The organism is Natrialba taiwanensis DSM 12281 (assembly GCF_000337595.1).
In the GTDB taxonomy this organism is placed as follows: Archaea; Halobacteriota; Halobacteria; order Halobacteriales; family Natrialbaceae; genus Natrialba; species Natrialba taiwanensis.
Window position 1 is genome coordinate 1 of sequence record NZ_AOIL01000054.1, and the last position, 57671, is coordinate 57671.

Consider the following 57671-nt stretch of genomic DNA (forward strand, 5'->3'; position numbering starts at 1 on the left):
ATGTGTATAAGAGACAGGGTCGGCTTCGAACTGTTCGATCCTGAACTGGAGATTCCCGACGGCGGCGTCGAGGAACTGGTCCGGATGACCTATACCCATCCTGACGACGAACACGGAGACGCGGACGAAAACCGAGACTGACTGCGCCGCTCAGGATCGCCAGTACGACGGCAACAACAGCACGAGCACCGGCACGATTTCGATCCGGCCGATCCACATCATGACGATCATCACCGCGCGCGAAACCGGCGAGAACCCCGCGTAGTTCTCCATCGGTCCGGCGAGTTCAAACGCGGGGCCGATGTTCAGGAAGATCGAGGCCGCCGCGCCGAGCGCGGCGAACTCGCTGACGTTGGTGGCACCCCGGACGGCGTCGACGACGAGGAACACCGTCAGCCCGAAGAAAATGACGAGCACGAGCAGGACGTAGCCGATGATGTCGTTGACCGTCTCTTCGTCGACGACCCCGTCGCTGACGCGGAGCGGTCGGATCGCGTCCGGATGCACCGCGGTGAAGAGGTTGCGACGGAACGCCTTGAGGACGACCAGCCAGCGCAGGGACTTGATCGAACAGGTCGTGCTCCCGGCCATGCCGCCGAGGAACATACACAGGAACAGGACGTGCTTTGCGCCGGCTGTCCAGTGGTTGAAATCGGTGCTTGCGTAGCCGGTCGTCGTCACCATGGAGACGACGTTGAACAGGCCGTGGCGGATCGTCTGCTCGATGCGCAACTCGATGGCCGGATCGACGGCGAGGACGCCGATGACGATCGCACCGAAGACGCCGAGCGTTCCGAGATAGAATTTGAGTTCTTCGGACTGCAACGGCCGCTCGAACTCGCCTTGCGTGATATAGTACAGCAACACGAAGTTGGTCGAGCCGACGATCATGACGGGAATGAGCGTCCACTGGACGATCGGACTGAAAGCGACGATGCTGTTACTTTCGGGCGAGAATCCGGCCGTGGAGACGCTCGTGAGCGCGTGTGCGATCGCGTTGAACAGCGTCATCTGCGGTGCGAGGCCGACGAGATTGAGCGCGTAGAGGGCGACGATTGTGACGAGCGTGAGGCCGACGTACAGCCCCCAGATGAGCCGCGCGGTCTCGGAGATGTGTGGGCGGAGTTTGCGCACGTTTCGCGTCTGCGTTTCGGTTTCCATCAACTGGGCACCGCCGACCATCAGGTGCGAGAGCAGACCGATGGCGACGATCAAAATCCCGAGTCCACCGAGCCACTGGAGGAGCTGTCGCCACAGCAGGAGCGACCGGGCCTGGTTGTCGAAATCCCACTCGGTCATGATAGTCGCTCCCGTCGTCGTCAGTCCGCTCATACTCTCGAAGAACGCATTAAGTGGTCCGTAGATGCCGGCAAACGAGGATTCGCCGCCCGACGCTGTGCCGGTGAATAGAAACGGAATCGTGCCGATAAGGGCCACGCTGAGCCAGGTGAACGCGACCATCAGAAACGACTCTCGCTGGCCGAGTTCACGCTCGTCGCGCAGTTGTTCGAGCGCGAATCCGACCGCGATGGTGATGGCGATGGCGACCAGAAACGGTCGCAGGTCGGTGCCGTCGATCACGGCGAGGACGAGCGGGGCTGCGAGGGGGACGGCAAGCCAGCGAAGCACCGTTCCGGTGAGGCTACAACTCGAGCGCCAGTCGACGCGAATCTGCATTCAGTAGGAAACGCTGCGAGAGGGACGGTCATAATCCGTTCGGAAGAGACCAGCAGGAGACCCCTGCCACGCCCAGCGGGTGTGACTGTCGGATGACCGCTGTTGTTCAGCAATCAGAATCTGGTTAGATCAGCGACTGATTCGACGATGTATCGGGTCTGGAATCGATCAATCTGTGCGCCAGATAGGTCACGACTGGTTGTAATCACGCCCGATGTAGAGTGCGAGGACGTTGAGTCCCAGCAGGGCGAGAAAGACGAGCGTGATCCGGGGATTGCCGAGTCCCTGCGTCAACAGCGGCAGATGGACAAACGGCAGGGCGACGGCGACCCAGAACGACAGAAACTGCGTCGATCCCTTGAGCGAGTGGATGAATCGACTGCGCGCCGGATCGCTGTTTTGGTTCGACTCCGACCCTGCTGGAGATAGGGAGTCGTTCGACAGTGGGGAGGGGCTGGGGGAGTTGGACATTGTGACGGGTCACCTCTTCGTAGTAACGACATTCACTCAGGATAGCATATAACCGTCAGACGGTTGGTCTCGTTTCGGTCCGTTTCACGCCCGTAATGATGGTAATACTACCCTTCGAAACACCTTTAGAACTGTGTAAAAATTTTACAAGCGCCTCTAATTCTGTCTCACGATATTTGTCATGACCTGTGGAACGGTCCGTTATAGCCGCTCCATTCTCCGTCGCCGATCGCTCGTGGCCGCTGCATACTCTCCGTCGCAACCGAGCGCAATCCCCTTGTACCGAGAACGCAACCATTTCGACATGAGCGAGCGACGCGCGACCGTCACACGAGACACGGCCGAAACGACGATCGAATGCACGGTGTCCGTCGACGGCAACGGCACAGCCACGGTCGAGACCGGCGTCGGCTTCTTCGATCACATGCTGACGGCCTTTGCCCGCCACGGCCTCTTCGATCTCGAACTCGAGTGCGACGGCGACCTCGACATCGACGATCACCACACGGTCGAGGACGTGGCGATCGTCCTCGGGACGGCGTTCGATGAGGCACTCGACGATCGGGCGGGTATCGTCAGGTACGCCGACCGGCGCGTCCCGCTCGACGAAGCCGTCGCGTCGACCGTCGTCGACGTGAGCGGTCGCCCCCGATTCTACTTCGACGGCGAGTTCTCCCAGGCGGCGATCGGCGAGTTCACCAGCGACATGGCGCGTCACTTCGCGGAGTCGCTGGCGATGAACGCGGGACTGACGCTGCACGCCGGCGTTCGCGGCGAGAACGCCCACCACGAGGTCGAGGCGCTGTTCAAGGCGCTGGCGCGGGCGCTCGACGACGCAACACGGCTCGATGACCGACGCGAGGGAGCCCCGAGTACGAAGGGAACGCTGACCGACTGAGTGCGACGAAGTGCAACGCGACGGCCTAACAACGACGAACTACGACGACGGACGGTGCAACTCCCCGCCGCGCTCGGTGAACTCGTCGCGTTCGAGCGCGTGCTCGATGATCGCCTCGGCCTCCTCGGCTTCGAGATCGTAGGCGCCGGCCGCCAGCGATTCGACGGCCTCGCGGCCCATCGGGAACTCGCGGTTGCGAAGCAAGCGGATGACCTTGGGATAGGCTCGCGGCGATGCTGGGGCCGCTCGCGTCGATTCGGATCGGGCGGTCGGCTCGGCTTCGGTTTCGGCTGGATTCGATTCCTGGGTTGGTTCTGCCGACGCTTCGTCCGTCTCGCCAGTCGCGTCTCCGGAACCCGGTGTCTCCTCCGACGGCTCGTCGAACGTAATCTCGTTTCCCGTTTCGAAGCGCCCTGCCGGTGGTGCGTCCGATTCTGCGTCCGAATCCGTCTCCGAGTTCGAATCCGAATCTGAACCCGAGTCCGAGTTCACCGCGCCTTCCGAACTCGTACTCTCTGGAGGAGTTCTCTGCGTACTCGAATCGTCGCTCCCAGTCTCGTCAGTAGCCGGGGTCTCGGCCGTTTCAGTGTCGCTGTGTGACTGGTGTGAGTCGGTGATGGTGTCGCTTCGGAGCCGCTCGAGGAGCGGTTCGAGAACGGTTCCAAGACGGCGTTTGCAGTCCGGACAGAGACTCACGCGGCGTTGTTCGTCCTCCGTCGGATCGAGTTCAGCGGGAATGACCTCGTAGGTGCCGGCAGCATCGCTGGCACAGAAGTCACAGTGGTTGAGCGCGTGCATAGAATACCGTCTCGTTCGAATTGGTAAAAACGTCCGTCAGACACAGGGTGGCGCGGCGGTCGAGTTTGCTGAATGGTGTCGACCGCTCTGCGTCGTGACGGTATCGACGCATCCCATCACCTCGGCTGCTGAACTCGTTGTGACCGACCGTCAATCACCGACCATTATACCTGGGCACGCGTATACCCACCAACGAATGTTCGACGAGATAATGGGGAAGTTCGAGGGGTCCCCGAGCCAGCAAGCAGTTATTCGACTCCTGTTAGAGCGTGGCTTTTCGGTCAATGACGACGGTCGCGTCGTTTCGGGCGGGATCGAAATCCCGAACACCGGTATCGCTCGCGAGATCGATGTCGATCGCCGCGTCGTCGACTCGACGACGAACGCGATCCTCGACGATCCCGAACTCCGGCGGATCTTCCAGAACATCTCGCAGGTGCCGAGCCTGATGGATCTCGCACCCGTGCTCGATCTGACGGTGCTGTCGATTGCCGTCGACAACGCAGAGCAAAAGGGGATCGTCGCCGCGGTGACGGGGACGCTCGCCGAAAACGACATCTCGATCCGCCAGACGATCAGCGAAGACCCCGAGTTCACCGACGAGCCGCGGCTGTACCTGATCACGGACGAAGACGTTTCGGGCGCGGCGATTACCGAACTTCGGGACCTCGAGTTCGTGCGGAAGATCGAGTTACAGTGAGCGTACAGTGAGCGACCCAATCGACTGCGCGGGGTGCGAGGTGAAACCGTGAACGACACCTACTCAACGATCACCGAGGCCGCGACCGCCGAGTTCGTCGTCCAGGGCTCGGAGTTCATCGGCCACGCGCGCCCGGTCGAATCCGTTGCGGACGCCGAGGCGTTCGTCGACGTGATCCGCGAGGAGTACGCCGACGCGACGCACAACGTCCCCGCCTACCGGGTGCGCGCGGACGCCGACGGCGACCTCCTCCGGGAGTATTCAAACGATGACGGCGAACCCTCGAGTTCGGCTGGCAAGCCGGCGCTCAACGTCCTCGCGCAGCGCGAACTCGAGAATTGCGCGGTCGTCGTGACGCGGTACTACGGCGGGACGAACCTCGGTGTCGGCGGCCTCGTCCGAGCGTACTCCCGCGCGGTGAAGGAGGCTGTCGACGCGGCGGGCGTCGTCGAGGAGCGCCCGCACGAACGCGTCTCGATCACCGTGGAGTACGACGATTCGGGCACCGTCCGCGGCATCATCGAAAGCGAGGGCTACGAGTTCGACGCGGACTACCAGGCCGAGGTCGCCTTTGCCGTTCGGGTCCCGGTCGCGGCGGCCGACGCCTTCCGGGATCGGATTCGAAGTGCGACGAGCGGGCGGGCCGAACTCGAGTCGGCGTAAGGGTACGGGTACAGCGCTTCGAAGCGGGACGACGTTCTTCGGCTTAGGGCAGTGTCGTCGTTCGATCCGAGAGCCGCTGTTCGACCGTCGCGATGATCGTTTCTGGCGCGTCGAGGGACTCGCGGTCGAGACGCACGTCGAACAGCCCGCGGTCGAAGACGAGTTCGTCGTCGCGCAGGCGGACGTGGTCGATCTCGTCCCAGGGGACGAATCTGCTGGTGTAGGGTCGCTGTTTGACGAGGCCGTTCTCGTAGATCCGGATCTCGGGGTCCGTTCCGGTCTCGCCGACGCGGAATCGGCCCTCGATGAACCCGCCGACGAGCCAGCAGAGTCCGAGCGTCCCCCAGCCGAGCGCGGTGAGCCAGTTTCCGCCGGCCGCGTTGAGGACACCAAGCGCCGGCCAGGCGACGAGCAAAAGTGCGTCTATCTTGGGCGTGCGTGGCGGGTGCCAGCGACACGCCGCGATCGGACGGCCGTGCGCTCTGTCGGCAGCGTACCGCGTCTCGGCGACGCCCTGCAGCACGTATCCGGCGACGAGGAGCCCGCTCGTCGACGCGGCGGCCACGAGTCCGAGTTCGGTATCGACCGGACCCAGCACCGAGGCGAGGCCGACGAGTCCGAACGGTACTATAGGAAAGAACGGCGCGGCTCGCTGAACTCGGCCGCGGCCCAGTCGGGTCGGCAGGTCGGGGAAGCGACAGTAGACGGCGGTACCGAGACCGATACCGAGTGCGAATCCGACAAGTGTCCCACCGGCGAGGACGATAATGTCCCCGTTCAGTGCCGTTGCACCCGTCAACGCGACCGCTGCGAAGACGACACCGATGTAGCCCGCGAGGACGCGCCGCTCCATCGCGGCAGAGGTGGATGCTGTGGCAGTACCGCCGTCAGCGCTCTCTGCGGATGAACGTCCGTTCATACGCTTCTCTATGCGAATCCAGGGTATATGTGTACTGGAGATGATCTGTCTCAGGCCTCGCCGGCGACGGCTGCGGAGCGGTCGGCGGTACCCGTCGTGGTCCCGCGCGAGCGGTTCCGATTCGTCAGGCCGACGAGCAGCGCCAGTCCGAGCCCGCGGAGCGACAGGGGGATGACGACCACGGCGAGCACTCCCTCGAGAATCAAGAGCAGGACCTCGGATACCATCAGCAGAATTGAAGGAACCACGTAAATTCTCTCCCACATGTGAAACTATAAGGCATGTGCGCTCTGTACTTCGGAAGTATTATCACCTGATTTCAAGACCCTACCACATGAGAGTATGACTGGTGCGTTTATGTCATTGTGGAGACGGTATCGGTCTATCCCCATCGTTTACCGGATCGCAATAGCGTTTGTTCTCGGCGCTCTCGTCGGGTTGGCCGTCGGTCGGCCGGCAATGGAACTCCAGCCGATCGGTGACTTGTTCGTCCGATTGCTCGAGATGATCATCATTCCGATCATCATTTTCACGTTGTTGATGGCGACGCGGGAACTGTCCCCGAAAAATCTGGGTCGCATCGGCGGACAGGTTGTGCTCCTGTATCTCGCCACGACTGCCGTTGCCATCGGAATGGGCCTTGGCGTTAGTAACCTCATCGACCCCGGGACGGGGATGACCTTAGAGCAGACGGACGTCCAAGCTGGACAGACGCCGTCGCTGACGGATCAGGTGTTCAATATCGTTCCCGAGAACCCCATCACTGCGATGGCAGAGGGGAATATCCTCGCGATCATCTTCTTCACGCTCGTCTTCGGCCTCGGGATGACGATGGTCCGAGCGGAAGTCGAACCCGACTCGGCCGTCCGGAACGGCATCGACACCATCTTCGACGTGGTTGATGCCGGCGCAGAGGTTATGTTCAAAATCGTCTGGGGAGTCATGGAGTTCGGCGTCCTCGGCGTGTTCGCGCTGATGGCGGCGCTGTTCGGAGAAGTCGGTGCCCAGGCCATCGGAGCGTATTTCTCCCTCTCGATGACGCTCGCGATCGCCATCGGACTCCAGATCGCGTTGGTCTACCTCCTGGTCATCATTCGAGGTGCGGTTGGCGTTTCACCCGTCGCCTTCCTTCGCGGCATCAAGGAGGCACTTATTACGGCACTCAGTATTCGGTCGTCCACCGCGACGCTCCCCATCTCGATGTCGGACGCCGATGAGAACCTCCAGATCAAAGAGCGCGTATACGGTTTTTCGCTCCCGCTGGGAGCCACGATCAACATGGACGGCACGGCGATGTACCTCGGCATCGTCGCCGTCTTCGCTGCGAACATCGCCGGTGCTTCACTCACACTAGTCGAACAGCTTACCATTCTGCTGACCGCGCTTCTTATGAGCATCGGCACTGCGGGCGTTCCCAGCGCGAGTCTGGTCATGATGACCGCGGTGTTGACTCAAGTCGGGCTTCCACTCGAAGTGATCGGGATGATCGCGGGTATCGATCCGCTGCTTGACCGCCTCCGGACGATGAACAACATCGCCGGCGATATGGCAGTGACGACGGTCGTTGCAAAGTGGAACGATGCGATCGACCTCACATCTGGCGTGTGGGCTGACGCCCCCGCCGAGTTCAGTGAGGAGACCGTTAGCGCGACGAACGACGACTGAACACCCGCTAAATTCCGATAAATGATACACGGTGCGCGGAATATCACGACCGGAATCGCGGATCCATGCGACAGACACAGCCTTAAAACCGTACGACGACACCCATCTGAAATCACATCTCTGTGCAATTCGAGTAGGAAAATTGGGGCTGAATTGGGGTCATCATCATCAAAAAGCGATCCTTCCCGACCGGGTTGGACTGATCGCACTGTTCGTCAAGTGGTCGCGAAGGTATCCATTCGGACGGACGCAATCATCCGCTCCTCGCTTCGACCTGGTCGCTACAAACCAGGATCAGCCACCGCGGTCGGAACGTTGCCGTTGTCGGGGTGGGCACTGTGACCGATTCTGATCGTACGGAATCCGACGATGCCGGTTGTGTGGAGTGTGTAAAAGACGATTCTTCGACGAACACGGACCGAATGGAACCGATCGTTGACCGCGCACGCGAGATAATCCCTGGCGGTGCACAGACCGGGTTGCGGGCACAGGCGTACGACACGGGGGATGTCGCCTTCGAGTCGGCATCGGGTGCCACGCTGACGACCGTCGCCGGTGAGCAGTACGCCGACTACCACCTCGGATTCGGCCCGATCATCCTCGGCCACGCTCACGAGGATGTCGACGCGGCGGCCCGAGCGGCTATCGACGACGGCGTATTGTACGGCGCGGGCACAACACCGCTGGAGGTCGAGGTTGCTGAACGCCTCGTCGACCTCGTACCCAGCGTCGAGATGGTGAACTTCTGTAACAGCGGCAGTGAAGCCACTTATCACGCGATCCGGCTCGCGCGAGCCGCCACCGGTAACGAGAAAGTGTTGAAATTCGAGGGCTGTTACCATGGCTGGCACGACTACGTCGACGTCAGCGTCTACCCGCCCGCCAACCGCATCGGCGAGCGCTATCCCGAGTCCGACGGTATGCTCTCGGCAGCCGTCAAGAACACGCTGGTCGCTCCGTTCAACGATCCCGACGCCGTCGAGGAGATTATTCGCGACCACAGCAACGACCTCGCGGCGGTCATCCTCGAGCCCGTTCCCCACTCCGTCGGCTGTCTCCACCCGCGAACGGAGTTCCTCGAGACGCTGCGCGAGGTGACCGAAGTCCATGGCGTTCCGTTGATCTTCGACGAGGTCATCAGCGGCTTCCGTCACTCGCCACACGGCATTCAGGGCGAGGTCAACGTTACGCCCGATCTCACTTGCGTCGCGAAGGCCTTGGGCAACGGGTATCCCGTGGCGGCTGTCGGTGGCCGATCAGATCTACTCGCCCAGGCGGGCGGTGATAACGAGTCCGGCGTTGTTATCAGCGGGACGTATTCGGGCAGTCTTCCGGGACTAGCCGCTGCACGCGAGACTATCGACACCATCGTCGCCGAGGACGTTCAGGCGTACCTGACCGACCTCGGTGACCGCTATCGCGACGGACTGGCCGACCTACTCGAGGACCACGGGGTCGACGGTCGGGTTGTCGGCCATCGGAGCATTTTCAGCGTTCAATTTGGCGTGCGTGGCGAACCCCATACCTACGAGGACGTTCTCGGACTCGACGAAGATCGCTTCCACGCGTTCGCGTCGGGCATGCGCGAGCGCGGCCACTTCTTCACGCCGAACCCGTACAAGCGCCACCACCTCTCGGCCGCTCACGACGAGACCCACCTCGAATCCTATCTCGATGCCGCTGATGCAGTGCTCGCTGAACTCTGATTCGGCTTCTGAACCGAGACGTGTCCCAAGGGACGGCACGCTCAACTGTCTTCTCGGTCACGCTCCGTGTGAACCTCTTACTTCCAACCGTTGATGCCACCGCCAACCTTCCTCTTCGACTTCTTCCTGTACGACGTACCGGAACGCGAACACCTTTTACGTTCCTCCCGGAGACAGCGTACATGAACGCCATTACCGCAGCCGATTACTACGATTTGCGGCAGGTTTCGGAACCCCGACTCTCGCCGGACGACGAACGGGTGGCGTTCGTCCGTCGAACGCCGACGGACGACAGATCCCACGAAGCGACGATTTTCGTCGTCCCGGTCGGCGGCGACGAACCGACCCAGTTCACCATTAGCGAGGGCGTCGATAGCCAGCCCCGCTTTAGCCCCGACGGCGACCGCCTCGCGTTCGTCAGCACCCGTGGCGAGGCCGACGACCGACAGCAACTCTGGGTCGCCCCCACGACGGGCGGCGAGGCCCGCCAACTCACGTCCGTCGTCGGCGGCGTCACCGAACTCGAGTGGAGTCCCGACGGCTCGCGGCTGCTCTTCTCCCAGCGCGTCACCGCCGACGACCGTACGGAAGACCGCGACCTTGCGGTCGATCCCGACTACGAACCCGCGAAGCCGGACCCGCGCGTGATCGACCGCATGGTCTACCGCGCCGACACCGAGTACGCGGACGGCCGACGCAGCCACGCGTACGTCCTGGACGTCGAGGCGGCGCTCGAACGCGACGCCGATCCTGCAGAGCGTGCGGACACCGGCGACGCCATCCAGCGTCTCACCAACGGCGACGAGGACCACATCAGCCCGACCTGGGGCGACGACGCCACGATCTACTACGCGGTCAAAACCGCCGCCGAGAGCGTCCACCCCGACGACTCGCTCCACTACGAGCTATACGAGCACGACCTCGACACCGACGAGGCGACGGCCTTCACCCGGACGACGGGCTGGGCCACTGAACTCGCGGCGACGACGGACGGCCTGGTCGCGTTCGAGTTCACTCCGGAAGAACGGTCCTCGATGCGCCAGACGGAGATTCGCGTCCACGATCGGGAGACGGGGACGGAGACAACGCCGACGGCGTCGCTCGATCGGACGATTGGCCACCGCTGTGACTTCGCGTGGGCACCGGATGGCGAGTCGCTGTATTTTACGACGCCGGAGACGGGATCGCGGATGCTCTGGTCGGCCGCCGTCGGCGTGGGGGTGGGAGCCGGCGCTGACGACGGGACGAGTGACGAGGTCGGCAGCGAGGAGCCGACGCGCGTCTACGGCGAGGGCGTCACCGTCGCGGACTTCTCGGTCGGCGAGAACGCGGTCGCGCTCGTCCAGAGCGAGTGGGATCATCCCGGCGACGTGTTCGTCACGACGCGGGGCGGCACCGAGACCCACCGGCTCACCCGCGTCAACGGCGACCTGCTCGCGGATCGGGCGGTGCGCCAGCCCGAAGAAGTCTGGTTCGAAGGCGGTGCCGTCGCCGGTGTCGGTGCCGGTGCTGGTGTGGAGGGCGGTACGGATGACGGCGTCGAGGGCGGCGATGACGGGGACGATGGCGACGAAGCGGAGACACAAATCCAGGGCTGGCTCCTGACGCCGCCAGAGTTCGACGCCGACGCCGCGGGCGGGCCGGACGAGACGTATCCGCTCGTCGTCGAGATTCACGGCGGCCCGCACGCCCAGTGGACGACTGCGGGAACGATGTGGCACGAGTTCCAGACGCTCGCGGCGCAGGGCTACGTCGTCTTCTGGTGTAACCCGCGGGGCTCGACGGGGTACGGCGAGGCGCACGCGACGGCGATCGACCGCGACTGGGGCGACGTTACCCTCGCGGACGTGCTCTCGGGCGTCGAGACGGTCTGTGAGCGCGAGTTCATCGATGAAGACGAGACCTTCGTCACCGGGGGGAGCTTCGGCGGGTTCATGACCGCGTGGACGGTCACCCGGACCGACCGCTTCCGGGCGGCGGTTTCCCAGCGCGGCGTCTACGACCTCACCAGTTTCTACGGCTCGACGGACGCGTTCAAACTGATCGAGGGCGATTTCGACGCGACGCCCTGGGACGATCCTGACCTCCTCTGGGAGAAATCGCCGGTAGCACACGTCGACGAGGTCGAGACGCCGACGCTGGTGCTCCACTCCGATCGCGACTACCGCACGCCGGCGAACACCGCCGAACTGTTCTACCTCGGTCTGCAGAAACACGGTGTCGACACCCGGATGGTCCGCTACCCGCGCGAGGGACACGAACTCTCGCGGTCCGGAGAGCCCAGTCACGCCGTGGATCGTCTCGAACGTCTCGTCCGCTGGTTCGACGGCTACGCCGACTCGCGCGAGGCCCCGCCGGCACTCGAGCGCGAGCCCGGTTCGGGTCTGTCCGGTGGGCTAGACGAGTCGGACGATGAGTGACGGATGACGAACGACGAGCAACGAGCGACGAACGACGAGTGTCGTCGCCCTCGCTGTCCGGCGATCGATCATCGATCCGCCCTGATCACCGACCACGCGTTCCCAGGGGCTACTCCTACAGGTCGAGCGTTCGTTCGATCAGACATGGACAGAAACGTCGGCGGCGTCGATCGCTTCCTTCGCATTACACTCGGACTCACCCTTCTGCTCATCGGGTACCGAAATCGGGAGAAAACGGCCGGCACGCTCGCGTTCATCGCCGGGAGCGACCTCCTCGCGACGGCCGTCATCCAGCGATGCCCGATAAACGCCCTTCTCGGGATCGATACCTGCGAGAGCAGCGAGTGACTGCACGCTCGCGTCCGTTTACTCGTCTGGGCTGTCCGGATCGTACTGCACCGCGTCGTCAGCGGCCGGCGGCGCACCGATCGCCATCACTTCGATCGCCTCGTCCGCGCGGGCCGGATTGTAGGCCCGATGCGGGGATGCAGGCTGAGCCGTGAACGTCGCCCCCGTGGGCACTTCGAACTCGCCGTCGGGCGTTTCGACGTGAAGCGGCCCCGAGAGAACGACGAACGCCTCCTCCTGTCGCTCGTGGTAGTGATACGCAAGCGGGAGCTGTTCGCCGGGCTCCGCCGAGAAGTGATTGATCGCCACGTTCTCCAACCCGGCCGCCTCGCTCACCCGCCGGCAGTCGCAGGGTCGATCCCCGACTGCGTCGAGTTCGTCCGGGTCGACGACGCTGTAGGACATGGCTGACCCGTTACCGGCGAGGCGCAAAAGTGTCGCGGTCCGTGCGTCGATCAGGTCGTCCGGAACGCTCGGTCGCCGGCGTCGCCCAGCCCCGGGATGATGAAGCCGTCGTCGTCGAGTCGGTCGTCGATCGAGACCGTCAACAGGTCGGTCTCGGGGAACTCGTCGTCGACGCGCAGGAGACCCTCGGGTGCGGAGACCGCAGAGAGCACGATCAGGTTCTCCGGGTCGGACGAGTTCTCGACGACGTGATCGAGGACGGTACACATCGTGGAGCCGGTGGCGAGCATCGGATCGGCGATGATGACCGTGTCGTCCTCGGTGATCTCGGGAAGCTTGACGTAGTCGACAGTGATCGGGAACGAGCCGTCCTCTGCGCGCCCGGCCTCCTCGTTGCGACTGGCGCTGATGACACCCTGTCGGGCGCGGGGGAACGCCTTCAGGAGTCCCTCGACGAACGGCGTCGCCGCGCGCAGGACGTTGATGATCACGACATCGTCGAGGCCACGAACCCGTTCGCCCATCGTGGTCTCGAGGGGTGTCTCGATCTCGACGTACTCGGTTTCCATGCGGCCGTCAATGATCTCGTAGCCGCAGATACGGCCGAGTTTGACGAGGCCCTTGCGGAAACTGACCTGCTCGGTTTCGACGTCTCGAAGCTGCGAGAGCGTGTGTTTCGCGAGTGCGTGCGTCACGAGATACGCGTCATCCCGGTCTTCGATTGGCATACTCGTATGGCCACTCGCGGGGTAGTTCACAGTGTCGATCACCGGCGACGATGTCGCGTACACGCCCCTGCAAGGGGCTGACACGCAGCGGAGAAGTTTATGCCGGTCCATCTCCTACTACTCGCTCACTCGAATGGAAGAGAGCATTTCGGGATTCAAAGTTCGCGGCGACTGGGGCGACGTCGTCGAACACGGCGAACGCATTACCCGGGCGCTGCGCGACGAAGGCGTCCACGATCCCGCACACGACTACGGCGCACACTTCGCTCGCGCCTTCGAAGAGTGGGACGAGTGGCGACCCAAAGCACACGAGACGCTCGATACCGACGTCAGCGAGAAGACCGCAGACCAGGCGAGCGTCGAGGAGGGAACGGGCGAACAAGCCGGCAAAGACCCCGACGAAGACATCAAAACCGCCGGAGAGAAACTTACGACCTCCTACGAGCAACTCGAAGAGGACGACCCTGAGGCCGCCGTCGACAACTGGAAGGAATCGATCGACTACGTCGCCCGCGCAGCCGACTCCGCCGGTCGCAAGGCCCTCCGCCGCGTCGAAGACACCGTCTACCAGAACGTGATGACCCAACTCGCACCGTACTACTTCGACAACGAACTCATCAGCGCCAACGTCCAGCAGTCCGCCCGCAACGGCGACAACGGCGAGCAGTTCGTCTTCGAGGTCAACGTCAACGACGACGATCTGAAAGATGCCGTCTCCGACCGCCTCGCTGAACTCGACGACGAAGTCGATCGCTGGCACGTCGAAGTCGAAAAGGATACCGGCGCAGCCGAGGCGATCGAGGGGGCGGAGCCGCCGCCGGAGGCCGATGATCAGTCGAAATTCACGACGAACTGAACCGTCGTGCGTCTCGGCCACATTAGCTATCTACAGGCCGGCACACACTTGTAGGGTCCGCGAATAGAATCTCCCGTAGATGGTCGAACCCGCGACGGTCGCGACGTTTCTGGTAGCCGCCCTTGCCAGCCTCTTTATGGCCTGGGCGATCGGTGCCGGCTCGAGCGGCTCGACGCCGTTCGCTCCCGCCGTCGGTGCCAACGCGATTTCGGTGATGCGAGCCGGTTTCTTCGTCGGACTCCTCGGATTCATCGGCGCCGTCGTCCAGGGTGCAAACGTCTCCGAAGCGGTCGGCAGGGAACTCATCGGCGGCGTCATCCTCTCGCCGAGCGCCGCGACGATCGCCCTGATCATCGCCGCCGGACTGGTCGCCATCGGCGTCTTCGCCGGCTACCCCATCGCCACCGCCTTCACCGTCACCGGTGCCGTCGTCGGCGTCGGCCTGGCGATGGGCGGCGACCCCGCGTGGCCGAAATACGTCGAAATAGCCACGCTCTGGGTCCTCACGCCGTTCGTCGGCGGCGGTCTCGCCTACGGTATCGCCCGACTCCTCCGGAGCGAACCAATCGCAGAACCCTCCCTGATCGTCGGCCTCGCCGCCTTCGTCGGCCTCCTCATCGCCAACATCGAGTTCGCCTTTCTCGACCCCGACAGCACCGGCGGCGCATCTATCGCACAGGCTGCAAGCGACTGGGCTCCCGGTCCTGAACTCGTCGGTGTGCTTGCCGTGACGGGACTCGTGGCGCTGCTCTGGGGTGGAATCGTCGCCGCCGATCTGCGCAGCAGCGTCGAACGCGGTGAACGGCATTTCCTGCTGGTTCTCGGTGCGCTCGTCGCATTCTCGGCTGGTGGCAGTCAGGTCGGGTTGGCGATCGGGCCGTTGATCCCACTCTCTGAAGATGTCGGTCTTCCGCTTCTTGCGTTGCTTCTGGGCGGCGGCGTTGGCCTCCTCATCGGGTCGTGGACCGGTGCGCCGCGAATGATCAAGGCGATTTCACAGGACTACTCCTCGCTCGGTCCACGGCGGTCGATCGCCGCGCTCATTCCGTCGTTCATGATCGCACAGACGGCAGTATTGTTCGGCATTCCCGTCTCCTTCAACGAGATCATCGTCAGTGCGATCATCGGCAGCGGCTACGCCGCAAGTGGCAGCGGCGTCAGTGCCCGGAAGATGGGGTATACCGTCCTCGCGTGGGTGCTCTCGCTCGCCGGCTCGATTATCGTCTCATTCGTCGGCTACACGGCTCTCTCGGCAGTGCTTCTGTAACTATTCTCTGGAACGCTTGCCAGTTGGTTGTGATCCATCAGTTCCCATGCACCAGCACGAGCAACGGGGCCATTCGCGAGTAGCCGCGTTCCCGGTCAGTCGTCCGCCGTTACTCCCTTCTCGATCAAGCGTCTGCCGTCACCATCCACTTCAGCATCTGTGGAAAGAGTACGAGTTCAAACGCAGCGAGCCCCAGCACGAGCAACCGGGTCATCCCCTCCAGGTACGAAATCGCGACGAACGCAAGAATCGCAGCACTGCTTAGTCCCATCCCGTAGCGATACACCGGATTTTCGAGTATGTTACTCATACGATGAGTTCTTCAATTGAGACGTATATCTGTACCTGTTGTCGTCTGCGCGCAGTGTGACCAGCAACGAACGCTGTCGGATACTCATCACCCGCTCTAGAGTACCCATGCAACGATTCACACCGGCCGCATAGCTGTCGCAATCGGGTGTACTGTGACGTGCAGCGGCGACGATAGCTGCACTCGCCTTGCCGTGCTGAGTCGCGCTTTCCAGCCCGGGTGAGGAATATCGAACGGTCTTTACACGATCAGCGACGAGTTCACCCATGGAGGATGCGAACGTGGACGCGGCGGCACCGTCCGGAGACGAGTCGGAGCCGATCCAGTGGCGGCGTGACGCATCGACCTCGCGGACGGTGTGGGCGTTGTGGTCGCTCGGCGTCGGGACGTTCTTCGCGGCGATTTCTATCGTTGCCTTCTGGCGGGTGTACGATCTGGCTCTGCAGCTCGGTTTCGGTGGAGTCGTCCTTGCGGCCGGGGCCGGGATCATCGCAACGGTGCTCGCGTTTGCGCTGACCGAAAATACGGAACAGCGCCTGCAGCGGCTTACGTCGAGGCTTCCGATCTCGTCACCGTCAGGACGTGGTCTCGAGCGGGCGACGGATGCGGCTCTCGGAACGATCGCGATGATGGCGATCATCGTCTCGCTGATGGTCGTCGGACGCGTCGTCTCGCAAAACGGACTGCTCGGCGGTATCGGTGCCGGTCCGTTTACCGGCCTGGCGGCAATAACGATCCCGCTTGCGCTTCTCGCGCTCGTTCTCGCGTCGTTTCTTCGCTCCGTGGGCGCTTTCGACCGCGAGGAGGGGGCGATTTATCTGTACGATCCCGAGCAGGCGGTCGATCTCGACGTGATCGAGTCCGTCTCGATCCGCCAGGTTGGTAGTATGGCGGTGCTGACGCTGACGTACATCGAGCGGGACGGCACGTACGTTGCTGGCCCGCGGCGGCTCGTCGTGCCGCCGGCGGTTGCTGTTGCCGTTCAGGATGTCGTCGAATCGAACCGATAACGGAGTCGATAGTGTACAGCCGCCCGCAATTAGTGTGACAGTCCCGACCGAAATCGACCCTTAGCGTGTCCGCTCGTTTCCGTCAGTAGCGGGTGTGCCAGTGCCGGTGTCTGTGTGCCGTGTTCCGTTCTGTTCGTTCTCTCCAGTCCCGTCGGGTGTGGACCCATTCTCGTCGCGTTCACCCGTCTCGGCTTCGGGCTGCGTCTCGGCATCGAGTTCAGCCTCGTCGACGTCGGCCTCGTACGTTTCGAGTTTTCGCAATCGGGCCTTCATGATACGGGTGTTCTCGACGGTCTCGACTGTGATTCGGACGCCATCGTAGGTGATCTCTTCGCCCTCTTCGACGAGCCGGCCGGCACGATTGAAGATGAAGCCGGCGATCGTTTCGAACTCCTCGCCTTCGGGAAGATCGATGTCCAGCGATTCGTTGACGTCCTCGATGTTGACCTCACCGCGGACCATCACCGTCCGATCGTCGAGTTCTTCGATCGGCATGTCCTCGCCGCCCTCGAGGATCTCGCCGATGATCTCCTCGACCATGTCCTCCATCGTGACGAGGCCTTCTGTCGTCCCGAACTCGTCGATGACGATGGCCATGTGCATCCGGTTTTCGCGCATCTCGGTCAGGAGTTCGTCGACGTTTTTGGATTCGGGGACGTGAAGCGTCGGCTGGATGAGGTCGCTGAGTTCGAGTTCCTTGGATTCGGTTTCGCCGTAGTTGAGATCTCGGACGAGGTTGCGGATGTGGACGACGCCTTGGACGTTGTCGAGGCTGCCCTCGTAGACGGGGACGCGAGCGTGGCCGCTCTGGATACAGGTTTCGATGGCCTCGTCGATGCTGGCGTCTTTCGGCACCGCCGTCATGTCGAGTCGCGGGGTCATCACCTCCTTGACGATGGTGTTGTTAAAGCGGAAGATCCGCTGGAGCATCTCGTGTTCTTCCTCCTCCAAGACGCCCTCACGCTCGCCGGATTCGATCATTTCCTGGATCTCGTCGCGGGTGACGTAGGGCGATTCGATCGCACCGGTTGTCGAGCCCGTGAGTCGGTTGATCTGTCGAGTGAGATAGTCGAAGAGGACGATGAGCGGATAGAGAAAATACTCCGTCGCCTTGAGCGGCTTCGCGATGCGGATCGACCACGATTCGGTGTTCTCGACCGCGTAGGACTTTGGCACGCTCTCCCCGAACAGGAGGACGATCGCGGTCACGCCGAAAGTCGACAGCAGGACCGGTGCCAGCCCGGATTCGAAGTAGAGGCCGAGCAGTGCGGTCGTGATCGAGGACATCGCAATATTGACGAGGTTGTTGCCGACCAGAATCGTCACGAGCAGCCGGTGCGGATCGGATTTCAGCTGCTCGACGAGTTTCGCGCCCTCGACATTGTCCTCGACCATTCCCTCGAGCCGGTGTCTGGGCAGGTTGAACATTGCGATCTCAGAGGACGAGAAAAACCCCGAGAAGGCGATCAGAACGACTATTGTGAGTACGCCGAGGACGGCAATCGTCGACTGCCCGACCTCGAGCCCCACCATCGGTACCGTGTAGAGAGGGGTACCGATGCCGGTTCCGACCGCGACACCGACCTCGGAAAGCGAAACCAACGCCATTGGTGTACAGCGTTATCACCGGATCGGTTAACCGTTTACCATTTGACCACGTTTCCCACCCCGTTTGTCCGCTGACGACACGTTTACCCGCTTGTTCCACGAACGAATCGCTATGAGTCACGCGACCGATTCGCCAATTACGTTCTACCGCCTGCACGGGTGTCCGTACTGTGAACGCGTTGCTCGACTCCTCGACGAGTTCGACCTCGACTACCACTCCCGGTTCGTCGAACCGCTGCACTCGAAGCGCGACGTCGTCAAGCGTGTCGCCGGCGTTCGGTCGGTCCCGGTCATCGTCGACGAGACGACCGGCGTGACGATGGCCGAGAGCGCGAACATCGTGGACTATCTGGAGTCGACCTACGGCGACGGGGCGGGCACCGACGCATCGGCCGCAACCGCCGGAGGTGCCGACTGATGCCCGAGTTCGATGTCGTCGATCTCGGTCCCGCCAGCCATCCCGAATCGGGCGACGACGCACCCGAGTTCACCCGCCCGCTCGTCACCGACGAGTTCTGGGCGGACCGGGCGCTCTCCGAACTCGCCGGAGACGATGGACAGACGATCCTCGTCTTCACGCCGATGATCGGCTCGTTCGCAGCCACGTACGTCTGGAGTGAACTCCTCGAGCGCGACTGGGACGAGCGCGCCGACCGCGTCGTCGGCGTGACGGCCTCGACACCGTACGCGATTTCGGACTTTCTCGCCGACAACGACCTGCCCTTTGCCATCTTCGCGGACCCGGCGAACGATGTGGCGGAGGCCTACGGCATCGCTCACGACTTGGACGGGATGGAAGGCCTCGACGAACCGCGCCTCGCCGTCTTCGCCGTCGACGACGACCTGACTGTCACCGAGGCCTGGGTCGCCACCGACTGGCCCGAGTTCCCCGACTACGACGACCTCGAAGCACGGTTCGACCTCGCGTAGATACATACCGTCGCACCCCACTTCACCACCGGAACGCGGTACGCTTTTTACCACGACGACGCCAGTATCCGACATCGACACATGTCCGATATCGATCGCGCCGCGGACGCCATCCGCGACGGCGAACTCGTCGTCTATCCCACCGAAACCGTCTACGGCCTCGGCGCGGACGCACTCGACTCCGACGCCGTCGACCGCGTCTTCGACGCGAAGGGCCGGGACCGCTCGAAACCGATCTCGCTCGCCGTCCCGTCGGTTCCGGCCGCACTCCAGTACGTCCGCGCGACCGAGCGCGAGCGCCGATTCATGGCAACCTTCCTCCCCGGCCCCGTGACGGTCCTCTGTCGAGCCCGCGAGCTGGTCCCCGAGGTGCTGACGGCGGGCCGCGACCGCGTCGGCGTCCGCGTTCCCGACCACCCGACCGCACTCGCACTGTGCGAGCGCGCTGAAACGCCGATCACGGCGACGAGCGCGAACGTCAGCGGCCGCGGCAGCGTTCGTCGTCTCGATGAACTCGATCCCGAACTCCGAGAGACGACTGCAGCCACGCTCGACGGCGGCGAGACGCCCGGTACCGAGAGTTCAGTTGTCGATCCGGCGAGCGAGACGATTCACCGGCGCGGCGCGCTGGCGGACGACATCGAAACCTGGTTCGAGACGCACTGAACGCGGACCGTCGCGACCGGATCACGTCGTGCCGGTCCGAACGGCTGGCCATCGGCGAGGTGTAGCCTGCTTTTTTGGCATCCCCGTCCGATGGACGGCTATGAGATATCGATTTCGACCGGCCGACTCCGCCCAGCAGATCGTCGGCGGCTTTCTGCTCGCCGGCCCGTTCGTCGTTACCGAGGAGGTGTGGACGCTTGCTAAGAGCATGAGTTGGGTCCAGACGATACTGACCGTTATCGTCGTCTGTAGCATCGGGTACGGGGCGCTCTATCAGGCGGATACGAAGCGCGACCCGGACCGCGAGGCGACCGTTGTCGGTATCCCGGTCCGATTCCTCTCCTTGATGTGCGTGGCGTTCGGCTCTGTCGCGATCCTCGCGTTCCTGTTCGATGCCCCGGATACGTTTCTCGATTCGACGGACTCGACGACTGAAGTGATTGCAACGACGTTCAAAGCGGTGAGCGTCGGGGCGATCTTCAGCGTCGTCGGCGCGGCGACGGCGGACACGCTGTTTTAGACCGAGCCACGCATCGCCTGCGCTACCCAAATCCCAGCAACGACCGCAGCGTCCGCGTCCGCACGCCACACTCCGAGGTGAACTCGCAGGACTCACACTTCGAGCGGTTGTCCGTCCGCGCCGGCGGGCCGTCTAACTCTCGAACCGTCCGCAGCGCGCGCCGATACCGGGCCTTCCGGCGCGTCGTCATCGTCACCGACCGAACCACACCGGAGGCCGGATACTCGACCCACACTCGTTCGACCGGCGTCTGGTGCTCCCAGGCGAGCGCCTTCGCCGCCGCGACGGCGTGCACCGATCGAGGCTCCCAGACCCCCTGTTCCGGCGGCGAGCCGGTCGCGACCAACACCGGCTCCAGCGGGTCAACGAGCACTTTGTGAACGCGGCCGCGACAGTCTCGCCCGGTCGCGAGCACGTCCCGTTCGTGCGGGTCACAGAGCCGTTGCCAATCGCCGTCGGCCGCGAGTTCATCGCGCGTCTCGGCTAGCGTCCGGCGGTACGCCGCCGGCGGCCGCGCGATCGGCTCGGATTCGAGTTCAGTTACGGATGCGTCAAGCAGGTGCTCGTACCGGGTTGCGAGGTCGCGAATCGCCTCGACCGCCGGCGGGGGGTCACGGTCGGTCTCGCGAGTGCGGGCGTAGTAGCACTTTCGCGGGCAGTAGGCGGCGGTTCGGAGGTCACTGAACGTGACGGGAGGACGGNCACGGTCGGTCTCGCGAGTGCGGGCGTAGTAGCACTTTCGCGGGCAGTAGGCGGCGGTTCGGAGGTCACTGAACGTGACGGGAGGACGGGTCACGACCGGTTTGGGCGCGGCTTCCTATAAAAACTGTAGCAGCCGATCGCAGTGGAGAAGATTCCTCACCCGGCGGATTCTGCGGGATAGACGGACCCGCTTAGAAGTCGACGTCCGTCTCCATTCCCTCGGTCGCGTCTTCGAGGCCGTCCTCGCGGACGTCGGTCGCCATCTGCGCCGAGAGGTCGGCGTCGGCGAGGATGCTGTCGAACTCCTCGCGGTAGCGGTCGTTAGCCGCACGAGATTCGTCTTTGGCCGCGGCGACGCGTCGGAACCGACGGATTTCGGCCGCCGTAACGTCGTACTCCTCGGCGAGCGTTTCGTCGTCTTCCTCGCGGTCCCGGATCGCGACGAGGTCGACTTCGTCGGCATCGCCCTCGCCGACGAGATGCAGCGCCATGCGGGCCTCGAAGACCGTTTCGGCGTCGCTTCCGAGGTCGGCCGCGATGGTCGCGTCGTCCCGTCCGTCGTAGAATCCGTTCGCGACCGCGATCAGTTCCTCGTCTTCGAAGGGCGTTTCGAACTCGTATCGCTCGCGCAGCTGTGTGACGACGCTCTCGAGGCGCTCGTCGTCGGACCGTTCGTCCCGTTCGAGCGAGCCGCGGGTGTCTTCTTGGGATTCGGTGATGGTCTCTTCCCCGTCGGTAACGTCGGTGAAGATGTCCCGGAGTTCTTCGGTTTTGTCGTTCATGAGTGGACACTCCCGACGGGCGGCTATTTAAGGCTGTTGCCAGATGGCGGTGGGCGCAAATCCAACATCGACAACGATTATAAACTTGAAAACTCGACTACTATTTCCGCAAGACGGCGGAGAGATCGCCTGTCGTGCGGTGTGGCAAGAATTAAGTCACGCCCCACCCCGTGGTTGAACATGAACACCATAGCACAGGCGGCCGAAGGAAGGGAGACCTACCTGGGGATCAGCGACGTTGGCTACGTCCTGTTCTATCTCCTCGTGGCGATCGCCGTCACCGTTTTCGCCTACGGCGTCTATCAGCGCGTCCGGCGGTACACGCAGGGTGACGACGATCCCTTCGATCGCGTCTCCGACCTGTCGAATCGCGTCGTGAGTAGCGCCAAGATCGTGCTCTCGAACGAGAAACAGTTCAACAGGGACCTCTACGGCGGGTTGATGCACTCGTTTATTCTCTGGGGATTCCTGACGCTGTTTATCGCGACGTCGATCATCGTCGTCGAACAGTACGGCACCGAGATATTCCTCGGAATCGTCTTCTGGGAGGGCGACTTCTATCTGGCCTACCAGTTCATCGTCGACGCGATGGGGCTGCTGTTCGTCGTCGGCATCGGGATGGCGCTCTACCGGCGCTACTGGGTGCGGAACCACCGTCTCTGGGGTCGTCACACCTCGAACGAGGACGACATTTTCATCTGGACGCTGTTCGGCCTCGGCCTCGGCGGCTTTCTTCTTGAGGGCGCGCGGATCTACGTGACCGGCATGCCGGACCACGAAATCGTGAGCTTCGTCGGCTACGGCATCGCGATGGTCCTGCAGGCGATCGACCTACCGACCAGCGGTGCTGCGCTCGAACCGGCGACCTACGCCGCCGGCGACTACTTCGGCGCGAACGCCGAGACGCTCCACTGGGCGTTCTGGTGGGGCCACTCGCTGCTTGCCCTCTTTTTCATCGCGTGGATTCCCTACGCCAAGCCGTTCCACATGCTCTCGTCGTTCGCGAACGTCATCACGCGCGACGAGAAAGCCGGTAAGCGCCTGCCGAACGTCCCGTCGGACTTAGACGCGACGAACGCCGAGTCCATCGACGACTTCACCTGGAAGGAAATCCTGGACCAGGACGCCTGTACCAAGTGCGGTCGCTGTTCGTCGGTCTGTCCCGCCAAGGCGTCCGACCGCCCGCTCGACCCGCGAAACGTCATCCTCGACCTGAAGAAATACCGCGAAGAACTCGACGCCGGCGGCGAGGAGAAACCGATCATCGCCGACGGGGGTGCCGCGAGCGCAGCGAGGGGCACGTCGTCGGACGGGCCGTCCGACGGAAGTACGAGCGTCATCAACACGGAGACCATGGAATCCTGTATGGCCTGTATGGCTTGCATGGACGCCTGTCCGGTTGAAATCGAGCACCTCCAGTCCTTTACCCGGCTCAACCGCCAGATGACCGACCAGGGCGACGTGTCCTCGTCCATGCAGGACGTCTTCCAGAACGTCATGCAGGACGGCAACACCTTCGGCGACTCGCCCCGCGACCGCGCCGACTGGGCCGACGACCTCGAGTTCGATGTCGCCGACGCCCGCGAGGAGGAAGTCGACTACCTCTGGTACGTCGGCGATTACCCGAGCTACGACGAGCGCAACAAGCAGGTCGCCCGCTCGCTGGCGACCATCTTACAGGAAGCCGACGTGAGCTTCGGCATCCTCTTCGAGGACGAGAAATACGACGGCAACGACATCCGCCGCGTCGGCGAGGAGTTCCTCTACGTCGAACTCGCCGGCCACCACGTCGAGACCTGGGAGGACTGCGAGTTCGACAAAATCGTCTGTACCGACCCACACTCCTACAACACCTTCAAGAACGAGTATCCGGAGGTCGACTTCGAGGAGTTCGCCGACGACCCGATGATGCCCTTTGACTACACCGACGAGTGGAACGCAGACGGCGAGATTGACGTGCTCCACTGGACCCAAGCCGTCGAAGAACTGGTCACCGAGGGCCGACTCGACCTCGACGGCACCGAACTCGACTACACCGTCACCTACCACGATCCGTGTCACCTCGGCCGGTACAACGACGAGTACGAGGCCCCGCGCGAACTCATCCGCGCCACCGGCTGTGAACTCGACGAGATGCCGCGCAACCGCGCGAACTCGTTCTGTTGTGGCGGCGGCGGTGGCGGCCTCTGGATGGACTTCGAAGAAGAGCCGAAGCCGAGCGAGGAGCGCATCCGCGAAGCCTTAGAGGACACCGACGCCGGTGCCGGCGTCGAGAAGTTCGTCGTCGCCTGCCCGATGTGCATGACGATGTACGAAGACGGCCGCAAGACCGGCGGCTACGAGGACGACATCGAGGTCGTCGACGTGGCTGAACTCGTCGTCGAGGCGATCGGTGCCGAGGACGAGGCGAACCTCGAAATCGCGGCGGACTGAGCGGATACTGCGTTCTTTTCAGCGATTCATCCATGTCTGTGGTTCGTTCGGAGCGACGGCTCTTGGATCGACTGTCACCGAATCATCGTCGCTGTGCGGTCGCTATGGCTCGTCTCCAGTGTTCGCCGGCAGGGTAAACACGAACGTTGCCCCGTCGCCAGGCTCCGACTCGACCCAGATTTCGCCACCGTGGCGTTCGACGATTCGTTGTGTCAGTGCCAGCCCGAGCCCGGTGCCGCTGTGTTCGGTCCGGTCGTGAAGCCGCTGGAACACCTGAAAGATTCGGTCGGCATCGTCCGGATCGATCCCGAGCCCGCTATCGGCGACTGCGAGCCGCCACATCGATCCGTCCCGCTCGGCCGAAATTTCGACGGCAGGCGGCTCGTCGCCGCTGTACTCGATCGCGTTACTCAAAAGGTTCTGGAACACCTGTCGGAGTTGGCTCCGATCACCGCTCACACGCGGCAACTCCTCGGCACTGATTTCCGCGTTCGACTCGTCGATTTGCAGCTGCAAATCGTCGACGACGTCCTCGAGAACACGATCGAGTGCGACCGGTTCGAACGTCTCGCCTTGCGTCTCGACCCGTGAGTACTCGAGCAGCCCATCGATCATCTCGCGCATCCGCTCGGCCCCGTCGACGGCGAACTCGATGAACTCCTCGCCGTCCGTATCGAGTTCGTCGCTGTATCGTTGTTCGATGAGTTGCAGGTAGCTGCTTACCATTCGAAGCGGTTCCTGCAGGTCGTGCGAGGCGGCATAGGCGAACTGTTCGAGCCGCTCGTTGGATGCTTCGAGTTTCCGGCGTTGTTCCGTTCGTGTCGTAATATCCCGCCCGATTCCCGCAAGCACCGGATTTCCCGCAGGATCCTCGAGTGCAGCGGCGATGAACTCGTATGGAACGTGCGTGCCGTCTTTCGTGAGTAAGTCCGCTTCAACGCGGGCGTGTCCGGTTTCGAATACCTCTTCGATCGTGTTCGTAATCGACTCGTGGTCGTCCTCGTTGAAGAACTCCAGTGCGTGCATCGACGCTATTTCTTCGTCGGTGTATCCCGTGATCTCACAGACACGCTGGTTCCACCGCTGAAGGGACACGTCCGCGTCGACGACGTAGAACACGTCGTCGATTGCGTTCAAAATGTCGTCCGTATACTCTTTGTACTGGTTGAGTTGGCGTTCGCGATCGCGGAGTGCGTACTCGGCCTCTTTCCGCGGTGAGATGTCTCGGAACAGCCCGACGAAGTAGCGATCCTCGTCGAAGAAAAAGTCGTTCAACGAGATACCGAGCAGGACTTCGTGCCCCGATTTGTGCTGGCCGGGCAGTTCGACGTACTCCCAGTCGATGTGTCGGTCTCCGGTTTCGAGATAGCGGTTGAGTGCTTGCAGGTGTGCCTTGCGGAGCCGTTCCGGGATAATACTGAGTTTGCTGCTCCCGACGAGTTCGTGTGGCGTGTAGCCGAGGATCCGCTCGACGGCAGGGTTTGCGTACTGAATCTTACTGTCCGTATCGAGGACAATGATCCCGTCGGACAGTGCGTCGGCGAGGGCGGCGAAGGCTTTTGCCGGCGCTGTTTCCGTGCCGTGGGGGCCGCTCCATTCGGGACGGGAAGCCGCCATCGATGGCGGTTCCGAACGGTGATGAAGCGTCCCGATGATCCCGTCATCCGTGTCGGGAGAGGATCGGTTGAAATAGCCGTCAAAAACGGCCGTGTCGCCGTTTGCGGTCGTTATCGTGACCGGGACTGTGATCGCCGTAGTCGCGTTCGTGGCTCTCGGGTCACCGCCTAGAACGGCTTCCAGTCGCTCGGGAACCGTCGGGAGGAGTGATTGCAGTGATCTCCCGCGGAGCGTTTCGGGGGTGTATCCCGTTTGCTCGGCGAACGTGTCGGTTGCAGTGATGATCTCGCCGCTCTGGGTCAGTTGGACGACTGCGACATCTGCTTGCGCCAACAGCGATGCTAGTTCTCGCGGGACCATCAAATTGCCATCTAACGGGGACCGATCGCCGGAACGGGTCACGAATGCGTTACCGGGGTGACGATAATAAATTACACTATCGCCATATAGTTCGGACTCGCAGACGTTTCAATTACATTGTCTTTCACTCTATTGGACAGTATCGGCGCCGATTTCGATGACTGCCCCACGAAGTTTATAGTAATCCGATGAGACCGAGTCGGTATGGACGACATCACGATCGCCACAACGGACGAACTGGATGGACGAGAAGTAACCGAGTACTGCGGGATCGTTACGGGCGAGGCGGTCATCGGCGCGAACGTCGTGAGCGACATCGCCGCGGGCATTCGAGACGTCGTCGGCGGCCGGAGCGGGTCGTACGAGCGGAAAATCGAAACGGGCCGCGAAGAAGCGATCGCAGACATCCGCGAAGAAGCAGCCGATCTCGGCGCTGACGCCGTCATCGGGGCCACCTTCGACTACGAAGAGATGGCAGAGGGCATGCTGTGGGTCAATCTGTCGGGAACCGCCGTCAAAACGCGCCGTCGATAGCGACCGCCGATAGAACCTCGAACCCGCGGTACTCAGTCCTCGATTTCGATCGCCGGCCGCCCCGGCGCTGCGTTCTTGCGTACGCTTTCATCGACCTCGTCGGCGTGAACGACCGAAACGGGTGCGTCGAACTCGCGTTCTACCAGCCAGGCTGCAGACTCGAGGGCGTCGTGTTCGTCCTCGGGCCCGAGCGTCATCGACAGCGCTTCGCGCTCCGCCTGCAGGTCCTGTCCGTAGTCGGCCGCCACGTCACCCTGTTCGCGGATGTGCGATTCGCTCATGAGTTCGCCGATCAGGTTGTCGGCGTCGCTCTCGATGGCAATCTCGAGGGCGTCGTACTTCCAGGTCGGTGCGACGACAACCTCGATCGCGTCGGGATCTTCGATGCCGGCCACGTCGATGATGTCTCGAACGTCCTCGCGTGTGTTCTCGACCAACTGCCGGCGCTTGTTGACGTGTTCGCGGTCGACGCTCGCGGTCGGCCACGGCGCGTCCACGACGAACTCGTCGGTGCCGAGTTCAGCGTACAGTTCCTCGGCCAGGTGGGGCGTGACGGGTGCGAGTAGTCGTACGACGGCAGCAAGGCCGCGCTCGTAGGTTTCGGCGTGGGGTTCCGTGTGACTGGCGTAGTTCCGTAGCGTCCGCGTCAGATCCTGCGTTTCCCGCAGCGCACGGTTGAACGTCAGGTCGTCGTACTTGTCGCCGGCGATGGCGATCGTCGCGTCGATCTCGTTTGCGACGTATCGCGCGATAGCGTCTTTCTCGCCGTCGGGTTCGTTCGAAACGAAGTCCTCGACCAGTTCCTTCAGTCGTGCGAGGAACGCGTTCGTCGACCGCACGCCCTCCTCGCTCCAGTCGAAGTCGCGTTCGGGCTGGGCGGCCTGCATCATGAACAGCCGCGCGGTATCCGCGCCGTATTCCTCGACGATCCGCTGCGGTGAGACGACGTTGCCCTTCGACTTGGACATCTTCTCGCCCTCCAGTTGGACCATCCCCTGGGCCAGCAGGTTCGTGAACGGTTCGCGGTGTTCCAGCCCCTCGTGGTCGGCCAGCACCTTCGTGAAAAAGCGCGAGTAAAGCAGGTGCATCACAGCGTGTTCGATGCCGCCGACGTACTGATCGACCGGCATCCAGTCGTTGGCCTGCTCGCGGTCGAACGGCGCGTCTTCCATGCCCGGCGAGACGTACCGCAGGAAGTACCACGAGGAGTCGACGAAGGTGTCCATCGTGTCCGTCTCGCGTTCAGCCGGTCCGCCGCAGTCGGGACAGATCGTTTCTTTCCACTCCTCGGCGGCGTCCAGCGGGTTCCCGGTCGTGTTGATGAACTCCGGGAGCTCGACCGGCAGGTCCTCGTCGGGAACCAGCACGGGGCCGCAGTCCTCGCAGTGGACGACCGGAATCGGCGTCCCCCAGTAGCGCTGCCGGGAGATGCCCCAGTCGCGCAGCTGGTACTGTGTGGCCTCTTCGGCGCTCTCGATGTCCTCGGTCAGGCGCTCGCGGGCCGCTTCACTCTCGAGGCCGGAGTACTCGCCCGAGTTCACCAGGACGCCGTCCTCGGTGAACGCGTCCTCGCTCACGTCGGGGATCGTCGGTTCCTCGCCCTCGGCGGGTTCGGGTGCGATAACGGGAACGATCTCCTCGCCAACCTTCTCCGCGAAGGCGTGGTCCCGCTCGTCGTGGCCGGGGACGGCCATCAGCGCGCCCGTCCCGACATCCGAGAGGACGAAGTCGGCGACGTAGACCGGGATCTCCTCGCCCGTGGCGGGGTTCGTGGCCGTCAGGTCCGTCGGGACGCCGTTCGGTTCGTCGCCCTCTGGGTCGGCCTCGTGCTCGATGAACTCGCGGACAGTGTCATCTTCCGCGGCCAACTCCTCGCTGATCGGGTGATCGGGCGCGAGCGCGAAGAACGTCGCCCCGTGGATGGTGTCGATTCGGGTCGTGAAGGCCGTCACTGGACCGTGGTCTTCGATTTCGAAGTCCACCTCGGCACCGTACTGGCGGCCGATCCAGTTGCGTTGCATCTGGCGAACCGAGTTCGGCCAGCCCTCGAGGTCGTCGATATCCTCGAGCAGTTCGTCCGCGTACTCGGTGATTTTCAGGAACCACTGTTCGAGTTCGCGTTGCTCGACGGGGGTGTCACAGCGCCAGCAGAGTTCGGCCTCGCCTTCGACCTGTTCGTCGGCGAGGACGGTCTCGCAGTGTGGACACCAGTTGACTTCGGCGTCGCGGCGTTCGACGAGGTCTTCGTCGTGGAACCGGGAGAAGAGCCACTGGTTCCACTGGTAGTACTCTGGTGTGCAGGTAGTGATTTCGCGCTCCCAGTCGTAGCCAAAGCCCATCGCCTGCATCTGGTCGCGCATCGTGTCGATGCAGTCGATAGTCCAGTCGCGGGGGTTCGTATCGCGTTCTTTGGCGGCGTTTTCCGCGGGGAGACCGAAGGCGTCCCAGCCCATCGGGTGGAGTACGTCGTCGCCGCACATTCGACGGTATCGGGCGTAGGCGTCCGTAATCGTGTAGTTTCGGACGTGGCCCATGTGGAGTTTCCCGGACGGGTACGGATACATGCCGAGGACGTACGTCGGATCGTCGACGTCGTCCGGCGTCCGATACGCGTCCGCGTCGTCCCACGCGGCCTGCCAGCGTTGCTCGACTGCTGCGTGGTCGTATCCCGCGTCGCTCATTAGGTGGGTGTGGGGGCGACGCCACCCTATATTTTCGCATTACCGTTCGACGTGGTCCGAAGAAACAGCCGTCGTGCCACCTGGCCATCATCGTTGTCGAAACTGGCCGTATTCAACCGAGCTGACCGGCAACTGGCGTTATTCGAGGTGAATCGCCGGCCGGAACGGTTGGGCCTGGCTCGCCTTGCCGTCGGGATCGACCGGGTCGCCGTCCTCGTCGTAGACGTCGATGTCGGCGTCGAACTCGCGGGCGAGGAACGCGGACGCGTCCTCGTAGACGGCCCGCTCGTCGATTTCGGACAGGGACGCGAGCGTCGAGTCGTCGCGCTCGCGGACGAGCGCGACGAGATCGCCGACGAGAGCGTTGACGGCGTCGCCTTTCTCACGCAACGCCTCGTCTTGCATCACGTCGCCCATTACCCGACCCCGATTCGGACCGACGTCAAGTACGGTATCGAGGACGGTCCGTTTCCAGTCGGCCGCGACATAGAGTCGAATCGTCTCGGGATCGGTGTCGGTGACTGCGATGATATCGCGAACGTCTTCGAGGACGTCTTTGACCAGTCGCTCCCGCTCGACGACGGTTGGATTCTCGAACTCGGGAACGGGTTCTGGCCAGGGAACGTCCTCCGCGGGCTTGCCGGTCAGGCGCTCGTGGAGTTCGTTGGCCATGAACGGGACGAACGGTGCCAGCAGCCGCAGTCGGGTTTCGAGGACCGTCCGCAGCGTCCAGCGGACGCCCGGTCGCTGCGCGCTCACTCCACGAGCGGGATACTCGGGGGACGCGTCGGTCCCCTGTTGATCGAGGTTCACGCGGCGGCGGTACCATTTGAGGTGCTCCTCGAAGCGGTAGAACGCGTGCTGGCTGGCGGTGCGAGTCTCGAAGCGCTCCATGGCGTCGGTGACGGTACGGACGGTCCGCTGGAGCCGGGCGAGCAGCCAGCGGTCGATCGTCTCGAGGTCTCGCTCGCCTTCAGGCTCCTCAATCACGTCGACAGCGCGGTTCCAGAACCGTTCTAGCTGGTCGCGAGTCGAGCCGACCTCGCCGGCCCGCCAGTCGAAGTCCTGCCACGGCTCGGAGCTGTTGAGCAGGAAGAACCGGACGGTGTCTGCGCCGTACGTCTCGATGGCCTCGTCGGGTAACACGACGTGGCCCTTCGAGGAACTCATCTTCTCGCCCTCGAGCAGGCCCATACCCATGCTGGTAATCCCCCGTGGCCACCGTTCTTCGTCGAAGAGTTCCGCGTGATGGTAGAGGAAGAACGTGAGGTGGTTCGAAATCAGATCGTTGGCCGAACAGCGGTAGTCGACGGGGTACCAGTAGTCCCACTCCTCGCGCAGTTCCAGCGCGCGCTCGTCGGGGTCGGGGTCGGCCACGGCACCCTCGCCGTAGAACAGCGTCTCGAAGAAGTCCCGATCCATCTCCTCCGGCGGAACGTCCTCGAGCCGGTGGGCGATGGTGTAGTAGGCCATGTAAATCGTCGAGTCCGACAGGGGTTCAATGACGAACTCGTCGTCCCATGGTAACCGCGTTCCCAGCCCGTAATTGCGGATGCAGGGCCACTCCTCGAGCCAGTCGACGGTGTGGGTGTACTGCTCGCGGGTCGTCTCGGGGATCGCATCGAGGTTCTCGATTGCTCGCAGGGCCTTCTCGCTCCACTCCGCGTCGTTGTACCGCAGGAACCACGTCTCCTGTTCGGCGACCTCGACGTCGCCGCCGCAGCGACAGACGACCGCCTCCGAAAAATCGTACATCGCGTCGAAGACGCCCTGCCGTTGGAAGTGTGACTCGAGTTCATCGCGGACGTCCTCGATACTCTCGCCAGCGAACTCGCCGTACTCCTCGATCAGTTCACCCCGGTGGAACTCGCTGTTGTACAGCTCTTGGGTGGCCTCCTCGAGCGCGGGATCACTCGAGGATTCGACGCCGTGGTCCTCGACGGCGTCTTTCGCGGGGAACTCGCCGTACCCCTCGATTGTGAGGATCGCCCGCGGTTCGATCGCCCGGATCTCGTCCGGATCGAGCCCGTATTCGGTCAGGTCGTTGGCCCGCGCTTTCGCCTCTTCCAGGGCGATCCAGTCGTCGGGAGAGTGAGCCGGAACGGACATCACGACGCCGGTCGCGTTGTCGGTGTCGACGAAACCCGCTGGAACGACGATGATCTCCTCGTCGGTGACCGGATTCGTGACGCGCTCGCCGACCAGCTCGATTCCCTCGAACGTCTCCTCGACATCGACGTTGCGGGCCTGGAGGTCTAACTTCTCGGTCGCTTCCACGGAGACGATCCACTCCTCGCCGCCGGAAGACGCAGCCGCGCTGTCCGAGCCGTCCGAGCGTTGCTCGGAGACGTCCACCGTCGCGCGGACGTAGGTCGCGTTGGGATCGACGTACGCGTTGGTGACCCCTCGAACCGTCTCCGGTCGGAGCGTGGCCATCGGATAGACGACGCCCTCGTCCTTGTCTTCGAACTTGATCAGGGTATACTCCTGAAATTCCGTATCTTCGCCCTCGAGCAGGTCGTGAGTCGTGACCGGCTGTTCCTCGTTCGTACAGTAGTTGACCGGGTGCAGCCCATTCTCGAGCAGCCCGCGCTCCTTGAGGGTCTCGTACTGCCACGTGATGAACTTCGAATAGCGTTCGTCGTTCGTCGTGAACTCGCGTCGCCAGTCGATCGACAGGCCGAGCCGGCGCATCCCGGTTTTGTAGCTGCAGTCGGCCTCCTCGATGAAGTATCGCGCGTAGCCCATCGGCGTTTCGAGCGCCGTCAGATCGGACTCGGGGACACCGAAGGCGTTTTCGAGGCTGTGTATCTGTTCCTCCTCGCCGTTCTTGAGCCGTTCGACGGCACCGACGATCGGCGTGCCCGTGACGTGCCAGCCGATCGGAAACAGGACGTTATCGCCCTGCTGGCGGCGATACCGCGCGTAGACGTCCGGAACTGTGTACGTGCGGGCGTGGCCGATGTGCATCCCGCCGCTCGGATAGGGATAGGGAACCGTCACGAACGTCGCGTCGTCGCCCCCTCGTCGATCGGGATCGGCCTCGTACTGCCCCGACTCGGCCCACCGCTCGCGCCACTCGGCCTCGAGTTCCTGCGGAGTATACCTCATGAACGCTCATTATGCTGGATCAGGTAAAAGTACTATCACGTTTGGCATGTGCCGCTGTTGCCGACCGAGAAAAGTGTCCCGCGTCGTCGTCCACCAACCGATCACTCGATGTCGATCTGCTTCGACTCCTCGTCCCCCGACTCCTTCGGCAGTCGGACGGTCAACACACCGTTCTCGTATCCGGCCGACACCCCGTCCTCGTCGACCGGCTCCGGCAGCCGAATGCTGCGGTTCGCCGTCTTTCGAGTTCGTTCGTGTCGGAGGTATCGTCCCTCTCCCTCGTCGTCAGCGAACTCGGCTTCCTCGTCGCGGCTCGCTTCGAGCCGCACCGTCCCTTCCGTGAGCGTCAGGTCGATATCCTCGACCTCGTAGCCCGGCAGGTCGGCCGTCACGACGAACTCGTCGCTGGTATCGGTCACGTCGACCGGTACCGTTCCGGGGACCTGCAGGCCGCCGCTTGCCATCCCTTCCTCGACCTGCTTGCTGACGCGGTCGAGCATCTCCTCGATTTCGTCGAACGGGTTTCGTCGCATACGTCCACCTAGGTGTTCGAGGTGGATAAATTCTGCCCGTGATAAAACAACAGAACGGGCCTGCGAGTTCTTCGAGCGGGGCGACCCGTCTACTCCGGCAGCGTCGCAAGATCGTCGTCCAGTGCGTCGAGGAGTACCTCGCGTGCGTGTCCGTCCGGATCGACGTTCTCGTAGACGGCCTGTACTTCGCCATCAGCGAGGACGAACGTCGTTCGCGGGGCTGCCCCGTCAGTCACGTCGACATCGAAGGCGTCGGCGACCTCGCCGTCGGGATCCGCAAGCAGATCGAACTCGAGTTCTTCTGACTGAGCGAACGAGCTGTGAGACGCCACGTCGTCGGTGGAAATGCCGTAGACCTCGACGCCAGCCTCCCGATAGGTCTCGCGTTCGCGCTGAAACTGCGTTGCTTCGGTCGTACAGCCGGGCGTGTCGTCGCGCGGGTAGAAGTACACGACGGTCGGATCGTCGAACGCGGGGGACACCTCTTTGCCGTCCTGATTTGGCGCTGTCACGGTCGGCGCGTCGTCACCTGTTGTCAGTGTCATCGTTTCCGGTCGTGTGTCCGCGTGACGAGGGAAAACAGTTTGTGGTCGGTGTCGGTATCGGTGTCGATATCGTCGTCCGCGGGCAGCGAATCAGCCTCACTCGACGACGTGTTCCATATCATACGAGCCGAGTCGCCGCACCCAGCCGTTCTCGGCGAGTGCTTCGAGTTCAGCGATGGCTTCGCTCGTTCGCGCCTCGTAGAGGCCGGCCTCGATGTCGACGTGGAAGATGTAGTCGCCGAGGCGCTGGCCGCTCGGGCGCGATTCGACGCGGGTGAGGTTGATGTCGCGGTCGGCGAAGGGTTCGAGCAGTTCGAGCAGCAGTCCGGGGTAGTTCGCGTTCGGGTAGACGACGAGCGTCGTCTTGCCGCCGCCTTTCGACCGGTCCTCGGCGGGTGCAACCGCGAAGAATCGCGTCGCGTTCGAGTCCTGATCCTGGATGTCCTCGGCCAGCACCTCGAGTGCGGCGTCCCCGGCGGCGTTTGCAGGGTGGGCGATGCCGGCGACGGACGGATCGTCGCGGGCGAACTCGACGCCCTGGGCCGTGCTCGCGACGGCTTCGAGGGTGGTGTCGGGGTACTCCCGATCGAGATAGGAGCGACACTGGGCGAGGGCCTGCGAGTGGCTGGCGATCGTCTCGAAGTCGGGGCCCTGTGCGAGCAGCGCGTGTTTGATCGGCGTGACGATTTCGCGGACGACGGCCACGTCGTACTCGGCAAGTGCGTCCAGACTCTCCGTGACGCTGCCCTCGATACTGTTCTCGATGGGGATAACGCCGCGGTCGTACTCGCCGCTCGCGACGGCATCGACGATCGAGGTCACGGACTGGCGAAAGTCGATCGCATCCGTGTCGGCGATCGACTGTGCCGCCCGGTGCGAGTAGGTCCCTTCGGGGCCGAGTGTCACTGCGGTCATCGCCACTTCATTGCCGAGAGAACGTGAAAATACCCGGGGTTCGTGCCGACGTTGCCGGGGTATTCGGTGCGGTCGCCGCGACCGGCACAGCCGTCCCCACCCCGGTATCGGCGATAACAGTTATCTGGGGTCGACACAGTCGTGTTCACTACCCCGCAGTTACGGCCGAGTCCTCTCGGAGACGGACGGCCACGAACACGGATACGGATACAGATACGATGAACGACACACCACCTATTTCGATCCGCCGTCGACGGCAATTCTGTCAGCATAGCACCGCACGAATCGCACGTCTCGAACTCGTCGGAGGGAACCGATCGTGATCGGTCCGCTCGCCCTCCTCGGCGTCTCGAGCGGCGTGCTCGTCGCCGCCGCGCTCGTGTTCTACTGGCGGACACGATCTCTTCGGCCGGTCTCTCGACCGTACGGGTACGCCGTCGTCGTCGCAACGATCGCGATGGGGGCCACCTATCTGTGCATGGCTGTCGCCGACATGTCCGGGATCGGGACGGATTTCATCCGGTTTATCGGCTACACGGTCATGTGGGCTGCACTCCTCCCCGTCGTCTGCGCCGTTGCCGGTGCCGATCGCCGGCTGACGCTCCTGTTAGTTACCGTCGTCGTGGGTCGCCTTTGGGTCACTCTGGGAAGCTGGTTCCTCGAGGGAGCGCTTGCGATGATCGCAACGCTTGGCACGTTCGGCGCTCTCGGCGGCGGGCTCTACTTGCTGTTCGGACCGATCTCCCGCGCGGCGAGGACGCTCCCGGCCGAACGAGCGCTCCTGTTTACCAAACTCAAGTATCTGCTCGTCCTCGGGTGGTGCGGTCTCGTCGTGACCGGACTGCTCTCGGGAAGCCTGACCCTCGCGGACGACTTCGTCGGCCAACTCATCGTCATCTACGTCGAGGCGATTCTGCTGCTCGGTTTCGGCGGCATGGTCCTCCGGAGTTCCGCGGCGCTCGAACAGACGGCGTCGTCGACCGGGCTTCTCTCGTTCGATACTGAACTCGGCGATGCTGACACGCCTGAATCCACGGAGCACGTCGACCACGCCGATTAGTCGTCTCCCGTTGGATTGGCAGCACCGATCGGTTCGTCGCCGCCAACGGCCAGGCCATCCTCGGTCGCACGCTCCGCGATCCGGGGCTGGAAGACCCACGAACAGAGCGCCAGAATGGGGACCATCGTGACGGCGACGACCGCGTACCCGACGTGCAGATTGGGAAGGAACGGCGCGGCAAACACGAGCGGATAGACGGTGCCACCGACAGTTCCGATCCCGCCGACGACGCCGGAGACGGTGCCCGAATTGTTCGGGAACATCGCGGGAACCTGTGCGAAGATCGCTCCTTCGGAGAACGCACAGCCGACGCCGACGAAAAAGCCGGCGACGACCGCGACGTAGATGTTGCCGGTCAGTCCCGCGGCCGTCATCACCAGCAACGACACGACGACGAAGACGAGCATCGTAAACGTCCACTGTTCGCGGTAGCGACCCTCGAACCACGGCAACACGGACCGTTCCGTTCGAGCGACGAGATCGCTAACGTAGCCACCGATGGGACGAAGCAAACCAGCCGCAATCGAGAACGTCGCCGCGAACGTCGCCGCGATCACGATATCCCCCTGACCGAACGCCTCGCGATAATACGTTCCGAGCCAGCCGTTCATCGCGACTTCGAGCCCGAACGTCATCACGTAGGCGGCCGACAGTACGATCGCGCCGTACCGTGTGCCCACGTAAAGCACTCGCCGGAGACTGGCGCTCTCCCTCGTCGCACGACGCTTCGCCTCGGTCTTTGCGGCATCTCCGAACAGGGAGTAACCGAGTCCCAGAACGATGGCGATAAGTCCCGTATAGAAGAACGCAGCGCGCCAGTTCGTCGAGAACAGCGGGCCGGTGTAGTCGGCACCGAAGATTCTCGGTAGCGTAACGTATGCACCGAGCCCTGCGCCAGCGTTTCCGACACCGGCGAAGATACCCTCCGCCGTTCCCAGATTCTCCTCTTTAAACCACTCAGAAACGTGTTGAATGCCGATGACGAACGTGATTCCTGCCAGGGAAGCGATGACCCGCGAGACCGTGAATACCTCATACGTCTGTGCGAACGCGCTGATCACCGAAAAGACACCGACGATGACGAGCGTCGCGCTGGCCGTTATCGGTGCCCCAAAGCGGTCTGTAAGCGGCCCGATAAGGAGTCGGCCAGCCGGAACCGCAACGACTGCCGCACTCGAGACGATCCCGAGTTCAGCGAGCGAGAGTCCGAACTCGGTGGCGATGTCGTCGGTAAACGGGGCGAACGAGAACCAGATCGTAAACCCCAGATTGAACATGAGCGTCGCGAGTATCAGATTCTTCCATTTATCGTCGATCATAGACACGCATCACCGCCCCGTTATCAGGGGAACTTCTACCGGGACTGACACACTATGGATGCGGTTCGAATCGTATCGTTTCCCGATTGAACTCGAATGATGGCGGATAGTTGTACTCATGTGGCGGAAGATACTGGACGCATACAAACATATAGGCTTATTTCTTAGATAGATATGAAACGTATGTTGGCTGCGGTACTACCCCAATCCGTATTATCGCCCCTAGAGGTTCGACAATCGTTGGGTTCTCCGCTGGTATTCTTCCGTCTAGAAATAGCTGGTGAATCCCTCTCATGCGACCCGGCCCGGCGAGTGATGGGTGAAGCGGTGGGTACAGCGATGAGAGACGAACCCGGTGTTCGTGGTCGAACGTCCCAAAACTGGTATACAAGTAGATCTGCTGTGTAGAAACTATGGTTTCATTCACCGCAGACGAACGAGCAGCGGTCTACAAATCGATCTATGCGCGACGCGATATCAGGCGGTTCAGCGCCGATCCCGTTTCCGAGGAAACGATGGCGCGGATTCTGGACGCTGCACATCACGCACCCAGTGTTGGCTTCTCCCAGCCGTGGGACTTCATCGTCATCGAGGACGAGGAGACGAAAACCGAGGTTGCAGCGATCGCTGAGCGAGCGATTGCGGCTGCACGCGAAGGGTACCAGGAGCCACAGCGGTCCGATTTCGGCGCATTGAAACTAGAGGGGATTACCGATGCACCGGTAAATATTTGCGTCACCTGCGATCCGACCCGTGACGCGCCTCACGTCCTCGGTCGCAACACGATGCAGAAGATGGATGTCTATTCGACGTGCCTTGCCGTTCAGAACATCTGGTTGACCGCACGAAGCGAGGGTATCGGTGTGGGATGGGTGTCGTTCCTCTATCCCCACGAACTCCGCGATGTGCTGGGGATTCCATACCACGTGCACCCCGTCGCGTACCTCTGTGTTGGGTATCCCAGAAACGGCTTTCCTGCTGAACCCGTCCTGCAAGAGCAAGGATGGCGTGACCGTCTCGATAGCGAGCAACTGATCCACTACGACGAATGGAACCCCGAAAAAGCGCCGCAGGGACGATGACCTGTGTCGCCATCCGGTCCCGGACTACCCGTTGTCACCGAATAGTTGCTTCCCCAGAGATGTCACTCACAGACTCGTCCCCCGAAATCGCTGATAATACGTGTTACTCGTCCAGGTGGTCGATACCCTTCTTGGAGACGTTTGCCTCCGTGATCTCGTCGGGCATCCAATCCGGCTTATCGTCGGGCGCTGTCTCCTCCCAGGCCCAGCCGTCGTAGATGTGGACTTTATCCGTCCCCTTCTCACGAAGCCTGAGTTCAGTTCGATCAGCTGCGTCTTCGCTCGAGCCCGGTTCGAGCCGTCGTGCCGCCTTGAGGGCGGCCTGTCGGGGAGTGTTCCCCGAAAAGACACTTTCCTCTTCCCCGCTCGACGCTCGCAGCGCAAAGTTTCGTTTACCGTCTTCGCGTACCATGGTTTTGCCTCCATGCCAACCCAGCACACGGCCCGACATAAATATATCCCTGAAAATCGACCGACAGTGCCGGTATCTTTAAGTACATTCGTCAGGCAGCTCTTCGCACTATCTCGCTCCGCCGGTCGCCGCTCTCTCGTAATTGTTCGCGTAACTATTGTGTAATAAGGTCATTCCTCGGGGCGTCGAAAACACTTAAGTATATCCTACGGCGAAGTTCGTCATAGAATCCCGCGATGGTACGGAAAAAGAAGTTGAGTCCAAGCGGTGCGAAAGACGAAGACGGTAACTACCACAACGTCCACCTCAATCTCCACGAGGATGAACTCGCAGTCGCGGGGATGGATATCGGCGACGAAGTTTTCGTTCGGGTCCGGGACGGGAAGATCATCATTCAGCAAGCCGACGAGGAAGACGTCGAACACGAGTTCTAATCGACTATTGAACGACGGACAGAAGTGTCGTATGCCGAACATACTCGCCGCTACAGCACGAGCGTGGGTCCGTTTCACGTTCGGCCGCGCTCGTTTCTCGAGAAGACAGCACTCAGTAGTCGACTACTGACCGTTGCACTCGCTGCAGCGGTCGACTTCTGCGACTGAATTCCGATCAGAGCACGTCCGCCGTTGTAAGCGTACGTGTTCCAGAGACGCTCGCTCTTTCCACACCGTACTTACCGAGGATCATTGTGGGCTATTCCCGTGGGTAACGACCACGTGATCGAGAATGTCAGACGACACAGAGAACGAGACCCCGAGCAACGCGACGGACCGGTCGGCTGCCGGCGACGGGCATCTTTCCGCCGAACGGTTCACGAACAGTCCCGTCGATCGACGAACGTTTCTCCGCCTCTCGGCCACGACCGGTGCCGCGCTCGCGCTTCCCGGCAGTGCCATCGCCGACGTTTCCGGCGACGCGCTCACCGACGAGTTCACCTTCGTCGTCAATCACACGCCCGAGGCGTACGAGGCCGCGGCCGTCATCGAGTTCGGCGAGCGGGAGGCGTTTGACGCCTTCGCGGACGAGTACGAGGAAGAACCCGATCCGGAACTGTCCTGGGCACCGAAGGCGGTCACCCGGGAGGAGCCGACGCTCGCGGCGCACGCCCACCTCACCGCCGATGAGGTCGAGGACGTGCTCGACCTGAGCGGCGACGGCATTGCCGCGATGGATTACGCTCCCGGAGCGAACCCGTGGTGGACGATCGAGGCTCCCTACGAGGAGGACGTCTTTCCGCCGGTCGAGGCGGCGCGTGACTACATTTCTTACGAGGAAACCGTCGAGGCGCTCGCACACCTCGAAGACACGTGCTCGGACCGCGTCCGCGTCCACGATATCGGCGAGTCGCCGGGCTGGACGAACGCATTTACCGGCGAGGAGTCCGATCCGCGGGACGTCTACGTTGCGGAGGTGACGAACGACGTTCGAGACGAGACCGCCTTCGCTGAGAAGGAAAAGGTCGTCTTCTCGCTCAGCATTCACGGCGACGAACGCGCCGGCGTCGAAGCCGGCAGTCGGCTCCTCGAGGACCTCGCCCGCGGGGAGGCGGGGGTGTTCGAACCCCTACTTGACGACATCGCCGTCGTGTTCTTGTTTACCAATCCCGACGGCTGGGTCGCGCGCAACCCCCAGACCGAAATCCCGTGGGTCGAGGCCCACGACACCAACTTCCAGCGCGGCAACGCGAGCGTCTTCGACGGCCAGCCGATCGATACCAACCGGCAGTATCCGACCATCGGCTGGACGAATCCGAGCTTCCGGCCGGCCGAACCCGAGGGCGCACCCGACGAGTTCACCGAACTCGTGCCGGACTCGCTGGCCATCGTCGAGCACTTCCGCGGGTACGAGAACGTGGCGTTCCTCTGTGATTACCACGGGATGTACACGGCCGACCACCTGGTGTTCAACCTCGAGACGAACGCGTCGTTCGAGCACGAGGGGACCCACGATCTGGACGAGGTCAACATCCGGATCGGCGAGGGGATGCAGGATCACTGGGGCGGTATCGACGCGATCGCCGACGACATCGAGACGGCCGGCGAGGAGATGTACGGCGCGCCGTTCGTGCCGGACGGCGACAGTTTCGACGGGCTCCTGGACTGGGGGTCGATCTACGACTCCCTCGCCTACCAGATCACCGGGAGCTTCCTCGGCTGGGCCGGCCAACCCGAGGCGGACGGGGGACTCGGCGCGATTACCGTCGCCCCGGAGATCGTCCTCTCGAACCACTATATGAACGCACAGAAGGAGTGGAAACCCTACTGGTCGCGCCACTACGCGACGGCCTACCGGCTCTCGATGCGCGAGTTCGCCGAGATGGCCGCCCGGGAAACGACCGCAACCGTTGCAACTGGCGGCCAAGACACGGCCTACGTCACGACGGACGAACTCACCCGCTCGTCCGCCGATCTGCCCCACACGGGCATCGATTCGGGTCGAGGCAGAGACGACGGCCGCGGACGGGGGCCGGGACAGGCTCAGAATCAGGGTCGCGGGACGGCGGTACGGCGACGCCACGAGGTCGTCCAGCCGGGACCGGCCGGTCAGTCGCACGTCGGCGCGGAGACCACGGACGCCTCTCACTCGCTGTTCGTGGATCTCGAGGGCGTACAGAACGCGACCGACGGCACCGTTCGCGTCCGCGATCCTGCGGGAACCGTCGTCCGCGAGATTGACATCGCGGCAAAGGCCGATCCGGCCGACTCGGAAGTCCGAACGCACGACTTCGAGGGAGCCTTCGTCCGCCGGCCGCAGGCAGGCCAGTGGACCGTCGAGGTCGACAGCGACGCCGAGGTACACGTCCTCACGACGGTCCTCGACGTGGAGAACGACGATGAGATCCCCGACCCCGGGGAAGTCCTCGGCTACGAGCAGCGCCCCTACACCGTCAATCCGATGCGGTTCTTCGCCGACCTCGACGAGTCGGTCGTCGACGGCGACGTGGACTACATGGGCACCCACCACGTGAGCGTCGGCCGCCTCCTGCGGGGCAACTCCGGAAAGCGCCACTACGACAAACTCGTCGTCTCCCACGACGACGGCATCGACGACTCGCGGTACCTCTCGGCCATCGAAGCCTTCGTCCAGGCCGGCGGGGATCTCGTCCTCACGGACTCGGGTGTGAACCTGCTCGCCGAACTCGAGATCGGCGACGCCGCCGACATCACCGCCGGCGACATCGCCGATGTCCTGCTCCCGTTCGCGAACCTCGAAAACAGGGACTTCGAACACCCGCTGCTCGCCGGCATCAGACCCCGCCAGCAGGAGATCTGGAAGGGGTCACAGCTCGGCTACACAACCGGCGTCGACCAGCCCGCGACCATCGTCGAGCAAGCGGCGTTTGAGCGCGCCGGCGGCTCCGTCGCCGGCACGTTCACCGTCGGCGACCTCCAGGACGGCGAGTCGACCGCCCTCGAGTTCGGCGTCGCCGCCGGCACGCTCTCGGCGGGCGACAGCGAAATATCGATCGTCGGCTCGGTGCTGCCGCCCGCCCGGCAGACCGAACTCCACCCGTTCGGGATGGCCGACTACGCCGTGTCCTTTATGGGCCATACGCTCCTGTGTAACGCGCTCGGGTTCGAACAGCGCCGGTACGCCGACGGTGAACTCGTGCGGACGTACGGGGAGATCCGGTAGCTGCGCCGTCTCGAAACCACTCGCGGCGCTTCGCACCGCCTCACGGCGCGGGTTACTGCAGGGCCGCGAGATCGAACTCGAACGCCGCGACCGGCACCTCGAGATCGTGTTCGACGAGGATTTTCGGATGAACCTCCCCGATCACGCCCACCACCTCGTCGTCGATGACGACGGCTGCCGTTCGACCCGAAATGAAGGTGGGGTGTTCCGTCGGCGGCGTCTCGAGTTCAACGTCGAACCGACGGGCCAGCGCTTGCAGTCGCGCCTTGGCATCCTCGTAGCCGGCGTCGTGGTTCGCGAGAACGGCCCCGACGTGACGGCGTTCGTCGACGCCGATGTTCTCGGTCTCGTCGACGGTGGCGGTAAAGCCGATTTCCGCGAGGTGCTGGGGATACGCGCGGTGGGTGTTTCGCTCTAACACCATCAGCAGCGAGGGCGTGACCCACGTCCGCAACATCGTGAAGTCCTCGCTGTAGGGTTCCTTGATCGTCGCGGGCTCGCCGGCCCCGTAGACGCCTGCATCGGGGTCGAGATCGAGGCGATCGTAGTTCTCCGCCTCGCTGATCATGTGGAAGTTCAGCAGATCCTCGAACCCGAGGCCGACGAGTTGGGTGCGCGTCGCGTCTTCGAGCCGGGAGCGTTCGTGGCGACCGCCGACGGTCCCTACGTCGGGGTACTTCGGCTCGAGTTCGTTGAAGCCGTAGGCTCGCCCGAGGTCGTCGATGATGTCGAGCGGGTGGAGCACGTCGACCCGGTAGGGCGGAACGGTGAACTCGTAGACGAGTTCGCCGTCGTTATCTCCTTCTTCCTTCGCCGCGTCGAGTCCCGACCGCTCGGCCAGGTCGATGACCTCGTCCGGATCGAGGTCGATTCCGAGGATGGTCTCGATGCGGCTGTGGGGGACGGTCTTCGTCCGCGTCGAGAGATCCGGGCGGACGAGTTCACGGCCGCTGGACTGCGTCCGACCTCCATTCGAGTCCGCGTTCGCCGACTCGCCGTCTTCGTACTCGACGACGACGTCCTCGAGCGTCGCGCCGCGGGCCGCGAGCGCGTAGCAGACGATGTTCAGCATCTTGTCGATCGTCCACTGGTCGGTGCCGGTCATCTCGACGAACAGGTCGCGAGAGTCCGTCGTGACCTCCGTTCGCCGGCCGTTGATCACCGGCGGGAACGAGAACAGCCCGATGTCGTCGTAGATCGCCGGGTAGCGCTCGTACTCGCTGACGAGATTCGCATAGGTCCGGCCCGTGTCGTGTTCTTCGAGCACCTCGGCAGGCGTCAGTTCGGCGTCCGAGTCGAGCGGCACGAAGCGGTCCCCGTCGGGGTCGATGCCGACGTACTCGATGGTCGGGTTGCCTTCCGTCGCCGGGCTTCCGCGGAGCATCGTCAGATCGTGAATCCCGATCGCGCCCTTCGCGCGCTTTCGGCCCATCGTCGCGTGTAGTTTCTCCTGGAGCTGGATCAGCGAGTCGAGGCTCTCCTCGTCGAGATCGATGTCGCGGATCACCGCGCCCGTCACGTACGGCCGCTCGTCCGGCACCGACTCGTCGACGCGAATGGTCCACTCCGCCGAGTTCGTCGCGGGAACGTGCACACCGCGGGCGTCACCGTACTGGTAACGCATCGAGCGGGCGACGCCTTCGACCGACAGGCGGTCGAGCCGATCCGGCGCGAACTCGAGTTCGAACGCGCCGTCTTCGGTGCGTCCCTCGAACTCGAGTCCGAGGCCGAACAGGTCCGCCTGCAGTTCGTCGTCGGATTTCTCGTCGTGGCCGGTCAGTTCGCGCAGTTCGTCGGGGTCGATATCGACCGTTGGCATCAGTAGGTCACCTCCGTCTCGCGAAGCAGTTCCAGGTCACACAGCGTCCCGTGGATGTCCCGGATGTCCTCGAAGCCGTACATCAGCATGAGCAGGCGCTCTAAGGCCAGTCCCCAGGCCATCACGTCGCACTCCACGCCGAGGGGTTCTAACATCTCCTCGCGGAAGATACCCGAGTTCCCGATTTCGACCAACTCGCCGGTCGTCGGGTGAGTCCCGAACAGTTCGAACGACGGCTCGGTGTAGGGGTTGTAGTGGGGTTTGAACTGGATGTCTTCGATGCCGAACTGGGCGTAGAACTCCTCGAAGGTGCCCATCAGATCCCGGACCGAGAGGTCCTCGGCCATCACCCAGCCCTCGATCTGGAAGAACTCGAGCAAGTGGGTCGGGTCGAGCGTGTCGTTGCGGTACACCTTCTCGACGCTGAAGAAGCGCGCCGGCGGTTCGATCTCGCCGATTTCCCTGCCGGACAGATAGCGCGTCGACAGCGAGGTCGTGTGCCCGCGGAGCGCGAGCGCCCGGGCGAAGTCCTCGTCCCAGGGCGAGTGATAGCCCTCGCCGTCCTCGCCGACGCCGTCCCTGTGGGCGCGCTCGACGCGCTCGACGAGTTCGGCCGGCAACTCGTCGATGTGGGTCGGCTGCTCCAGGGCGAACCGGTCCCAGTGCGTGCGGGCGGGGTGGTCCTGGGGCATGAACAGGCTGTCGTTGATCCAGAAGTCCGCGTCGACGTGCGGGCCTTCCATCTCCTGAAAGCCCATGCCGACGAGCACGTCCTTCACGCGGTCTGCCGTCTGGCGCAGGATGTGCACTCGGCCGCCCTCGAACTGCTCGGCGTCGGCCTCAACGTTGTACTCGGCGAACTCGACGTCCTCCCACTCGCCGCCGGTGAGGAGTTCGGGCGTGACCTGGCCGACCGTCTCGGCCGTCTCGAGGCCCGCCATCAGCTCCGTGACGCCGTCGTCGGTCAGCGTGACCTCGCGGGTCGTCGTCTCGGCGAGTTCGAGCAATCCGCGTCGTTCGAGTTGGTCGCGGATCTCCGTGCTGAACTCGTCGGCGGCGAGTTCACTGTCGCCGTCACCGTCGTCTTCGAGCGCCGACAGGGCGTTCGCCTCCGCGTCGGCGTTCGGGTCGGCGTCGGGATCCGCGGTGATCTCGCCGCTGTCGATCTGTCCGTAGCCCTTGCGCGCGTAGTTCGAGAGCGCGATGTCGACCTGGTTGCCGTCGAGTTCGGCCGCGCCGATGACCTGTCCCATCGAGACGGGGTCGTCGTCGGCTCCCGCCTCGAGCGCGGCCTCGTAGAGGCGGATCTCGGGAAGGTCGCCGGCTGCGTATTCGGCTCCCTCGTCGGTGAGCGTGATCGTTTCGTCGACGCGTTCCGCGACGGCGACCAGTCCCTCGTCTTCGAGTTCGAAGACCGCGCCGGTGACGGTCTCGGGGGGGAGGTCGGTCGCCTCGGCGATGGCGTCGACGGACGTTGCGTCGTCCGCGTTCGCGGCCTGTAGGACCGCGACCTGTGCTGCTGGAAGTTGCATTCGCTTGTGTAGATGGCTGCGTGGTGGTCAGTTAGCGGTTCCGACTCGAATCGATGGCGGTAGCGAGTGCAGTGAACGACGGTGGGTGTGACGACCCTCTCGCGACCGTTCCGTACCGATTCCACTGCGGCAACGGCCGCTCATCGGCGTCCTGTGACCGGTTTCACCGCGACGACCCGATGTGGATCACCGCGGGTTCACCGGATCCTCTCACTCTCAGCGCGCAAAAACGAACCCGAATCCCGAGCGCAGCTGCTGTGGCTGACTCACGACGCTGGCACGAGTCGGGAATTCGGGTGCCATATGCGTTCGATACTCTGGCTGGGGCAAAAGCGTTGCGGGACGGTGACACTGCCCGCAACAGATCCTGCGCCGGCTCACCCGCGTTCGAACGACTCCTCGGCCAGTGGACTCGAACGGACTCTTGCAGCGGTCTCGAACGCGACCCCGTTGCGGACTCGCCGGCTACGAGTTCGACACGCGCGTCGTCTCCAGCGACCCCGATTCGACCCAGACGAACCCCGACTGCTCGGCCGCCGCCTTCGCCCGCGAAACCGCTGCCGGATCGAACGCGTCGCCGAACTCGATGCGCGTCTCCGAGCGCTCTGTTTCCGGCAGCTCCGGCAGGAACTCTTCGTCCTCGAGCAGTCCGCGAACGGAGACGTTCCCGCCGGCACCGAGGGCCGCACCCAGCGCGCGATACCGGTCGGTTTCGGTCTCCCACTCGACATCGCCCCCGAAGGAATCGTTTGCAACCCGCGTCGTCGTACTCGAACCCGAGAGCGAGCCGAACTCGTCGGCGGCCGTCCCATTGGATGCTGACGCGTCCGTCCCGGACGATGCTGAGACCGAGGGCGATGCCGAGGACGATACCGTGGCTGACGCTCCGTCGAACTCCTCGAGTTCAGTTTGCGAACGCGGGTCGGTGCCGGGTCCGGCTGTGTCGGCGTTGGCATCGGTTCCGGCTGTGTCGGCGTCGGTTCCGGGTCCGATTTCGCTGGTCTCGTCGGTGCCAGCCCCGGCCACCCGCGAGACGCTCGGTGAGCCGCGGAGTTCGAAGTCGCTCTTGCTCTCGCGCTCCGGGGCCGCTGTCGCCTCGGCTTCTGCCTCCTCGATCAGCGAGTTGAACTCGTCACCTGCCGTCCGCGTCCCGTCGCGCTCGCGATCGGCGGCCCAGTCGGGCCACGGGGCAGCGCCGTCGCCCGGTGTTGCACTCGAGTGGGCTGCCGACTCGTCGGGGACGTACGCCCCGAGTTCGTGCTCGGGGAGGAGCGGCGTTCCGATGGCGTCGATTCGCGGGCCGTACCGTTCGCGCAGGCGAGCGAGTTCGGTTTCTTCAACCAGCGCGGCCCGCCAGCGATCGACGCCGGCGGAGAGCAGGACGAATCGAGCGTCGGTTCCGGCGAGCAGTGAGGCGTTGATCGCTTGCAGGATCGCCGGCAAATTGTCGGTGCCAAGCGGCGTGTCGGGATACTCGACGGTCGTCTCCCGCTCTCGGCCCTGGTAGTCGGACGCCTGCAGGTGGAGCCGGTCGTCCGAGCGCAGCGCTGCGGCGATCCGTTCGCACCGAAACGACCAGCCGATAGCGTCGAAGACGGCTGTCAGTTCTCGATCGAGCGCATCCTGGGCGTAGCGTGCGGCGCAACTGAGTCCGCGCTCGCTCCCGGCGATCGTCCGGCGGAGGACGGCCGTCCGATCCCGGCCGGCCGCGAGTTCGTCGGCGAGGGCGGTTGCGAGGTCGTCGGGTCCACTGTTGACGCCGCCGTCGTGTCGCCGCGTCCGGATATCGGCCGCCGTGACGCCGAAGGAGCCGAGGATAGCTGCACAACTGAGGAGGTCGTCAGCATCCTCGGGGGGATCGGGAGGACGAGAGGAGGGCATCCGTTGTCGGTGCTTTCACGAACGGCCTTATATAACTTCGTCAGACGCCAAAACACAATGCCGACGCGGGGAGAAACGTACCGCTGCCGTCACAGCCGACTCTTCGACTGCGGTGGGGTCGGGAGTACTACCGCCGACGCGGCGACTCGAGTTCGATGTCCGCCTCCTCGAGCAACTCCTCGACCTCCGCGCGTTTCTCCTGGTGCTCTTCGAGGAACTCCTTCATCAACTGGGCAGCCTGTTCCTTGCAGTCTCCACAGAGGCGCTCGCCGCCAACGCACTCGTCGTAGACGCGCTTTGCGAACTCGTCGTCGTCGCCGGCGAGCAGGTAGGCGTACAGTTCGTAGACCGGACACTCGTCGGCCTTGCCGCCCTTCTCGCGTTGCTCCTCGGCAGTTTCGCGGCCGCCGGTCGTTGCCGATTTGACCTTATCGTAGCCGTCCTCGGGGTCGTCGAGCAGGGAGATGTGGGAGGCCGGAATCGAGGAGGACATCTTCCCGCCCGTCAGCCCGGTCATGAAGCGGTGGTAGATCGACGACGGCGGCTGGAAGCCGTAGCCGCCGTTCTCGACCTCGATCTCCCGTGCGAGTTCCTCCGCCTCGGCGCGGTCGATCTCGAAGGCGTCGACGTGGTTTTCGTAGACGCGCTTTTCGCCCTCGACGGCGTCGATGAGCGCGTCGAAGGCGTCCTCGGTCGCCCGTCGGTCGGAGAAGCGGGTTCGCGGGCGAAGCGGCTCCATTCCGCCCTCGTTCAGCTTCGTCAATACTGACTCGAGCGTGCTCGCGCCGACCCCGAGGTCGGCGAGCGGCGTTTGCTCTAAGGTGTCGGCGACGTGGACGCACCGGAGCTGCTCGTCGTCGAAGTCGGCCGGGTCGAGGCGCTCGGAGAACTCGGCGACCAGTTCGCGCTCGTCGGCCTCGAGTTCGAAGCTGGCGTAGGCCTTGGAGACCTTGAAAAAGCGCATCCGTTCGGCGAGGTCGCGGGCCAGGCGGACGTGGGGGTCCTGGTCGGGGCCGACGGGGATCACGGTCGGCTTCGGCTCGTCCAACTGCGGGTAGAGGATGTCGGCCATCTGGGTGACGACCGACTGCATGTGCGAGACGTCGGTCTCGCCATCGAAGCCGTAGATCGCCTGGAACTCGGAGAAGTTGGCCTCAGCCCCGAGGTCGAAGGCCAGGTCCTGGACCTCGCGGTTTTCCGACTGGCGGTAGAGGTCGCCTTCCTTGGGATCGAAGCCGAGCGCGAGCAGGGAGAGCAGGTAACTCCGGGCGTGTTCGTCGATTTCTTCCCAGGAGAGACCGCGAGCGGCGTTGGCTTCGAGGTCGGCGATCAGCGCGTGGGCTTCTGCACCCTGCTGTTGGTGCCAGATGATCTCGTCGAAGACGAGTTTGTGACCGATGTGCGGGTCGCCGGTGGGCATGAAGCCCGAGAGGACAGCCGCCGGTTCGTCGTTTTGCAGCGCGCGGACGACCGACCGGTAATCGCGCTGGCCGAAGATGACACCTCGGCGCATCAGGTAGTGCGGATGCGGGACCTCGTCCAGAACGTCGTCGAACTCCTCGATGCCGAACTCGTCGAACAGTTTGCGATAGTCGGAGACGGTCGAGGAGCCCCACGGGTCCAGTGCGACGTCGTCGGCACCCGCGGCACCGCCGTCCGCTCGAAGGGGTGTCGCCCCCTCATCGTCGGCAGCGACAGCGTCGGCCGCAGTCTCGGACGCCTCGTCCTCGAACTCCCTGGGCTCCTCGCGTGGGTCGTCTCCGGTCATTACCACCGTTTTGGCGCGCCGGCGCGCAAAAGCCTTCGCTTCTCTGCCGTCCGCCGCCTGCCAGTATCTTCATGTGACGCCCACGACAACGCCAACCGATGGCAGACGACGTTTCGGCTGTCGCGACGAGCGAGACCTGCACCGAAGTCCTCTCGCGGATCGGCGACGCGGTGATCACCGACCGCGAGTTCCTCGAGCAGGTGCTCACCGCGACGCTCGCCCGCGGCCACGTCCTCCTCGAAGACGTACCCGGTACCGGGAAGACGCTGACGGCACTGGCGTTCGCCCGGGCGCTCGGGCTCGAGTTCTCCCGCATCCAGTTCACCCCGGATCTGCTGCCGAGCGACATCACCGGCTCGCACATCTTCAACGAACACACCGGCGGGTTCGAGTTCACCCACGGGCCGGTGTTTGCGAACGTGGTGCTCGCAGACGAGATCAACCGCGCGCCGCCGAAGACCCAGGCTGCCCTCCTCGAAGCGATGGACGAGGGCCAGGTCACCGTCGACGGGACGACGCGCGACCTGCCGGACCCGTTCCTGGTCATCGCGACGCAGAACCCAGTCGAACAGGAAGGGACCTTCGAGTTGCCCGAAGCGCAGCGCGATCGCTTTACGATCAAGACCGCCATCGGCTACTCGGATCGGGCGGGAACACTTACTGAACGGTTGTTTTCCGCCGTAGAGTACTGACAGAATACGTAGTTATTGTGATCGGCGGGGTACTGCGCTGTCACTGCTTGGACTGGCGCGCCGCTGCTTGCAACTGCTCGATTCGGTCGACGGGTCCGATGCCGGCTAGCACTGCGAGCGCGAAGACGGCCTCGCTGTCCGGTCGCGGTGCGTCACCGCCGAGCGTCTGCGTCGATTCCGTCGCCGACTCGAGCCGGCGTCGACCGTCTGCGACTGCCGTCCGATTGAGCCACTCGGGCGGCCCGCCGACGACGAGCAGCGCCCGGTCGGTGTTCGTGCGCTCGCACTCGAGCGTGAGTTTCCCCTGGATCGCTTTGCCGACCGTGGTTTCGACGGCGCTGACGGCGGCACTCGTTTCGACTGTCGAGTCCGAGCCGAAGAGACCGAGGCCCAAATCGAGTTCGAGCCCCAGTACGGAGCCGGATTCGCTGCTGGACTCGATTCGCTGTGTGCCGTAGCCGAGCGTGACGAGCGCCGTCTCGGTGCCCAGAATGCGGCGGATGTCGTTCGCGTCGATGACGGTCTCGGCGCTCGCTGCACGCTCGTCGGCCGGCTGTGCTGTCGCACCGAACAGCGCTTCGATGCGGGCTGCAAGCTCCCGGTTGAGGCGAGCACGCCCGTCAACCATGACCTCCCCGGTCCGAAGCCACGACTCGTTGTCGAAACAGAGCACGGCGTTCGCGAGGCCGTCGAGTCGAGAGAGCGTCTGCGTCGCGTTCGCCGCGGCGAGCGGTCGCGTCGCGCCATCCGCATCCGCGCCTGACGGACGAGTGTCGTCGGTCGGTACTGACGGATCACCGTCGGGTGAGCGCTCGCGGTCGGCCGGGAGCGTCCCGAGAACATATACCGGTACGTCGTACAGTGTCTGCAGATTTGCGACGAGTTCGGGTGCAGTCCCGCCACCGGTCGCGCCGCCGAGACCGACGACGACGAGGAACGCGTCCGCGGCCGAGGGCTGGCCGGCGTCGAGTTTGCGGCTGAGTTCGTCGACGTGTTCTTCGCCGAGGGTCTCGCCGCGCTGAAGGTTCCCGTTGAGGCCGGTATCGATGCCCGCACCGTATCGGTGGCGGTGGTCATCGGGAACGGATTCGAGTTCAGCAAGCGCCTGCGTGTCGGTATCGAACGCGAAGACGTCACAGAGAAACGGTTGGGACGCGGTTTCTGCCGTCCGGATCGCCTCGGCGACCCGACATCCTGCGCCGCCGACCCCGATCACCTCGAGTTGCATGGCTACCCCTATCGGCTGGTGGGACTTTCATGGTTCCGTTTGTGTCGGTTCTATTGTCACGTCGCGGTAGTGTCCGGCAACTAAGTGGACGGACAGAACGACCACCTTTGGAGTGGCTGCCGTCCGGAGTTTGCGTGGCCAGACTCCAGACTACGGATTACGGACTCTGGACTCTGGACTACGGTGTTAACCGCTCGATCGACCACCACTCGATATCAGTCTCCGCAGGTGTCGCTCCGTCGCCCCGCTCGACAAGCGCAAACACCATCGTCTTTCGCACCCCGTGGGCCAGCCGCACGTCGAGTGCCAGATCGCGGGGCTCGAAGACCGCCTCCGCGGGATGAACCCGTACCAGTAACTCCGAGTGTCCGAGTTCAGCAACCGACTCAACCTCGGCGTACGTCCGAAAGTCAGCCCCGAACTTGTAGCCCGTCTTGGGGACGATTTCACGCTCGCGCAGTTCGGTGTAGACGCGCAATCGGCGGTCGAATCGTTCCCCCTCGACCTCGCGTCCCCGCTCCCGAACCGCACCGAACTCGAGGTCGATCACGTCCCGTCTGGCAAGGTAGGCCGCTTCGAGGAGCGAACACTGCAGCGTCGGCCGCTCGTACTCCCGCCCTTCCAGCGGCTGGCCGTAGAACGCATTCTCGTAGAGGTCGATCGGCGGCTCCCAGAGGACGACGCGATCCGCGAGCAACGTTGCGTCGACCCCGCTCGGGAGCGTGGTCGCCGTGCTCCCCGTCGGTTCGCTCCCCGTCACCTCGAAGTACGTGATCTCACTTTCTTCGTCGACGACTGCGAGCACGCCGTCCGCGAGTGAACTCGCGGGGATGTCGGTTCGTTCGCCGATGATTCGGAGTGCGTAGGCAATTTCGCCGTCGCCGGGGCCCTTGCCGCGGGGGAAGACGGCGAAGTCGACCGCTCCTCCTGGCGGGTCGTCGACCCACGGCTCGGCGGCCGGTGAAAGGTAGAACCCGCGTTCGCGAAGATCCGCGTAGACGAGAAATCGGACACCGAAGTCGGTACCGGGTTCACGGTTGGCAAACGCTTGAAAGTCGAGTCGGTCGCCGGTCGCATCGTCGACGACGGCGTCGAGATCACCGCGGTAGAGCAAGTGGGCCGCCTCGACGGGCGCGAGAGCGATCTCGTTGCCCTCGAGTGGATAGCCGTAGCCGCGCGAGTCGTGATAGCGCTGGCGCGCGTCGTTGCCGACGCGGACGACGTCCGTCTCGGCGTCGAATCGCCCCTCCAATGACATACGCAGTGGTTGTCTGTGGTGCGTTAAGTGCGTGTGGATCGACGCTGTGTCTATTGCCCGGTACCGGTCATACGGTTGGTTGTTGTTTCTTACCGGTGATCGCTCGCCCGATACAACGATCATCGGTAATCAGTTACAACCGACCGTATCAGTCGTCGCTTGCAGCCTCGACGTGTCGGGCGACCGCTCGGTCACACGTCGCATCGAGACACCGCGTCCCGCCGTGCGTTTCGAACGTCGGAAGGCCACAGTCACACTCCCCGTCGACGACGCCCGCGGGCATCGCGAAGCCGGTGTCGCACTCGGGATAGTGCTCACAACCGGCGATGAGTCCGCCGCGCCGGAGGATGCGAAGGTCGCCGTCGCAGTTTGACTCCGGACAGTCCCATTCGCGATCGAAGGCCTCTCGGACGGCCTCATCGAGCGATTCGCAGTTGCGATCGAGACAGACATCGAACGCGAGGCCGCGCTCGACGCGCATCCGCGGCAGCCCGCAGTCGCAGTACGATTGGTCGTCCTTGATCGTCGCGTCGGTCGGGATACCGTAGCGCGTTCCGCAGTCGACGCAGTGGACGCCCTTCGAACGGACGAGTTCACCGGCGCAGTCCTCGTTTTGGCATGTTCCGACGGGCGTCCCGGCCGCAGATGCCGGGTAGTGAGCGAAGCCGTCCTGCTCGTGGGCTGCGATTCGCAGGGTCTGGGTGTCCTTTTTCGCGACGAGCGTGAAGTCGCCCGCGCGGTCGCTGGAGACGCTGTCGGCGCGGGTGAGCCAGGCGACGGGCTGGTAGCCGTCGATGTCGTGGACGAGGACGGTGTTGTCGGGTTTGACGATCGTCGTTACCCGGCCGCGGTACTCCGATCGGTCGTCGGCCTCGGCGATCACGGTACAGTCGCCGGCGAGCACGCGAATCGCGTCGTCGATCATAGGCTGGCTGATGCGGATTCCTATTTAAACTCGCGGTCGACGGACGTGTTAGTCAGATATCTCGAGGTCGTGGCGGTCGATGAACGCGGCGACGCGCGCTTGCTGCGAGCGGTCCGTCATAGGTCACCTCAGAACCTGTCGGAAGAAAAGATGATCGGATCCGCGCCCGTTCTGCACGTCGATGGCCGGCACAACACGTTTCTTCCGCGACAGTGACCGGTTGCACATGGTCAACGTTACCGCCGAAATCGTCCTGTTCGACGGCTTCGATGAACTCGATGCGATCGGTCCGTACGAGGTGCTCGAGAACGCCGCCCACGCCGGCGCGTCGGTCGACACGGAACTCGTGACCCTCGAAGAAACCGACCTCGTGACGGCCAGTCACGACCTGCGGGTCGAACCCGACGGGACGCTCGGCAAGCCGGACTTGCTAATCGTCCCTGGCGGCGGGTGGACGAGCGCGAACGAGGGCGTCCGCGCGGCCGTCGAGGGCGGCGCGTTGCCGGACGCGGTCGACGAGGCCTACACGAACGGCGCAACCGTTGCCTCGGTCTGTACCGGGGCGATGATCCTCGCCGAAGCGGGGCTCCTCGAGGGCCGACCCGCGACCACGCACCGCGTCGCGGTCGACGATCTCGAGGCGACCGCCGCGAACGTGGTCGACGAGCGCGTGGTCGACGACGGCGACGTGCTCACCGCCGGCGGCGTCACCTCGGGGATCGACCTCGGCCTCTGGCTCGTCGAGCGCGAGTTCAGCGCGTCCGTTGCGGACGAGGTCGCAACCAAAATGGCCCACGAGCGCCGCGGCGACGTTTTCGGATAACTCGCGACGAAAACGGCTGCGAGCCAAACGGCTATACGGGACCGTCGGGTAGCCCGAGATACATGGACGAAGCGACGGCTGTCACGACGGACGTGAGTGTCGACGCAGTGTTATTCGATATGGACGGCGTCCTCGTTAACAGCGAGGACTACTGGGTAACCTTCCAGGAGGAGGAGATACTCCCCGCGGCGGTTCCCGATGAAAACGTCGATGTCGCCGAAGTCAGCGGCATGAACTACCGAGAGATCTACGACTATCTCGACTCGACATACGGAACGGCGATCACGCGCGAGGCGTTCGTCGAGCGGTTCGCCCTGGCCGCGGAAGAGCTCTACACGGAACGGGTCGAGCTGCTCGACGGGCTGCACGACTTGCTCGCCGAACTCGATGCACGCGGGATCGAGACGGCGATCGTCTCCTCGTCGCCCCACGAGTGGATCGGCTGGGTCACGGACCGATTCGAACTCGGCGACTCGTTCGACCACGTTATCAGCGCCGACGACATCGACGCGGCGAGCAAACCGGCTCCGGACGTGTTCGAGTACGCTGCGGACGAAGTCGGCGTTCCGCCCGCCAGGTGTGCCGTCGTCGAGGATTCGGCGAACGGCATCGAGGCGGCGGAGCGGGCCGGCACGGCCGTGATCGCCTACCGGATCGACGCCCACGGCGACATCGACCGGTCGGGGGCGGACGTGGTGGTCGAGACGCCGGCGGCGCTCTGTCGGACCGTCCTGGCGTTCACCGCGGACGACACCCGCTAGATCGTTCGCTCGTAGACATCGACGACGGCGTCGGCGATCACTTCCCAGTTCCCGTCCTCTCGAACGGCGGGCGACTGTTCGACCTGAAGGCCACTGGAATCGTCCGCTGTGAGCCAGTTGACGAAATTAGCGGTGCTGGTCCCGGGAAACGGCTCCTGCTCGCAGTCGTGATCGGTCGCTTCGTCGCCGTCGATGCCCGTGACGAGGACCGCGAACTCGGTGCGGGATTCGATCTCGGCTTCGAGGTCTCGCTTCAGTTGCTCGGGGGCACCGCCACCGATCACGATATCCTCGTCGAAACAGTCCCAGCCACTGAAGCCATGAAAACTCACCGCGTGGTCGAACCCGCGGTCGGCGATTCGGTCGAGTTCGGGAAACGACCGCGGGCTGATATCCGCGGACATGATGTGCCAGCGGTCGAACGCACCCAACTCGTCGCTGTAGCCGACGCAGGTCCACTCGACGGCTTCGGCGGTGGTCCGTTCGTAGACCCGATCGGCCTGTTTCTCGGTATTGTACTCGAGATACGTCCCGTGGGGTGCGGTCACGGCGAGTTCAGCGGCTGTCCCATCGTCTTCGAGGACTTCGACGTACTCGGTGTGATCGAGCGCGTCCTGCCGGGTCTCGTACTCGGGGTGTGGACCGTACGGTTCGATCGACGCCGCCGCGCCGACGATGTCGTCCATTGACCCGCCGTCGTCGATGAACGCCAGCCGCTCGGCCGTGGCCTCCTCGAAGCCGACGACGTCGCCGCGTCGCTCCGCCAGTCCGACGCCGATCGTGGCGATTCCGTCTTCGGTACCGCCGTTGCAGTCGCCGCACTCGATTCGCACCTGGTCGCCGTTCTCGAGGCCGAGTTCGTCGCGCGTCTGCACTGCGAGTGCGAGGCGCTCGCGGTGGGCGGTCGTTTCGTGGTCAAAATCGATGATCTCGTGTCCGTCGGCCGTCGTCGACGACGGTTCCCCCGCCCAGGCTATCGCCTCGCTGCCGATGGCTGTCAGTAGCGTTCGTGGGGACAGGTCACGTTTCACATTCATTCACGTTTGCCAGAAGGACCGGGATAAAATTGATTCCTGAATACTAACACGTTCGGCCAGATACAAACCGATCGGCGAAGTTGGGCTTGCCCCCCGAGTTCCCTCACAGCGTCTCCTCGCTCGAGTACCACCGTGAGAGCGAAATTGGGGCTCTCCCTCGATTCGGCTCCCGTCACCGAACGCGGACGGTCCGCGTCCCCTCGACCGGAACCAGCGGCTCCTCGGGGAAGGCCACGCTCACCGTGAACTCGAGTTCATCTGCGTCGGCACCGAAGACGCCGACCGGGACGGTCTCGGTGTCGCGGAGATAGGTGCTAGTGGCGGTCATCTCGACGCCATTGACCGTGACGCGGATGCCCGCCCGCGCCGGCTCGCCGACGTTGCGAACCGTCACCTCGCAGACCTCGTTCTCACCCGCCTCGATCGACTCGGGGAACGCGCCCCAACTGAACTCGACCGAGGGGAGCGACTGTGCGCCCTCGTAGATCCGCTCGGCGACACCGTCACCGAGTCCGGCACCGACGATGCCGTCGATATCGGCGTCGAGAACGTCCCCAGGGGTCGACACACCTTCTTTCGCGAGTTTACTCGCTCGCCCGGCCGCGACGCCGTCGATGGCCGTCAGCCCGATCGCGTCCTCGGCGACGCCGTTCTCGATGCGGGCTTCGGTTCGGCGCGCGAGATTCGCCGCGTGCGGCCCGACGAACCGGTCGAGAAACGCCCCAAGCGCGGAGACGAGTCGCGTCGCGTTCCGCTGGATGACCCAGGCGTCGCTTCGCAACTCCGCCGGCGTCGTCCCGCTTGCGGAACTGCGCAAGATTGCGAGTACCTTCCGCTGCCCGGCTTCGAGGTCGCCGGCGTCGGTCCCGACGAGGACCGCGTCGATCGCGTCGCGTTCGTCCTGGCGGGCCGACACCGAGTCGAACTCGTCGGCGGTCGCAACGGCCGTCAAAATATCGTCCATCTCGAGTGTTCCCGGACCGTCGGCCGCGCGGTCACAGAGTTCAGCGAAGGCGGCGGCGGTCGGGAGCCGAAGGTAGTACTTCGAGGCGAGCACCCCGCGAGGGGTCGCTTCGATCGAGAGATCCTCGCCGGTTTCGACGAAGCCGCGGTCGACGAGTTCTTCGAGGCAGTCCCGGACGCGCTGTCTGAGGTTCGGAAAGTCGTAGTCCTCGGGGCGGGACTGGCCGCGGACGTAGTAGAAGGTCGTTTCGAGCCAGTCCATCACGTCCTCCAAGTCGGTGATGGTTCCCATCGCGATCTCGGCGTTCAGGTGCGTCTGCAGGCTCTCAGCGAGGCGCGATTCGATCTCCTTGCCGTTTCGCAGGAGGCGGCGGTACTTGTCGGCCTCCGCGCCGTCGCAGACGACCCAGCCGTAGCCCACGTCGTCGTAGCCCGGCCGGCCCGCGCGCCCGAGCATCTGGAGCACGTCGAGCGGGCTCATGTCGACCTCGCCTTCCAGGGGATCGTGGAGTTTCGTGTCCCGAATCACGACGCAGCGGGCGGGCAGGTTCACCCCCCAGGCCAGCGTCGAGGTCGAAAAGAGCAGTTCGACGATGCCCTCTTTGAACCACTCCTCGACGAGGTCGCGGTCGTTCTTCGAGAGACCCGCGTGGTGGAAGGCGACGCCGTCGAGGACGGAGTTGCGGAGCGTGTCGTT

General features: G+C 63.7%; 51 protein-coding genes and 1 pseudogene (1 of these 52 running past the window's edge). 23 read left to right on the top strand and 29 right to left on the bottom strand.

Translation table 11 applies throughout. From position 1 onward, the window contains the following. Positions 1-150: 150 nt before the first annotated feature. Both C484_RS16660 and C484_RS16665 read right to left on the bottom strand, forming a co-directional pair. Positions 151-1677, bottom strand: coding sequence for a TrkH family potassium uptake protein (locus C484_RS16660; RefSeq protein ID WP_006827062.1), 1527 nt, complete (start codon positions 1675-1677; stop codon positions 151-153). A 189-nt stretch (positions 1678-1866) separates the two neighbouring features. Beyond that, positions 1867-2148, bottom strand: coding sequence for a hypothetical protein (locus tag C484_RS16665; RefSeq protein WP_006827063.1), 282 nt, complete (start codon positions 2146-2148; stop codon positions 1867-1869). A 304-nt stretch (positions 2149-2452) separates the two neighbouring features. Here C484_RS16665 and hisB point away from each other — a divergent pair, with 304 nt between their 5' ends. Then, positions 2453-3046: an imidazoleglycerol-phosphate dehydratase HisB gene (gene hisB, locus C484_RS16670; RefSeq protein ID WP_006827064.1), complete on the top strand. Its 594-nt coding sequence runs from the start codon at positions 2453-2455 to the stop codon at positions 3044-3046. Positions 3047-3085: 39 nt separating this feature from the next. Here the strand turns inward: hisB and C484_RS16675 are convergent, their stop codons facing one another. Next, positions 3086-3844 carry a hypothetical protein gene (locus C484_RS16675; RefSeq protein WP_006827065.1) on the bottom strand — a complete coding sequence of 253 codons (759 nt, stop codon included), beginning with the start codon at positions 3842-3844 and terminating at the stop codon, positions 3086-3088. A gap of 196 nt (positions 3845-4040) precedes the next feature. Here C484_RS16675 and C484_RS16680 point away from each other — a divergent pair, with 196 nt between their 5' ends. After that, positions 4041-4544, top strand: a complete 504-nt coding sequence (locus tag C484_RS16680; protein WP_006110991.1) for a hypothetical protein — start codon at positions 4041-4043, stop codon at positions 4542-4544. A 48-nt stretch (positions 4545-4592) separates the two neighbouring features. Next, positions 4593-5207, top strand: coding sequence for an IMPACT family protein (locus tag C484_RS16685; RefSeq protein ID WP_049915591.1), 615 nt, complete (start codon positions 4593-4595; stop codon positions 5205-5207). A gap of 43 nt (positions 5208-5250) precedes the next feature. Here the strand turns inward: C484_RS16685 and C484_RS16690 are convergent, their stop codons facing one another. Then, the gene (locus tag C484_RS16690) at positions 5251-6126 is read right to left on the bottom strand and encodes a hypothetical protein (RefSeq protein WP_239641000.1); all 876 of its coding nucleotides are present in this window, start codon (positions 6124-6126) and stop codon (positions 5251-5253) included. A gap of 50 nt (positions 6127-6176) precedes the next feature. Continuing rightward, a complete protein-coding gene (locus C484_RS23490; RefSeq protein WP_160164253.1) occupies positions 6177-6353 on the bottom strand; it encodes a hypothetical protein in 177 nt (58 codons plus the stop codon). 130 nt (positions 6354-6483) lie between these two features. Here C484_RS23490 and C484_RS16695 point away from each other — a divergent pair, with 130 nt between their 5' ends. The 4 genes from C484_RS16695 to C484_RS16710 all read left to right on the top strand — a co-directional run bounded on the left by C484_RS16695 (position 6484) and on the right by C484_RS16710 (position 12265). Further along, entirely contained in the window at positions 6484-7791 is a 1308-nt protein-coding gene (locus tag C484_RS16695; RefSeq protein WP_083867366.1) for a dicarboxylate/amino acid:cation symporter, read from the top strand. A 422-nt stretch (positions 7792-8213) separates the two neighbouring features. Continuing rightward, positions 8214-9497 carry an aspartate aminotransferase family protein gene (locus C484_RS16700; protein ID WP_239641001.1) on the top strand — a complete coding sequence of 428 codons (1284 nt, stop codon included), beginning with the start codon at positions 8214-8216 and terminating at the stop codon, positions 9495-9497. Between the two features lie 182 nt (positions 9498-9679). Then, positions 9680-11917, top strand: coding sequence for a S9 family peptidase (locus tag C484_RS16705; protein WP_006827070.1), 2238 nt, complete (start codon positions 9680-9682; stop codon positions 11915-11917). Positions 11918-12061: 144 nt separating this feature from the next. Next, positions 12062-12265: a YgaP family membrane protein gene (locus C484_RS16710; RefSeq protein ID WP_049915584.1), complete on the top strand. Its 204-nt coding sequence runs from the start codon at positions 12062-12064 to the stop codon at positions 12263-12265. An 18-nt stretch (positions 12266-12283) separates the two neighbouring features. On the opposite strand, the gene C484_RS16715 is transcribed toward C484_RS16710, so the two are convergent. Both C484_RS16715 and upp read right to left on the bottom strand, forming a co-directional pair. Beyond that, positions 12284-12670, bottom strand: coding sequence for a cupin domain-containing protein (locus tag C484_RS16715; RefSeq protein ID WP_006827072.1), 387 nt, complete (start codon positions 12668-12670; stop codon positions 12284-12286). A gap of 50 nt (positions 12671-12720) precedes the next feature. Continuing rightward, complete coding sequence (gene upp, locus C484_RS16720) at positions 12721-13398, bottom strand: uracil phosphoribosyltransferase (protein WP_006827073.1); 678 nt, start codon at positions 13396-13398, stop codon at positions 12721-12723. Positions 13399-13531: 133 nt separating this feature from the next. On the opposite strand from upp, the gene C484_RS16725 reads away from it, so the two are divergent. Further along, on the top strand, positions 13532-14254 hold the full coding sequence (locus C484_RS16725) for a DUF5828 family protein (protein WP_006827074.1): 723 nt from the start codon (positions 13532-13534) through the stop codon (positions 14252-14254). A gap of 79 nt (positions 14255-14333) precedes the next feature. Continuing rightward, positions 14334-15521, top strand: coding sequence for an inorganic phosphate transporter (locus C484_RS16730; protein WP_006827075.1), 1188 nt, complete (start codon positions 14334-14336; stop codon positions 15519-15521). Positions 15522-15645: 124 nt separating this feature from the next. Here the strand turns inward: C484_RS16730 and C484_RS16735 are convergent, their stop codons facing one another. After that, positions 15646-15831 (bottom strand): hypothetical protein, encoded by a 186-nt coding sequence (locus C484_RS16735; protein WP_006827076.1) that lies wholly within the window; start codon positions 15829-15831, stop codon positions 15646-15648. 266 nt (positions 15832-16097) lie between these two features. On the opposite strand from C484_RS16735, the gene C484_RS16740 reads away from it, so the two are divergent. Then, entirely contained in the window at positions 16098-16841 is a 744-nt protein-coding gene (locus tag C484_RS16740) for a hypothetical protein (RefSeq protein WP_006827077.1), read from the top strand. A gap of 60 nt (positions 16842-16901) precedes the next feature. Here the strand turns inward: C484_RS16740 and C484_RS16745 are convergent, their stop codons facing one another. Then, the gene (locus tag C484_RS16745; RefSeq protein ID WP_006827078.1) at positions 16902-18449 is read right to left on the bottom strand and encodes a hemolysin family protein; all 1548 of its coding nucleotides are present in this window, start codon (positions 18447-18449) and stop codon (positions 16902-16904) included. A gap of 112 nt (positions 18450-18561) precedes the next feature. Here C484_RS16745 and C484_RS16750 point away from each other — a divergent pair, with 112 nt between their 5' ends. The 4 genes from C484_RS16750 (at position 18562) to C484_RS16765 (ending at position 20565) form a co-directional block, all read left to right on the top strand. After that, on the top strand, positions 18562-18867 hold the full coding sequence (locus C484_RS16750; RefSeq protein WP_006827079.1) for a glutathione S-transferase N-terminal domain-containing protein: 306 nt from the start codon (positions 18562-18564) through the stop codon (positions 18865-18867). Continuing rightward, positions 18867-19379 carry a redoxin domain-containing protein gene (locus C484_RS16755; RefSeq protein ID WP_006827080.1) on the top strand — a complete coding sequence of 171 codons (513 nt, stop codon included), beginning with the start codon at positions 18867-18869 and terminating at the stop codon, positions 19377-19379. The genes C484_RS16750 and C484_RS16755 overlap by 1 nt, the downstream gene beginning before the upstream one ends. Positions 19380-19460: 81 nt before the next feature. Then, positions 19461-20045: an L-threonylcarbamoyladenylate synthase gene (locus tag C484_RS16760; protein ID WP_006827081.1), complete on the top strand. Its 585-nt coding sequence runs from the start codon at positions 19461-19463 to the stop codon at positions 20043-20045. 100 nt (positions 20046-20145) lie between these two features. Further along, positions 20146-20565: a DUF2391 family protein gene (locus tag C484_RS16765; protein WP_006827082.1), complete on the top strand. Its 420-nt coding sequence runs from the start codon at positions 20146-20148 to the stop codon at positions 20563-20565. A 22-nt stretch (positions 20566-20587) separates the two neighbouring features. On the opposite strand, the gene C484_RS16770 is transcribed toward C484_RS16765, so the two are convergent. Both C484_RS16770 and C484_RS16775 read right to left on the bottom strand, forming a co-directional pair. Next, on the bottom strand, positions 20588-21361 hold the full coding sequence (locus tag C484_RS16770; protein ID WP_006827084.1) for a CRISPR-associated protein Cas4: 774 nt from the start codon (positions 21359-21361) through the stop codon (positions 20588-20590). A 97-nt stretch (positions 21362-21458) separates the two neighbouring features. Beyond that, entirely contained in the window at positions 21459-22049 is a 591-nt protein-coding gene (locus C484_RS16775; RefSeq protein WP_006827085.1) for a hypothetical protein, read from the bottom strand. Positions 22050-22229: 180 nt separating this feature from the next. Between C484_RS16775 and C484_RS16780 the strand changes: the two genes are divergently transcribed. Then, entirely contained in the window at positions 22230-24482 is a 2253-nt protein-coding gene (locus C484_RS16780) for a (Fe-S)-binding protein (RefSeq protein ID WP_006827086.1), read from the top strand. Between the two features lie 102 nt (positions 24483-24584). On the opposite strand, the gene C484_RS16785 is transcribed toward C484_RS16780, so the two are convergent. Further along, positions 24585-26459, bottom strand: a complete 1875-nt coding sequence (locus C484_RS16785) for a PAS domain-containing sensor histidine kinase (protein ID WP_006827087.1) — start codon at positions 26457-26459, stop codon at positions 24585-24587. A 204-nt stretch (positions 26460-26663) separates the two neighbouring features. On the opposite strand from C484_RS16785, the gene C484_RS16790 reads away from it, so the two are divergent. Next, the gene (locus C484_RS16790) at positions 26664-26993 is read left to right on the top strand and encodes a YbjQ family protein (protein ID WP_006827088.1); all 330 of its coding nucleotides are present in this window, start codon (positions 26664-26666) and stop codon (positions 26991-26993) included. Positions 26994-27025: 32 nt separating this feature from the next. On the opposite strand, the gene leuS (C484_RS16795) is transcribed toward C484_RS16790, so the two are convergent. The 6 genes from leuS (C484_RS16795) to pheA all read right to left on the bottom strand — a co-directional run bounded on the left by leuS (C484_RS16795) (position 27026) and on the right by pheA (position 34778). After that, a complete protein-coding gene (gene leuS, locus C484_RS16795) occupies positions 27026-29674 on the bottom strand; it encodes a leucine--tRNA ligase (protein WP_006827089.1) in 2649 nt (882 codons plus the stop codon). Between the two features lie 138 nt (positions 29675-29812). Continuing rightward, positions 29813-32785 (bottom strand): leucine--tRNA ligase, encoded by a 2973-nt coding sequence (gene leuS / locus C484_RS16800; RefSeq protein WP_006827090.1) that lies wholly within the window; start codon positions 32783-32785, stop codon positions 29813-29815. Positions 32786-32886: 101 nt separating this feature from the next. After that, entirely contained in the window at positions 32887-33318 is a 432-nt protein-coding gene (locus C484_RS16805) for an Hsp20/alpha crystallin family protein (RefSeq protein ID WP_006827091.1), read from the bottom strand. 89 nt (positions 33319-33407) lie between these two features. Continuing rightward, a complete protein-coding gene (locus C484_RS16810; RefSeq protein ID WP_006827092.1) occupies positions 33408-33863 on the bottom strand; it encodes a peroxiredoxin in 456 nt (151 codons plus the stop codon). Beyond that, positions 33860-33985: a hypothetical protein gene (locus C484_RS24670; protein WP_275040131.1), complete on the bottom strand. Its 126-nt coding sequence runs from the start codon at positions 33983-33985 to the stop codon at positions 33860-33862. Before C484_RS24670 ends, C484_RS16810 begins: the two co-directional genes overlap by 4 nt. Next, a complete protein-coding gene (gene pheA / locus C484_RS16815; protein WP_006827093.1) occupies positions 33960-34778 on the bottom strand; it encodes a prephenate dehydratase in 819 nt (272 codons plus the stop codon). The genes C484_RS24670 and pheA overlap by 26 nt, the downstream gene beginning before the upstream one ends. A gap of 319 nt (positions 34779-35097) precedes the next feature. On the opposite strand from pheA, the gene C484_RS16820 reads away from it, so the two are divergent. Next, a complete protein-coding gene (locus tag C484_RS16820) occupies positions 35098-35838 on the top strand; it encodes a bacteriorhodopsin (protein WP_006827094.1) in 741 nt (246 codons plus the stop codon). Here C484_RS16820 and C484_RS16825 read toward each other — a convergent pair. After that, positions 35835-37157, bottom strand: a complete 1323-nt coding sequence (locus tag C484_RS16825) for an MFS transporter (RefSeq protein WP_006827095.1) — start codon at positions 37155-37157, stop codon at positions 35835-35837. The genes C484_RS16820 and C484_RS16825 overlap by 4 nt on opposite strands. A 413-nt stretch (positions 37158-37570) precedes the next feature. Between C484_RS16825 and bluB the strand changes: the two genes are divergently transcribed. Then, complete coding sequence (bluB, locus tag C484_RS16830) at positions 37571-38239, top strand: 5,6-dimethylbenzimidazole synthase (RefSeq protein WP_006827096.1); 669 nt, start codon at positions 37571-37573, stop codon at positions 38237-38239. A gap of 103 nt (positions 38240-38342) precedes the next feature. Here the strand turns inward: bluB and C484_RS16835 are convergent, their stop codons facing one another. Further along, on the bottom strand, positions 38343-38651 hold the full coding sequence (locus C484_RS16835) for a non-histone chromosomal MC1 family protein (RefSeq protein ID WP_006665426.1): 309 nt from the start codon (positions 38649-38651) through the stop codon (positions 38343-38345). Positions 38652-38887: 236 nt separating this feature from the next. On the opposite strand from C484_RS16835, the gene C484_RS16840 reads away from it, so the two are divergent. Further along, positions 38888-39085 (top strand): hypothetical protein, encoded by a 198-nt coding sequence (locus tag C484_RS16840; RefSeq protein WP_006665427.1) that lies wholly within the window; start codon positions 38888-38890, stop codon positions 39083-39085. A gap of 292 nt (positions 39086-39377) precedes the next feature. Then, complete coding sequence (locus C484_RS16845; protein ID WP_006827097.1) at positions 39378-42287, top strand: M14 family metallopeptidase; 2910 nt, start codon at positions 39378-39380, stop codon at positions 42285-42287. A 52-nt stretch (positions 42288-42339) separates the two neighbouring features. On the opposite strand, the gene pheT is transcribed toward C484_RS16845, so the two are convergent. The 4 genes from pheT to C484_RS16865 form a co-directional block, all read right to left on the bottom strand. Further along, the gene (pheT, locus tag C484_RS16850; protein ID WP_006827098.1) at positions 42340-44106 is read right to left on the bottom strand and encodes a phenylalanine--tRNA ligase subunit beta; all 1767 of its coding nucleotides are present in this window, start codon (positions 44104-44106) and stop codon (positions 42340-42342) included. Then, on the bottom strand, positions 44106-45638 hold the full coding sequence (gene pheS, locus C484_RS16855; protein WP_006827099.1) for a phenylalanine--tRNA ligase subunit alpha: 1533 nt from the start codon (positions 45636-45638) through the stop codon (positions 44106-44108). The genes pheT and pheS overlap by 1 nt, the downstream gene beginning before the upstream one ends. Positions 45639-46103: 465 nt before the next feature. Next, on the bottom strand, positions 46104-47519 hold the full coding sequence (locus tag C484_RS16860) for a hypothetical protein (RefSeq protein ID WP_006827100.1): 1416 nt from the start codon (positions 47517-47519) through the stop codon (positions 46104-46106). A 127-nt stretch (positions 47520-47646) separates the two neighbouring features. Next, on the bottom strand, positions 47647-49287 hold the full coding sequence (locus tag C484_RS16865; RefSeq protein ID WP_006827101.1) for a tryptophan--tRNA ligase: 1641 nt from the start codon (positions 49285-49287) through the stop codon (positions 47647-47649). A gap of 98 nt (positions 49288-49385) precedes the next feature. Between C484_RS16865 and C484_RS16870 the strand changes: the two are divergent. Next, positions 49386-49946, top strand: a pseudogene (locus tag C484_RS16870) (AAA family ATPase); the annotation flags it as partial. Between the two features lie 73 nt (positions 49947-50019). On the opposite strand, the gene C484_RS16875 reads toward C484_RS16870, so the two are convergent. The 3 genes from C484_RS16875 to C484_RS16885 all read right to left on the bottom strand — a co-directional run bounded on the left by C484_RS16875 (position 50020) and on the right by C484_RS16885 (position 53390). Beyond that, positions 50020-51207, bottom strand: a complete 1188-nt coding sequence (locus tag C484_RS16875; RefSeq protein ID WP_006827103.1) for a tubulin/FtsZ family protein — start codon at positions 51205-51207, stop codon at positions 50020-50022. 178 nt (positions 51208-51385) lie between these two features. Further along, positions 51386-52465 carry a tRNA-intron lyase gene (gene endA, locus C484_RS16880; RefSeq protein WP_006827104.1) on the bottom strand — a complete coding sequence of 360 codons (1080 nt, stop codon included), beginning with the start codon at positions 52463-52465 and terminating at the stop codon, positions 51386-51388. A gap of 148 nt (positions 52466-52613) precedes the next feature. Further along, complete coding sequence (locus C484_RS16885; RefSeq protein ID WP_006827105.1) at positions 52614-53390, bottom strand: endonuclease NucS; 777 nt, start codon at positions 53388-53390, stop codon at positions 52614-52616. A gap of 226 nt (positions 53391-53616) precedes the next feature. Here C484_RS16885 and C484_RS16890 point away from each other — a divergent pair, with 226 nt between their 5' ends. Beyond that, on the top strand, positions 53617-54213 hold the full coding sequence (locus C484_RS16890; RefSeq protein WP_006827106.1) for a DJ-1/PfpI family protein: 597 nt from the start codon (positions 53617-53619) through the stop codon (positions 54211-54213). A 62-nt stretch (positions 54214-54275) separates the two neighbouring features. Further along, entirely contained in the window at positions 54276-54974 is a 699-nt protein-coding gene (locus tag C484_RS16895; RefSeq protein ID WP_006827107.1) for an HAD family hydrolase, read from the top strand. On the opposite strand, the gene C484_RS16900 is transcribed toward C484_RS16895, so the two are convergent. Then, positions 54971-56011 (bottom strand): poly-gamma-glutamate hydrolase family protein, encoded by a 1041-nt coding sequence (locus tag C484_RS16900; protein WP_006827108.1) that lies wholly within the window; start codon positions 56009-56011, stop codon positions 54971-54973. The two genes, C484_RS16895 and C484_RS16900, sit on opposite strands and share 4 nt — an antisense overlap. A 172-nt stretch (positions 56012-56183) precedes the next feature. Beyond that, on the bottom strand, positions 56184-57671 hold the 3' portion of the coding sequence (locus C484_RS16905; RefSeq protein WP_006827109.1) for a DEAD/DEAH box helicase. The gene runs 870 nt beyond the window's last position; the window shows 1488 of its 2358 coding nt (coding positions 871-2358); its start codon lies beyond the right edge, outside the window; it ends in the stop codon at positions 56184-56186.

Bases quoted from the DNA above. Each gene is read 5' to 3' on its own strand.
- C484_RS16890 (WP_006827106.1), top strand. From the start codon at position 53,617: ATGGTCAACGTTACCGCCGAAATCGTCCTGTTCGACGGCTTCGATGAA.
- C484_RS16740 (WP_006827077.1), top strand. From the start codon at position 16,098: ATGGAGGATGCGAACGTGGACGCGGCGGCACCGTCCGGAGACGAGTCG.
- C484_RS16775 (WP_006827085.1), bottom strand. From the start codon at position 22,049: ATGAACGACAAAACCGAAGAACTCCGGGACATCTTCACCGACGTTACC.
- leuS (WP_006827090.1), bottom strand. From the start codon at position 32,785: ATGAGGTATACTCCGCAGGAACTCGAGGCCGAGTGGCGCGAGCGGTGG.
- C484_RS16845 (WP_006827097.1), top strand. From the start codon at position 39,378: ATGTCAGACGACACAGAGAACGAGACCCCGAGCAACGCGACGGACCGG.
- C484_RS16825 (WP_006827095.1), bottom strand. From the start codon at position 37,157: ATGATCGACGATAAATGGAAGAATCTGATACTCGCGACGCTCATGTTC.
- C484_RS16755 (WP_006827080.1), top strand. From the start codon at position 18,867: ATGCCCGAGTTCGATGTCGTCGATCTCGGTCCCGCCAGCCATCCCGAA.
- C484_RS16790 (WP_006827088.1), top strand. From the start codon at position 26,664: ATGGACGACATCACGATCGCCACAACGGACGAACTGGATGGACGAGAA.
- C484_RS16840 (WP_006665427.1), top strand. From the start codon at position 38,888: ATGGTACGGAAAAAGAAGTTGAGTCCAAGCGGTGCGAAAGACGAAGAC.
- C484_RS16725 (WP_006827074.1), top strand. From the start codon at position 13,532: ATGGAAGAGAGCATTTCGGGATTCAAAGTTCGCGGCGACTGGGGCGAC.
- C484_RS16780 (WP_006827086.1), top strand. From the start codon at position 22,230: ATGAACACCATAGCACAGGCGGCCGAAGGAAGGGAGACCTACCTGGGG.
- endA (WP_006827104.1), bottom strand. From the start codon at position 52,465: ATGTCATTGGAGGGGCGATTCGACGCCGAGACGGACGTCGTCCGCGTC.
- C484_RS16900 (WP_006827108.1), bottom strand. From the start codon at position 56,011: ATGAATGTGAAACGTGACCTGTCCCCACGAACGCTACTGACAGCCATC.
- leuS (WP_006827089.1), bottom strand. From the start codon at position 29,674: ATGAGCGACGCGGGATACGACCACGCAGCAGTCGAGCAACGCTGGCAG.
- C484_RS16695 (WP_083867366.1), top strand. From the start codon at position 6,484: ATGTCATTGTGGAGACGGTATCGGTCTATCCCCATCGTTTACCGGATC.
- C484_RS23490 (WP_160164253.1), bottom strand. From the start codon at position 6,353: ATGGTATCCGAGGTCCTGCTCTTGATTCTCGAGGGAGTGCTCGCCGTG.
- C484_RS16735 (WP_006827076.1), bottom strand. From the start codon at position 15,831: ATGAGTAACATACTCGAAAATCCGGTGTATCGCTACGGGATGGGACTA.
- C484_RS16885 (WP_006827105.1), bottom strand. From the start codon at position 53,390: ATGATCGACGACGCGATTCGCGTGCTCGCCGGCGACTGTACCGTGATC.
- C484_RS16810 (WP_006827092.1), bottom strand. From the start codon at position 33,863: ATGACACTGACAACAGGTGACGACGCGCCGACCGTGACAGCGCCAAAT.
- bluB (WP_006827096.1), top strand. From the start codon at position 37,571: ATGGTTTCATTCACCGCAGACGAACGAGCAGCGGTCTACAAATCGATC.
- upp (WP_006827073.1), bottom strand. From the start codon at position 13,398: ATGCCAATCGAAGACCGGGATGACGCGTATCTCGTGACGCACGCACTC.
- C484_RS16675 (WP_006827065.1), bottom strand. From the start codon at position 3,844: ATGCACGCGCTCAACCACTGTGACTTCTGTGCCAGCGATGCTGCCGGC.
- C484_RS24670 (WP_275040131.1), bottom strand. From the start codon at position 33,985: ATGATATGGAACACGTCGTCGAGTGAGGCTGATTCGCTGCCCGCGGAC.
- C484_RS16750 (WP_006827079.1), top strand. From the start codon at position 18,562: ATGAGTCACGCGACCGATTCGCCAATTACGTTCTACCGCCTGCACGGG.
- C484_RS16660 (WP_006827062.1), bottom strand. From the start codon at position 1,677: ATGCAGATTCGCGTCGACTGGCGCTCGAGTTGTAGCCTCACCGGAACG.
- C484_RS16715 (WP_006827072.1), bottom strand. From the start codon at position 12,670: ATGTCCTACAGCGTCGTCGACCCGGACGAACTCGACGCAGTCGGGGAT.
- C484_RS16895 (WP_006827107.1), top strand. From the start codon at position 54,276: ATGGACGAAGCGACGGCTGTCACGACGGACGTGAGTGTCGACGCAGTG.
- pheA (WP_006827093.1), bottom strand. From the start codon at position 34,778: ATGACCGCAGTGACACTCGGCCCCGAAGGGACCTACTCGCACCGGGCG.
- C484_RS16760 (WP_006827081.1), top strand. From the start codon at position 19,461: ATGTCCGATATCGATCGCGCCGCGGACGCCATCCGCGACGGCGAACTC.
- C484_RS16690 (WP_239641000.1), bottom strand. From the start codon at position 6,126: ATGAACGGACGTTCATCCGCAGAGAGCGCTGACGGCGGTACTGCCACA.
- C484_RS16765 (WP_006827082.1), top strand. From the start codon at position 20,146: ATGAGATATCGATTTCGACCGGCCGACTCCGCCCAGCAGATCGTCGGC.
- C484_RS16730 (WP_006827075.1), top strand. From the start codon at position 14,334: ATGGTCGAACCCGCGACGGTCGCGACGTTTCTGGTAGCCGCCCTTGCC.
- hisB (WP_006827064.1), top strand. From the start codon at position 2,453: ATGAGCGAGCGACGCGCGACCGTCACACGAGACACGGCCGAAACGACG.
- pheT (WP_006827098.1), bottom strand. From the start codon at position 44,106: ATGCCAACGGTCGATATCGACCCCGACGAACTGCGCGAACTGACCGGC.
- C484_RS16710 (WP_049915584.1), top strand. From the start codon at position 12,062: ATGGACAGAAACGTCGGCGGCGTCGATCGCTTCCTTCGCATTACACTC.
- C484_RS16860 (WP_006827100.1), bottom strand. From the start codon at position 47,519: ATGCCCTCCTCTCGTCCTCCCGATCCCCCCGAGGATGCTGACGACCTC.
- C484_RS16680 (WP_006110991.1), top strand. From the start codon at position 4,041: ATGTTCGACGAGATAATGGGGAAGTTCGAGGGGTCCCCGAGCCAGCAA.
- C484_RS16785 (WP_006827087.1), bottom strand. From the start codon at position 26,459: ATGGTCCCGCGAGAACTAGCATCGCTGTTGGCGCAAGCAGATGTCGCA.
- C484_RS16665 (WP_006827063.1), bottom strand. From the start codon at position 2,148: ATGTCCAACTCCCCCAGCCCCTCCCCACTGTCGAACGACTCCCTATCT.
- C484_RS16835 (WP_006665426.1), bottom strand. From the start codon at position 38,651: ATGGTACGCGAAGACGGTAAACGAAACTTTGCGCTGCGAGCGTCGAGC.
- C484_RS16705 (WP_006827070.1), top strand. From the start codon at position 9,680: ATGAACGCCATTACCGCAGCCGATTACTACGATTTGCGGCAGGTTTCG.
- C484_RS16700 (WP_239641001.1), top strand. From the start codon at position 8,214: ATGGAACCGATCGTTGACCGCGCACGCGAGATAATCCCTGGCGGTGCA.
- C484_RS16745 (WP_006827078.1), bottom strand. From the start codon at position 18,449: ATGGCGTTGGTTTCGCTTTCCGAGGTCGGTGTCGCGGTCGGAACCGGC.
- C484_RS16865 (WP_006827101.1), bottom strand. From the start codon at position 49,287: ATGACCGGAGACGACCCACGCGAGGAGCCCAGGGAGTTCGAGGACGAG.
- pheS (WP_006827099.1), bottom strand. From the start codon at position 45,638: ATGCAACTTCCAGCAGCACAGGTCGCGGTCCTACAGGCCGCGAACGCG.
- C484_RS16805 (WP_006827091.1), bottom strand. From the start codon at position 33,318: ATGCGACGAAACCCGTTCGACGAAATCGAGGAGATGCTCGACCGCGTC.
- C484_RS16875 (WP_006827103.1), bottom strand. From the start codon at position 51,207: ATGCAACTCGAGGTGATCGGGGTCGGCGGCGCAGGATGTCGGGTCGCC.